Origin of the sequence: Bacillus sp. FSL R7-0685 (assembly GCF_038002425.1) — a bacterium.
Classification (GTDB): Bacteria; Bacillota; Bacilli; order Bacillales; family Bacillaceae; genus Bacillus; species Bacillus subtilis.
This window is the reverse complement of record NZ_JBBOCN010000001.1, coordinates 4,003,641-4,059,246: the sequence shown is the minus strand read 5'-3', so window position 1 is coordinate 4,059,246 and position 55,606 is coordinate 4,003,641. Positions and strand designations below refer to the sequence as shown.

The following is a 55,606-nucleotide window of genomic DNA, read 5'->3' as shown; positions in this document are numbered from 1 at the left end:
CATTTTGTGTTCTGGAAAAAACATATTTCTTTTTACTATGAACCAATTTCCAAAGTTCCTTTTCTGTATCAGGATCTTCATTTTTTGGAATATATTGTCCCCATAAATCGTAGCTTTTTCTACCATATAAAATAGTATCAATTTGATTTAAGAAATCAGTAAACCCCATATCAGGGTCCATAATGCACCAATCAACTTCTCCATTTTTCCCTTCAATAAAACCATCTAAAGTAACTGCTAAATCTAAAATGATTCTTCTCTGTTTTAAGTTATTTGTCATAACTATTCATCCTTTTCCATAAGAAGTTGGTAGAAATTCTTCTCCCACTCACACACCAGATCGACTAAGTTGCGTTTATGGACAAAGTGAAGAACAATATCTAAAATGAAAGTGCCCACTACTCTCCGCAGCTCGATTAGCAGGAACACTCTTTATCTTCACTTGGTTAAATGAAAGCTCTGCTCGATTAAGTTATAGATTTCGCCTTCTGGATCTGTCCGTTCTAAAACAATTGAAATCCAATGTTCCTTATCCATATGATATCCGGGTAAGATATTTTCCCCGTTTCTTAAGCTATCACTTATGTCAGGGGGACATTTTAGATTTAGAATATCTATTTCGCCATGACCATCCAAGCCTAATTTTTCTGGGAGAACATTCATGATAAGACCGTACCATTTTTTGTTTGATGTATGTCTCAAAGAAGCATAGTTTGGGTATTTCTCCCACGGGTAATCAGGCGATGTACCGTATTTTTCTTTGACGTGTTTAAAGATATCTTCTCTTGTTAACATACTCAATCACTCCTTTATTCGCTCTACTTTCTTCTTGGAAAAGTCAAAGAGCGATCCTTGATTGTCCTTTGGATACTACAATAGAGATGTCACCAATGGCAGAAGCTGTGTCAAAGCTTCCTCTCTCCACGGGTACTAGTCAACAGGGGTGTGGGCGAGTTATTTCTCATTGAGTTTATTGTTAGTGGGCATAGGGTCATCTTCTTTTCTCTTGTTTCTATTCCTATTTACTGTACCACACGCCTCTGTTGAAATACCTCATTAAGATAGAGAAATATATAAGGTAATGGATGTCTTATCTAATGCTGTTCTCTTAAAGAGTACACTTTTGGAAGCTGTTATTGAATAGTATCGAAACGAGTTTACTAAATATTATCTCGATTGGCGGAGATTGATATGATCATTAAAATGACTCAAATGAATTTGAAAGATTTCAATAAACCAAATGAACCTTTCGTTGTTTTTGGGAGAATGATACCTGCTTTTGAAAACGGTGTTTGGACATATACTGAGGAACGATTTTCTGAACCTTATTTTAAACAATATGAAGATGATGAAATAGATGTTAGTTATGTTGAAGAAGAGGGAAAAGCGGTTTTTTTATATTATGTTGAAAACAACTGCATCGGCCGGATTAAGATTCGTTCTAACTGGTTTGGGTATGCACTAATAGAGGACATTGCCGTTGCAAAAGACTATAGAAAAAAAGGCGTTGGAACAGCATTATTACATAAAGCGATTGAGTGGGCAAAGGAGAATCGCTTTTGTGGTCTTATGCTTGAAACACAAGATATTAATGTTTCAGCTTGTCGTTTTTATGCCAAACATCACTTTATAATAGGTGCAGTTGATACGATGCTTTATTCCAACCTTCCAACAGCAAATGAAATTGCGATTTTTTGGTACTATAAATTTTAATTTATCATAAAATTATTGAACGAAACGTAGCTTGTTTTGCGTTTCGTTTTTTCAAAGAAGAGGTTTTTTAACCCCTTCTTTTTTTTGATAAGAATTGTTTTTCCACAATAGGCATAAAAACGTGAAGGATCATTCCTCCCAAACAGACGGTTAATAGGGTTCCGATGCCGATAGGGCCTTTAAAGATGATGGCTAATACTAAGAAAAGAGCGTATACCAATGTTCTTGAAAACAAGATTGTTCTTTTGGAGAGATCTCGGATAATAAGTGTTAAATGATCGATGGGTGTTGATGCGAATTTCGTCTGAAGATAGATGGCTGTTCCAAGACCGATGAGCACCAAACCAATTCCGAAACAAATCAGTTTGCTTAACAACGCATTTAGATAGATGGTGTTTTTTACAACAAACAACCATAGGTCAATGCCTATTCCAGTAATGAATGCTGTAATTAAGCCTAGCAAAATAGGTTTTTTTCTCGTTAATATAGCGTTGCAGATTAAGAGGATCACAGAAATAAGGACCTCCCAGCTCCCTACGGTAAGACCGATTTCTTTTGACAGACCAACCAAAAGGGCATCGAAGGGTGATGTGCCCAGTCCTGATTGTATGGTTAAGGAAATGCCCAAACTTAATATGAGTATGCCTAATCCGTAAAAAATATATTTCATGTTATATTCCGCGATATGTCTTTTGTCATCAAGACATGAGGGATGCCGTCTTCCATAAATGCCTGTGAAGAAATCTGGTAGCCCAGTTTTTGATAAAAGCCTGCTGCTTGTGTTTGACCATGCAGCTTACATGCAGTCAATCCTTTTTCTTTTATGATTTCTTCTAACCCGCTTACGATGACTTTCCCCAATCCGTACTTACGGTAAGGTTTTAGGATGCAGATTCTTTCCAGCTTTGCTGTATGGCCAACGATGCGCACACGGCCCGTGCCGACAGGCTGATTCTCATGATATACCAAGACATGCTGGCATTGTTCCTGGAGCGTATCAAATTCATCGAACTCTTCGGATTCCGATACATGTTGCTCCTCAATGAAAACCGTCTTTCTAATATTCAAAGCTTCATGTAAATCAGCTTCAGTTGTTATTCTTTTTATATTCATTATGAATCAATCCTTTTCTGATATTAGTCTGGACTGTACAGCATGCATGTGGTCTTATAATAGTAAGGTTAAAACATTTTTGTTGTAATTGCAACAAAAATACGTGAGGGGTTTTAGGAATGAATGATATTTTGCGTGAGATCGGCATGATAGCAAGAGCGTTGGATTCCATAAGCAACATCGAATTTAAAGATTTAGACTTAACAAGAGGGCAGTATCTCTATCTCGTACGTATATACGAAAATCCGGGAATTATTCAAGAAAAATTGGCGGAAATGATAAAAGTGGACCGGACAACGGCCGCGCGGGCCATTAAGAAGCTGGAAATGCAGGGATTTATTCAAAAACTGCCGGATGAGCAAAATAAAAAAATAAAAAAACTGTTCCCGACTGAGAAAGGGAAAAAGGTATATCCATTGTTAAGAAGAGAAGGAGAACATTCCACGGAAGTGGCCTTGTCCGGTTTTACTTCAGAGGAAAAGGAAACCATTTCTGCACTCCTTCATAGAGTGAGGAAGAATATAGAACGTGATTGGGAATATGTGAAGAAGGGGAACAAAAGGGATTATTAATGGACAATGTTAACAAGGGGAACAAAAGGGATTATTAATGGACAACGTTTACAAGTTGAGCTGATGCTGACGAAAATCGGCGTCTCCTTCTCAAGAATCTAGTTCACTTCTGTTTTCTTTAAAACTATCAAAAAATTTCCACAGGAGATGGTTTGCGTGAATTTGAGACAACTATCAGAACATGTCTTTCAATGTGAATTTGAGCTTGATGTGCCTCTTCGTATTCCGGTTCATACTTGGTTTATCAAAGATGGTGATGATGTTTATATTGTTGATACGGGAATAGAACGTTTTGCTGATGCTCAAATTAGGGCAGCGTTAGCGATCGGCGATCCAAAAGCCATTTTGCTTACCCATGGCCACAGTGATCATATCGGAGGTGCATCAAAATGGTTAGAGAGATTTGATATTCCGATTTATGCCCACCAGAAAGAACTTATATATATCAATGGAGAAGCGCCTTATCCGAACAAAAATGAAGTGGAGAACACAGGGGTAGCCCATATTGTCCAGCCGCTGACGGAGCAAACGCTTGCTCACCTGCCTCTGAAATACTATTTAACACCTGGCCATTCTCCGGGGCATGTCGTGTATTATCATAAAATCGATCGTACGCTATTAACGGGCGACCTTTTTATCACAAGTAAGGAGGATTTACACCCACCTATAAGAAGATTCAGTGTTGATATAAATGAGAACATCGATAGCGGCTCAATCATAGATCAAATCAAACCAACGCTCATTTGCTCTTCACATGGCGAAGAAATTCTTTATAACGAAGAATTGTATAAAAACTATGTGGTAAGGTATAGGGATTAATGGAAGTCAAAAACATAAGCTGAAAATTCTTCAGCATGGTGAAGCCCTCGATCCGATTTACTCACATCTGTTACTCAAAAAGAAAAAATGGCAGCTGCCTGCCGCGGAGGCTTTTGCGGAGCTTGTTTTACATTCGATTCATGAGCAAAAGGAGTGAGTGTCAGGCTCACTCCTTTTCTATTTAAATTGCGGCTGTGAGCTTTGGTTTTACAAATTTCATGAAAATTCCTCTGACTAATGGGCCCATAATCAGTAATTGCAATGGATAGGCCAGGATGAAATTTTTCAACACAATCATAAGATAAGCACTGAAGAGGCTGTCCCCGTTCAGCCCATTTGCTAGAACCGCTGTCACTAAACCGAACACAGACATACAAAGTACCATGCCAATCACCATACAAGTTGACATGGCAAGGATGACATAAATTTTTTTAGTCTTGTCGAACGGCATGCGGAATGCAATCTTCTTGGCGAGGGGGCCCACTAACAGTAAATCGAACAGGAGGGCGACCATAAAACCGATGACCATTTCAAAAACGGTCACCAGTGAAAAATCCTGAATGGCTCCGTTGATGATGGCATTGTAAATCGACATGACGCAGACCATTCCAAAGCACATCATCACGCCAAATATAAGGCCTTCTTTTTTATTTGCTGGCATACAATCATTCCTTCTCTCCATAATCGGTGATTAGTATACCAATGAACTGTTCATGCTCATAAGTGACAAATTTGTGAACAATCTATAGCGCAGAATCGTCTTGTTTTGTCATCAGCACATGTGGAATGCCGTCCAGTATAAATTCTTTTGATGCAGTCTGATAGCCGAGCTTTTCATAAAAGCCTGCCGCCTGTGTCTGGCCGTGCAGTTTGAAGGCAGAAATGCCTTGTTCTTTCACAATACGTTCTAATGCATCGACGATCACTTTTCCCAAACCGAATTTGCGGTAAGACTTCAGAATGCAGATTCGTTCCAGTTTCCCCGTGTGGTCAACGATACGGACACGTGCAGTGCCAACAGGTACATTCTGATGATAAGCCAGGATGTGCTGGCAATCACCGTGGAGTGTATCGAACTCATCGAATTCATCCGAAATGGGACAGCCTTGTTCCTCTACAAATACGGCCTTTCTGATTTCAAACGCTGTATGTAAATCCTGTTCTGACGTGATTTTTTTGACATTCATGCTTGAATCCTCCCTACTCAGAAAAATGGCTGATCACATATTGTTTAAAGGTCTCAGCAACCGGTGATAAAAACCTGCCTTTTATCCAGGCAATTCCTATGACACGCTGACATTCCGGCCAGCTGACGCGGATTTTGGTGATTTTGCTTTGGTCTAAGCCTTTCAGGTCTGGGAGAATAGATATGCCCAGTCCGGCTGCCACAAAACCTGCGGCAGTAGCTGCTTCTTCTCCTTCAAACATAATGTTCGGCTGTATATCAGCCTTCTCAAACAGCTCATCGACCGTCATCCGAAGTGCATAGCCCTTTTTCAATAAAATAAAACGCTCCCCGGCAATCTCATTCAGGGTAATGCTTTCGCGACTGGCTAATGGGTGATCATTTGGCACAAATACAAAGAGTTCTTCACTCCACAGCTTGATCCATTGGATCGGATTTTCAGGCTTAATCGAAGCGAGGAGACAGAGGTCCAGATCCCCGGATTTTAATCGTTCAAGCAGCCAATAAGAGTGGTTTTGCTTCAGCTGGAAGGCAATGTTGGGGTATTCCTGCTGAAAGGAGCCGATGAGATCGGGCACGAGCGTGGTGCCTAATGTATGTAAAAAACCGAGAGAGACTACGCCTTGGTCTGGCTTTAATAAGGCTTGGATTTCTTCTTTTCCTTCGGTGTACTCCTTCATCATCGCCTGAACCCGCCGCAAAAAAATGTGTCCGTATTGATTTAAGCTGATGGATCGTCCTTGCCTGTCAAATAGCGGGACGCCCAAATGATTTTCCAGCCTGGCGATAGAGCGTGAAAGCGCAGGCTGTGTGATGGAGAGGCTTTTTGCGGCTTTCGTGACGTGCTGCATCCGGGCCAGTGTTTGAAAATATTCAAGTTGTTCCCATTCCAATTATCATCCCTCCTTATTACATATAAGCATAAAAAGGATATTTTATATGCATTATACAACATATATCAACGGTGCTAAGATAATAATATAAACAGACTCGAGGATGTTTGAAATCGGAAGAAATAAAGGATGGTTGTTTATGAATTACAGTGCTCCACAACATGATGAGGGACCGATAAAGTCCCGATGACATACATTCAAAAAGGCACACCGGTTTTTCGAAAAATTACGTTTGCTTTCTTCGCTGCGGGTTTCAATACATTTGCGATTCTATATTGCGTACAGCCGCTCATGGAGGAATTCACGCGGGAATTTCATGTGACGCCTACTGCGGCGAGTCTTTCTTTATCTGTTACCACAATGCTGTTAGCTGTGAGCATGCTTGTCTTTGGTTCATTATCCGAGGTGTGGGGACGCAAGCCTATTATGGGTATTTCCATGCTGGCCGCATCGGTTCTCTGTCTGGCATCGGCCTTTAGTCCGAGCTTTCATACACTGCTCGTATTGAGAACCATTCAAGGTGTTGCGCTCGCAGGCCTTCCGTCGATTGCGATGGCTTATCTTGGGGAAGAAATTGAACCCGGAAGTCTTGGATCAGCGATGGGGCTATATATCAGCGGAAATGCAATCGGCGCCGTTTTCGGAAGGATCGTTTCCGGGCTCCTGAGCGAGTACTTGAATTGGCATATGGCGATGGGGTCAATTGGTGTCATTAGTTTGATTGCTAGTATTATATTTTTTATGAATTTGCCGCCATCCAGGCATTTTACGCCAAGAAAATTGAAGCTCGGGAAATTGGGAATGTCTCTGATCGACCACTTGAGGGACCGTAAACTATTCAGCTTGTTTCTCATTGGTTTTTTGCTGCTCGGAAGCAATGTTGCATTGTTTAATTACATTGTGTATGTGCTGTTGGGCCCGCCGTATTCGCTTAATAAAGCATTTGCCAGCTGGATATTTATTGTGATGATTGTAGGCATTTTCAGCTCGTCTTTCATTGGAAGAATGGTTGATCGATATGGCTATCCAAAAATACTGGTGATGAATATTTTCATCGTCATTGCAGGTGCTTTATTCACGATAAACAGTATGCTGGCAGTGAAAATTCTGGGGATTGCCCTCTTTACATTCGGTTTTTTCGGAGGACATTCAGTTGCCAGCAGCTGGGTGGGCAGGAGAGCCCTTCATAACAAAGCACAGGCTTCATCGCTGTATTTGTTCTTTTATTACGCCGGTTCAAGTGTTTGCGGAACAGTCGGAGGGCTATTCTGGTCTGCTTTTCACTGGCTGGGCGTCGTCGGTATGATCACCTTCATGCTGCTGGTTGCGTTATGGCTGTCGGGATACTTGGCAAGAAGTGTGAAAATGCCGGATAAAAGGAACGAAAAAGGATTGAATTGATCAGTAAAAAAGGACCGTTAGCGGGTCCTTTTTTATTTCCAATGGGCAGGGGTTCGTACAGACAGCGGCAGCTTTGTGTTCGAATCGCCGTTGGCGGCGTTCACCTGTGCCTGTGTCAAAAAGATGCTCCCGGTCAGGTCGGCGCCGCTGAGATCAGCGTCTCTCATATCTGCACCGATAAAGTCTGTCATTCTCAAATCGGCATTTCTCAGATCGGCGGCTATGAGCAGCGCCCCTCTTAGATTTGCTCCTCGCAGATCAAGCCCTTTCAGTTTCGCGCCGATCAGGACACTTCCCCGGCTGACCTTTTTCGGGAGTTTTGGATGGCGGGCTTGGGCACGCACCAGCTCACTTGTTTTTAACAGCCATTCATTGACCTCAGCTCGATGCTCGTCCACCTGCAGTGTCAGCAGGCGTTCTTTGCTGAGTCTGGTGAGCTTTTCTATTTTTTCGAAACTGGTTCTCAGTTCGGGATGAATCGGCTTGGCTATATCTATAGAAAGAGCTTCATGTAAATACCAGAGCATTTCGTGCAGCTGCTGCATGATAGGAAAAACATCAAACATCTGGTTGGCCGTTTCGGGGCTGTTTCGCCAATCCTTTCCCTCATAAGTGATTTGGGATACTTTTTGGCCGGCGCCAAAGCATTCATATGCAGAGCAGCCTCGAAATCCTTTTTCTCTGAGATCTTTATGTATAGAACATTGATAGTTTGATTGTAAGTTGCGGCAAGGTGTGCCCCCGTCTTTATCAAAAGCAAAATCTGCCGACTTCGCATAAGGCAAGGCGACACAGCACAGGCCAAAACAGTGCTGGCAATCCGCACTTAAATCATGATGTATATTGTCATGTAACGTTACTTCCGCAGACAATAATGTCCACCCCTTCACTTGGGTACTTTGTTAAATATATCTATTTGATTATATAGGAAAATAGGATACTTTTCATTTTGTTTTCACGGTTTCAGTGAACTAACGATGTATAATATATCCAATCATGATGATTGGGGGAATTCATTTGGAACAGCAATTGAAAGACATCATCTCTGCGTGTGATTTGGCAATCCAAAATGAAGATTTTGATACACTGATGAATTATTATTCGGAAGATGCCATTTTAGTTGTGAAGCCGGGCATGATCGCGCGAGGCAAAGAAGAAATCAAAAAAGCGTTTATCACGATTGCAAACTATTTCAATCATCATATTGTCCCGACACAAGGGGAAATGATCCTGTTGGAAGCAGGTGACACGGTACTCATCCTTTCTCAGACACTGCTTGATTCGGATAAAAAGGACTCCGAGTATGCGATGGAAAGAAGGGCGACCTATGTATTTAAGAAGAATGCGCAAGGCGAGTGGCTTTGTTTAATCGATAACTCTTATGGTACGGATTTAATTGGTGTGTAAGATATGTCTTTGATGTGCCATTCCTGCATATAATGATTCATTCAGCTGATTAGGGAAGGTGACACAATTGAATGTGTATGACATCAGAATGGCTCCTTATTGGTTTTATGAAAGCAGAGGATTTGTTCAACATCCATACGTATTTCGGCAGCCCGTCTCCTCACGTGCTATCATTGCATCTACCCGCGGCGATGTAACGGGAGACGGCGTTATTGACGAGGTCTTTCTAACTGGAAATCAAATGCCCGGCAGCCCGTTATGGAGAGATATCACATTGGTGATCCGTGATGGCAGAACCCATCAGGAGCAGCAGATTCAGCTTCAAAACAATATGGGATACAATCCGTCACTTTTTCTGGGGGATATGACAGGCGACAAGATTGAGGATGTGGCAGTGGTTATGGATACAGGGGGAAGTGGCGGTGCTATTTATGCATATGTGTTTGCCTATCTAAACAGGCAGTTCCGGCGAATTTTCAATTCAGATGTATTGAATGATGAATTAAAGTACAGTGTGAGGTATCAAAATCAATATAAAGCGAGCGTCATCAGTCATCAGCAAAACGAAACGTATATCCTCGACCTTACTTACAAGGGCAGGGAATATTTGAATGAGATTTATAACAGCCAAGGTGTGTTAAAAATGCCGATAGAAGGATGGGTGAATCCTTTATCGGGCTTGTATCCGGTTGATTTTGACAGAGACGGCGTATACGAATTATTGGCGTACCAGCGGATAGCGGGAAGGTATAACGCCGACTCATTGGGATATGTTCAAACCGTATTGAAATGGAACGGACGGCGTTTTGCCGTTGACCGGCAGAATGTTTCGATTGTTGGCGGTGCTGTCTCGTAATCCTGATGGCTGTCACCCTATAAAGGGTGACAAAACACTACAGGTGTTCTGCAACGACAACCAAATAATAAGATAAACCGGTTTGCTGCTCTTCTAACATTCCTCTATGGAAATCATCTTGCATAAAAAAACGTGTTTGTTTTACGTAGTCTTCTTTACTTGTCGGATGCCCGTTCTGATTTAGGAACTTAAGATGATTCATGACATGCTCTTGCACGGAAGGGTCATGATACGTTACACCATTTCTTAAAAAATCAGCCATCCTATCAAGAAAATGTTTAGCCTCTATTGCCATTTTGTTCATTTCATCGACATTGATTGTATGTGTATCCAATTCAAAATCGTAACGCTCTTTTAAATACCCATTTTGTTCTGCTAAAGATTGTTTCCATTCTTCAGCGCTTTCAAATCCTTTAAACATTACCTTATGATCCATGTTTTCACCTTTTCTCGTGTATTCTAAAGATGTGTTGACTGTTTGAATGAGACGCTGATACTTTTCAATTTTCTTTTCAAACAGCTTTTTTTGTTTTTCTAATGTACTTGTTCTTTTAGCATCCTCATTTAGTAATGTTTTAATTTCTGACAAAGGAATATCTAATTCTTTGTAAAAAAGGATTTCCTGCAGTCTTTTTAGTTCTTCAGCACCATAGTACCGATATCCGGCTTCGCTTATTTCCTTTGGGGCCAGCAAGCCGATTTTGTGGTAATGATAAAGCGTTTTGATTGTGACATTCGCAATATTGGATAGTTCTTTTACTGTTAATTTCACCATCTGACTCCTCCTTTCTTCTTTCACTATGAGGCCTTACCTTTGGTTGGAGTCAAGGATAAAATGGTGGTGTTTTCGTCCGAGAACAGCCTAGTGAATGTTGGGAGAAAGAAAATAACACCTGGCGGATTCAAAGAAAAGAGTGCTTTTCAGCAAGCACTCTTCATTCCAGTTTAATTCGTTTTACATCCCCTAGTACAAACACATAAAAAACCAATCCCAGCAACAGCACAAAACCAGCTACCAGAAAGCTGAGGGTAAAGGAGCCTGTCACATCAAACAAATACCCTGTCAGTGACGCAGCAATAATGCCTCCGAACAGGTTGTTTGCGAGATTCACCATGGAGCTCAGCATGGATACGGAACCGATCGGCGCGAGTTCTGCGGAGATGGACCAGCCGACCGGAGCGGTTGCGGAAATTCCGGCGAGTCCGATGGAAATGCAAATAATGGCTACGGTAATATTGTTCGTCAGAATGGAGCCTAAGAAGAAAAAGCCAAAGCTCATTCCGACTATGATTACGGTTCGGTACACCTTGGTGTTAGGATAGCCTTTCTTAATAAAATAATCGACGAGCCAGCCGCCGACGGCAATTCCGGAAATGGTTGAGATCAGCCACGGCACTGCCGTAAATAAACCGGACGACATGAGATCCATACCGTATGTATGTTTAAAGAAAGTCGGAAGCCAGGTGAGCAGCAGGTTGAATGTATACCCGTACCCTGTAAATCCGATCATTAAGCCCCATACTTTCCGATTGGTGAAAAGCTTTTTTAAAAGCGGGCCCGTTTTGTAAGGGATTTGCTCTGTTGTAATGGCATTGTGTTTTTGAATATAGTTTAGTTCACTTTTAGAAATGCGTTTGTGCCGTTCAGGCTGTTCATAATACTGCCAGAAAAAGATCGTAAACAGCACATTGATGCATCCAATCGTCAAAAAAGCGACACGCCAGTCAAATGTTGTGACAAGAAAAGCGACCAATGGCGCGCCGATTACATTTGAAAACTTGGCGGCCGAATCGAACAGTGAGTTTGCCAATCCCCGCTCACTTGGAGGAAACCAGAGAGCGGTTGCTTTAGAGGCAGCAGGGAACGCAGAGGCGCTCGTCAGCCCAATGAGAAACCGGAACAGATACAACAGCAATTTTCCTTGCAAAAAAGCAAGAAGGATCGTTAAAAAGCTCCATATTGTCATTCCAACCCTCGTGACCCATGCGACCCCAAAACGGTCCAGCAAACTTCCGACAGGCAGCTGCATCAGTGTATAGGAATAGGTGTAAATGGAAAACACGATGCCGAGTTCAGTTGCAGTAAGGTGAAACGAATCTTGTATCGCAGGGGCCGCTACCGAGATGGCCACTCGGTCAAAATAATTAAGAATAATAATGCCGCTAAGTAACGAAGATATGTACCATCTGGTATGCCCAGGCCGTTTCACGCGCTCTTGACTCATGATGAAAACCTCCTCTGTCATAGCATGATCTCCTGATAGAAAAACCATTCAAATTTTAAATACCACAGCGCGCTTTTATATAAACGGCAGGAATTTGACTGGAACAGATCGGTGCTTTAGAATGAAAGTAATAAAAATGAACACTCCAAAGGGGAGTAGCTTTCACAGTAAAGTCGTCATTACGGGACAAGTTGTCCTCGGCTTTGCTGGCAATCTCATTTGTTAGCGAGACCTTTGCCAAATCTGATTTGGTGAAGGTCTTTTTGTTTCAGGAACTTCACCAAATTGGTGGAGTTTTTTCATTTTTACCAAAAAGGGAGAGGAGCATCAGAATGTCTAAGCTGAAAAAGTGGCTGAAGCGTGAATTGGTGAGGAAAGGGCTGCCGTTAGCGAAAGAGAAATTGATTCCGATCTTAAAAGAAAAAATGAAAAAGAAACGATGAGGGGGCTGAAGATGAAGATCATTTTGACAATACTTGCCGGAGTGGGACTTTTGAGTGCAGGCGGATGCGGCATGCTTGATCAGGTGAACGACGGATTGAACTATACGAGTGAAGCAGCGGGGTATGTGGAGAAGGTGAAGACATTTGCAGAGGAAGCGCCTGAATTGGCTGAGAAAGCTGTAAATGACACCGAGGCGAAAGAAAAACTTGAAGCGCAGCTTGAGTCGATTCAGAAGGATGCCGCTGATTTTAATGAATTAACGCCGCCTGATGCCGCAGCGGAGATTCATCAAACCATTCAGGAGCATAACGAAACCTTGCAGAAAAGCGCTGAAGAGGTGTTGAAACAAGCCGAGGAAGGCAAGGTATCGCTTAAAGAATTGGAGCAGTCAGACCTGGTCCAAAACGCAAAGCAAATTACTGATGTGATGGGACAAATTGAGAAGCTGGGTGAATAAGAAAAAGCATCCCGATGCGGGATGCTTTTTGCTTATTCAGCCATTGCGTCTGTTAAGACAGGAACGACTTGTTTTTTACGGGAAACAACACCTTTTAAGAGGGCTGTGTTGTTTTCTAAAGTAACGTTGAACGCTTTTTCCACTTTCGCTGCTTCGTTACCGATTGCAAGAGCAAGTGAATCATTTTCTAAGATATCTGTGATAACGAGAAGGAACAGATCAAGATTCTTCTCAGCCACAACTTTTGAGATCACAGCTTCTAATTCAGCTTGGCGTTTTTTCACATCTTCAATGTCCACTGTGTTTACTTGTGCGATTTCGACTTTCTTGCTGCCGAGTGTAAATTCTTTCGCATCAAGAGAAATGAGCTCTTCCACTGTTTTTTTGCTTAGATCAGCGCCTGCTTTCAGCATGTTCAAGCCGTATTCTTCAGCATCTACGCCAGCGATCTCCGCAAGCTCTTTTGCTGCCGCTACGTCTTGGTCTGTGCAAGTTGGAGATTTAAATAACAGGGAATCAGAAATGATCGCAGACAGCATAAGGCCGGCAATTTCTTTCTCGATTTTCACGTTATTCTCTTTGTACATTTTGTTTAAGATGGTAGCCGTACAGCCTACAGGCTCAGCACGATAGTAAAGCGGCTCAGCTGTTTCAAAGTTAGCGATGCGGTGATGGTCGATAACCTCTAAAACCTGAACCTCTTCAATGTCTTTGATGCTTTGCTGGCGTTCGTTATGGTCAACCAGGATAACGCCGTTTACTTCGTTTGCAGCTGTTTCAACAAGACGCGGGCTTTCTTGTTTGAAATAGTCAAGCGCGTATTGTGTTTCGCCGTTGACTTGTCCGAGACGGACAGGCTCAGCATTGAAGCCGAGTTTGTTTTTCAAATCAGCATAAGCAATCGCAGAACAAATCGTATCTGTGTCTGGGTTTTGGTGTCCGAAAATAAGTATCTTTTCCATGATAGCTCCTATCCTTTTTTTAAGTAGTGTAATCTTTATATAGTTTAACACGTCTTGCTGCAGGTGTAATCATGCAAACCCTTAAAAATTGATGTGAATAAGAAGCATTTTCTTTGAGCTAAGGAGAAAAGGTGTGTAAAATACTGGGTAGCTTAGTTGCAAAATGTAATGTAGTATCAAAAAAGGTACTATTGGAGGGTCAAGAATGAGTGGAAAAAAGAATATATACCCGAACAAAGAAGGCTGTCCAGTTGAATTTACTCTAGATGTCATTGGCGGAAAGTGGAAAGGAATTCTTTTTTATCACATGATAGATGGCAAGAAACGATTTAATGAGTTTCGGCGAATCTGCCCGAGTATTACTCAAAGAATGCTTACTCTTCAGCTGAGGGAGCTGGAAGCGGACGGCATCGTGCATCGTGAGGTTTATCAACAGGTACCGCCCAAGGTTGAGTACTCTCTGACGGAATTCGGGCGAACGCTTGAACCGATTGTTTTGCAAATGAAAGAATGGGGAGAATCCAACAGAGACGTGCTGGAATCTTATCGTTCGAACGGCTTACTGAAGGATCAGCAGAAATAGCAGCAAAGGGAAAACTCCTTTGCTGCTTGTTTTATTTCATTGAAATGGCTCTGTTGGCGTTTCTGACATCGTTTTTCAACAGTTCAGAAAGGTTGTAAGACGGATAATATCCATGCTGATACATGTATCGATAAACTTGGGCGTGCAGCTGGATGGCAGCATTCAGCTGTTTGACCAGTACGTTTCTTAATTGAGGTGTTGCTGTTTCTGTAATTGCGATGGCATAGCTGCGGACAGATGTTTTGGCAAAACCGAGCAGGTCACCGCTGTAAAATGGGTTATCTGCGCGTTCTTCTTCCTCATCTTCTCTGTGCGGAGCCTGTGGAAAGAACGGAAGAAGCTCTCTCAAATTTTGCTCAACGCTCTGAATAGACACGTTATAAAGCTGTCTGAGCTGAGGGTCTTTTACTTCTCTTATCATTTTCTTCAGTTTAATGAGTCCGTTTGATTGAAAAGCAACCAGCTCGTGCATTTCTAATGTTTCATGCCAAGCCAATGTTCTGCGTTCATCCATGTGAAAATTCTCCTTTATCGATCAGATTCCATATCAGCATATGCCCAACGCTCAATGTTGTTCATGATGTTTTGAAGTTTATAAAAAGGGAAATTCACCTTATATAGGATACGGGTTGAGAACATGCACAAAGAGGTGAAACACAATGTGGGACATGATAAAGAACTTTTTCTTGTTTAGCAGCGGCGTTCTGCAAGCAACAACCCTTTTACTGGTGATCTTAATTTTTATGTATGTCAGAAAAACGAAAAAGAAAAACAAGGAATCTTCTGGCTTTATGGATGATAAACATTAATTGTGATGGGCATTCTTTTCAAAGAATGTCTTTTCATTTTTTATGTTTCACATGAAACATTAGCGTCATTTTACTTGCGATTTGGACTTATGTTAAAATATAAAAGTAAAATTTAGAGATGATATAAAAACATTCGGTGCAACGTATGTTGCAGCGATGAAAAAGAGCAGTCGTTTATGCTGCTCTTTTCTATTCGTATGTTCAGGATGATACGAGGTGACTAAGTGAAACAAACGAGAGCTTTAATGGAAGGTGCTATTTTAATCAGTCTGTTTGCGATCATCACGCTTCTGGTCGTTTATGTTCCTGTGATTGGAATACTGTTTTGGTTGGTTTTACCTCTACCTTTGATTTTATACACATTGAGATACGGGGCAAAATTAGGTTTTTGGATGAGTATTGTAAGTCTTCCCGTTATTTTTATAACTAGTTCAATTACTGGGGTCTTTTTAGCCATTATGTCCGCATTTACAGGTGTTGCTTTAGGTTTTTCTCTTAAGAAGAAGGATCCTGCAATTGCGATTTTATCTAGCTCTGTTGTTTCAGTGCTATGTATTATGATGTTTTTTGTGTTAAGTATTTTATTTATGGATATTAATATCATCGATAGGGCCTTAACACAATCACAGGAAGCGATTGATTCTGCTGAGTATATGATGAGAAATTCAGTTCATTCAGAAGAAATTAATAAAAACTTGGGTATAATGAGAGATCAATTAGACACAGCTCAATACCTATTTCCAACAGCTATTGTGGTGCTGGGGATAATATATGCTTTCCTCAGTTACCTTATCGCTAAGCCGCTCTTAAGGCGATTCTCCCCCGATATTCCTAATCTAAAGCCTTTTAGAGAGTTGAAGTTTCCGCAAAGTGTTGTAGTACTGTATTTGATTATTGTCATGCTTTCATTTTTGCCTTTAGAAAAAGGCCAAATGCTGTACTCTATCGCTTTAAATGGGGAGTTTATACTCGGGTTTCTGATTTTCATCCAAGGTTTATCATTTATCTTTTTCTATTGCCATAAGAAACAATATCCAAAGGCTGCGGCTGTGATTGCTGTCATACTTGGGTTTGTGCATCCGGTCTTCATGGCAGCCATTCGCATTTTAGGCGTTTTAGATATGGGCTTTCATATAAGGAATAAGGTGAAGTGAACATGAGTTTTACTCACATGGTGGGGAGTGATAGAAATGCCAAGCTTTTATGAAAAACCGCTGTTTCGGTATCCCATCTATGCATTGATTGCTCTGTCAATTATTACAATCCTCATCAGCTTTTATTTTAACTGGATATTAGGAACCGTCGAAGTGCTGCTGCTGGCAGTTATTTTGTTTTTTATTAAGCGTGCTGATTCTCTTATTCGACAAGAGATTGATGCTTATATTTCTACGTTGTCCTACAGGTTGAAAAAAGTCGGTGAAGAGGCATTGATGGAAATGCCGATTGGAATCATGCTTTTTAATGACCAATATTATATAGAATGGGCAAATCCGTTTCTTTCCTCTTGCTTTAATGAAAGCACTTTAGTGGGGAGATCACTTTACGATACTTGTGAATCGGTAGTGCCGCTTATCAAACAAGAGGTGGAATCGGAAACGGTTACATTGAATGACCGCAAGTTTAGGGTTGTCATCAAACGGGATGAGCGTCTGTTATATTTCTTTGATGTAACAGAACAAATTCAGATTGAAAAGCTATATGAAAACGAAAGAACCGTCCTGGCATATATTTTCCTTGATAACTATGATGATGTGACACAAGGATTGGATGACCAGACGAGAAGCACGATGAACAGCCAGGTGACATCTTTGCTGAACGCTTGGGCGCAGGAGTACGGGATCTTCTTGAAAAGGACGTCTTCAGAACGCTTTATTGCTGTACTTAATGAACACATCTTAACTGAACTCGAAAATTCGAAGTTTTCGATTCTTGATGAAGTGCGGGAAAAAACCTCGTTTGACGGTGTAGCGCTGACGTTAAGCGTCGGTGTCGGGGCTTCAGTTTCTTCCCTGAAAGAACTTGGCGATTTGGCGCAATCCAGCTTGGACTTAGCACTGGGACGCGGCGGAGACCAGGTAGCCATTAAGCTGCCAAACGGCAAGGTGAAGTTTTACGGCGGTAAAACAAACCCAATGGAGAAACGAACAAGGGTGCGGGCCCGCGTGATTTCTCACGCCTTAAAGGAAATCGTCACCGAAAGCAGCAATGTGATTATCATGGGGCATAAATTCCCCGACATGGATTCTATCGGCGCAGCGATCGGGATTTTAAAGGTGGCTCAGGCAAATAACAAAGATGGTTTTATCGTGATTGACCCAAACCAAATCGGATCAAGTGTGCAGCGTTTGATTGGGGAAATCAAAAAATATGAAGAACTGTGGTCAAGATTTATTACGCCTGAAGAAGCAATGGAAATTTCCAATGATGACACACTGCTTGTGATCGTTGATACACATAAGCCGTCACTCGTCATGGAGGAACGGCTGGTCAATAAAATTGAACATATCGTGGTCATCGACCATCACCGAAGAGGTGAGGAGTTTATCAGAGATCCGCTGCTTGTTTATATGGAACCATACGCTTCTTCCACAGCGGAATTGGTGACAGAGCTGCTTGAATATCAGCCGAAGCGTTTAAAAATCAATATGATTGAAGCAACAGCCCTATTAGCTGGTATAATAGTGGATACAAAGAGCTTTTCTCTCCGCACGGGCTCGCGGACTTTTGATGCGGCTTCTTATTTAAGGGCAAAAGGAGCCGACACGGTGCTGGTGCAGAAGTTCCTGAAAGAAACCGTTGATTCCTATATTAAACGGGCGAAGCTGATCCAGCATACGGTCCTCTATAAAGATAACATTGCGATTGCTTCTCTTCCTGAAAATGAAGAGGAATACTTCGATCAAGTGCTGATTGCGCAGGCTGCCGATTCGCTGCTGTCGATGAGTGAGGTTGAGGCTTCATTTGCGGTGGCGAGACGGGATGAACAAACGGTTTGTATCAGTGCGCGGTCGCTTGGCGAGGTAAATGTTCAGATCATCATGGAGGCCCTGGAAGGCGGAGGGCATTTAACAAATGCGGCGACTCAGTTGTCCGGCATTTCAGTTTCTGAAGCGCTGGAACGGCTGAAGCACGCCATAGATGAGTATTTTGAGGGAGGCGTACAGAGATGAAGGTTATTTTCTTACAAGATGTAAAAGGAAAAGGAAAAAAAGGCGAAGTCAAAAACGTAGCAGACGGTTATGCGCATAACTTTCTAATTAAAAAAGGCCTCGCGGTTGAAGCGAACGCGTCAAACATCAGCGCGCTAAACGGACAAAAGCAGAAAGAGAAAAAAGAAGCCATTGCTGAGCTTGAGCAGGCTAAGAGCTTGAAAGAGACATTAGAAAAACTGACTGTTGAGCTTAGCGCAAAATCAGGTGAGGGCGGCCGTTTATTTGGTTCAGTGACAAGCAAGCAAATCACTGAACAGCTCCAAAAAGACCATAACATTAAAGTAGATAAGCGGAAGCTTGAACTGCCGGACGGCATTCGTGCATTAGGATATACAAACGTGCCTGTGAAGCTGCATCCTGAAGTGCAGGCTGTGTTAAAGGTACATGTAAAAGAAGAAGCTTAATAGAAAAGAGGCTTGGATTCATCCAAGCCTCTTTTTTTATTCCACGAGATAAAGAGTTTGCTGGCTTTCTCCGCCAGGTCCTCCTCGCATTCCCTGCACGCTGTTTGTGCTGCTGGAGGAACCGCTGTACTCGTCAGATGTTATTTCTTTTCCGATTTTCTTAATCCAGGAAACAAGTTCGCTGTTGCCTGAATTGTTTTCTGGCAGAAGGAAGTATTTCACTTTGCCTTCTTTGATCAGTTTTTTCAGTTCAGACACAGTCAGAATGGGATCCGTGCCGTTAAATCCGCCCATTGCCATAACAGATTCATTTTCGTAAATGATGTATGGCGCAGCTGTTACGGTTGTCAAAGTAGCAAATAAGTATTCTTCGCCGGTATTGTGTTTTCTCAGATAGGACAGGAGCCCGCTGTCGACCTCTGAAGAGAACATGTTCCCGCCGTTTGCTGAGCCTTTGAGCTGCGGGCCGGATTCAGGAAGGACGCTGTTGCCACCGTATAGAAGCGGCGTTGCTGACCAGTAAACAGGTGTGAGAAGCAGAACGCACAAGCTGATGATGGTCAGCTGCTTACTGAACGTATGGCTGCGTTTAAGCATCATAAGTGCAAGGGAGATACCGAGTCCTAAGAGTCCTAGGACATACATCCACCCACTGCCGATTTGGCTTGTATAAGCGCTCAGAATATACACCTGGAACACGGCTGTGATCAGAACGGCTGCCGGCAGAAGATAGCTGGACCAGTCTTTATTGTTTTTATATAAGCGGTACATCGTATACCATCCGATACCAGAAAGGGCGGCAATTGGCGGTGCCAGCATAATCAAATAATACTGGTGGAAGAATTCTGCGATGCTGAAGAAACCAGCCACGGGAACAAGCCAAGCCGCCCAGAATAGCGTTTCTTTCATTTTAGCAGCATGTCCGCGGCGATCACGGTACCAGCTGACGATTGCGCCCAGTAATCCGATCAATGAGAATGGAAGCATCCAGCTGATTTGGCCGGAAAGTGCTGATTGGAAAAGACGAAGCGGTCCAGGATCACCGGTGCCGAACATATTCACGCTTTTTCCGCCTCCACCGCCAGGCCCTCCATTTCCAGGTCCGTTGCCACCTGTGGGAGGTGTGCCTCCGCCTCCATTGAGAGCGCCGGTTTGTCCGTTAGGCGGCTGAGGCCCCTGTGAATGGTTTCCGAATGATTGATTTCCGTTCTGAGAAAAAGATGAACCGTTGCCATTTGGCTCTTGCATGTTGTCTTGATTCTGCATGTTCCCTCCGCCAGGAGCATTCATATCACCCTTTGCAAGGCCCGTAGTTTGCCCAAGCAGACGCTCTGTGCCGTTGTAGCCAAAGGCCAGTTCTAGCACTGAGTTAGTCTGGCTGCTTCCTACATAAGGCCGGCTTGAGGAAGAGGCTGAATCCACTGCAATCGCCCATGAGAGTGAAAGGCCTGTCAGAAGGACAAGAGACAGAAGCAGGGACCCGATTTTTTTCTTCAGAGAAACCCGAGATGCAATCAGGTAGAATAACACAAATGCAGGCAATACCATAAACGCTTGCATCATCTTCATATTAAAGGCGAGCCCAATTAGGGCAAATGCCGTCAGCAGCCAAACCAGCTTGCCTTGTTTTACTGCCCGAAACAGGCAAGCTGAACCGAGCAATATGGTAAAAACGAGCATGCTATCAATATTGTTTGTCCGGCTGACAGCTACTGCGATAGGGGTCAGTGCCATGACAAGTGCGGCAATGCGGGCCGCTCCAACTCCAAAAGTCGGCTTGATCATTCTGTAGAGAAGGAATACAGACCCAACTCCGGCAAGAGCCTGGGGAATGATGACACTCCACGTGTGAACACCGAAAATCAGTGCGAAAATCGTTTGAATCCATAACACGACAGGAGGCTTATCTACTGTCACAAATCCAGAAGGGTCAAATGACGCATAAAAGAAATTATGGAAGCTTTGCGTCATGCTTTTTACAGCCGCCAAATAGTACTGGTTCGCTGTATCATCCTGCCAAATGTGATACGTATTCAAAAAAGCTGCTCCCAGCAAAATAAAAATAAGGGCTGCGTCGAATCGTTTGGTTTTCATCGTTTTTCACCTCTTTATGGTGTCTAATTGTAAAAAACAAATATGAAAAACTTATGAATAAACCATAAATATTCAAAGAAAAAAGCGGAGATATTTTCCCCGCTTTTATGCTGAATTTCTTTGTTTTTCTGACTGAAAAATGTATCGATCTCGTCCGGCTCCCTGTCCAGCTGCTCCCATTACGATCAGGGCAGCAATGAGAAGCACAATCGGCATCGTCCAAGAATGCGTCTGGTCAAAGAGATAGCCGACAAAGATTGGCCCGACTGCTGCCAGCAGGTAGCCGAATGACTGAGACATGCCTGACAGCGCAGCGGCCTGTTGGGCATTTTCACTGCGGAGACCAATCAAAGTGAGCGCCAGACTAATGCTGGAGCCTTGCCCGATACCGATAATGATCATCCAGATGGCAAGCAATGTATGGCTTCCGCCCGCTAATAATCCGCAGAGGCCGATCAGATAAACTGAGGCCAGCGCCGCAACGATACCGCGCTGCTGTTTCACACGGTCAGCTAAAACTGGTGTCAGAAAAGTGGAAGGCAGACTCGCAAATTGCATGAGTGATACCATCCATCCGGCTGTTGCCGTGTCAATCCCGTGTGAACGGAGGATTTCAGGAAACCAAGCGATGCTGCTGTAAAATAAAAACGATTGCAGGCCCATAAAGATGGTGACATACCATGCCATTTTGGAAGCCCAAATGGAACTGGATTGCAGCTTCATTGTCTGGTTTGCCGTATCTCGATGGCGCAGCTGAGGTATCCAGATCAGCAATGCAAGCAAAGCCAGCCCGCCCCATAAGAGAAAGGCTTGTTTCCATCCGCCATTCATCTGGGTCGCTAAAGGAACGCTGACACCCGATGCTAAAGCTGCGAATATATTCATTGATGTCGTATACAGGCTGATCATGATCCCTGGCTTTTCAGGGTATTTATGTTTGATTAAGCTTGGCAAAAGTACGTTACCAATCGCAATCCCGACGCCGATAAGTGCCGTTCCGAAAAACAAAGCGGCAGTATAACCGGTAGAACGAGTCAAAACACCGATAAGCAGTATCACGAGACCTAGCCATAAAGTTCGCTCATTTCCGAGGCGCTGTCCAAGCTTAGGTGCAAGCGGAGAAAGAACTGCAAACGAAAGCAGCGGCAGTGCGGTCAAAAAACCGGCTGCCCCATTGGACATGTGCAGCTCTGCCCGGATAGAGCTGATGACCGGACCGACTGAAGTGATCGCGGGCCGTAAGTTAAAGGCGATAAAGATAATGCCGGTGATCAGCCAAAATGATTGGATTTTTTTATTATGTGGATGTGGCAAAGCAGTTACTCCTCTTTTCTAACATATACATGATATTATCCCGAAACAGGTAAGCAAGTATGTGAATGAAGGCTATGATTTGTCCTCTTTTTGCAGTTCAGCCATTTTGGCAAGCAGAATATGCTGAGGCATATGCATGATCTGTTCAAGCGGCAGATTCAAGGACTCTGCAAGCTTTTGTGCAGTTTCAGCAGAAATTTGCAAAGGTCTCACAAAAGATCCCTCCTCTCTTCTGTCCATTGTACAAGAATCAGATGTGAAATGTAAGAAGATGTCACAAAGGAATAGAGCAATCGGAAAATGACCGTTATAAAAGAGGTAAGGAGGGTTCTTATGCACGCACCGTTATCCTTATTAAAACAAATGCTGAAGGAACACCAAATAGACACTGAAAAAGCTGTCACTTTCGAAGAATATATAGCAGTGAGGCTAAAGCTTCAGGAGCTGATGGGGAAATTTGCTTCGATCGGGGAGTGGGATCTGTATCAAAAAGCGGCAGATTTGATGATGCACATAGGCATCCAATGGATGAAATAAACCGATAACCGCTAAAAAACCCTCGCTGCAGCGAAGGCTTTCATTCATTAAAATGAGTGTTCTTCTTCCACATTTTTAAACTGGTCATAAATTACAAGCTTAGACGGACTGTTTTCCTTAGCCACCTGTTTGGCCTTTTCAATAGCGGCGTCTTTAGACGTATACAAAGCTGTCGGCGCTACATTCTCCACCTCAATAAACCAGCCGTCCGCATCAACATTAGGCGTAATCGCATATTTCTTTATCATCTTTCATTCCTCCCTCATGTTTTATTGCATTTTTCCCGCCTTGTTACTGTCCGAAACGATCCAATCTGCTAACTGAAAAAAACAGGAAACAGACAATTTTTCTATTTTTTTTCTGTAGAAATGGTAGAATGGAGGTTGGAGATTTTTTAATGAGAGGACGGTGCTTAGCATGACAGACCTTCTGAATGACCGGCTTCCTCCGCAAAATATAGAAGCCGAACAAGCCGTGTTAGGCGCTATTTTTTTACAGCCGTCTGCTTTAACACTGGCTTCAGAAGTATTGATTCCAGATGATTTCTATAGAATGTCCCACCAAAAAATCTATAATGCGATGCTGGTGCTCGGTGACCGAGGTGAACCGGTTGATCTGGTGACAGTAACATCAGAGCTTGCGAACACAGACCTGCTGGAAGAAGTAGGCGGCATTTCATATTTGACAGATATCGCAAACTCGGTGCCGACAGCGGCTAACATAGAATATTACGCGAAAATCGTTGAGGAAAAATCGATTCTTCGCCGATTAATCAGAACTGCGACAACGATTGCTCAAGACGGGTATACCCGTGAGGATGAGGTCGAGGATTTGCTCAGTGAAGCGGAAAAAACGATTATGGAAGTGGCACAGCGCAAAAACACGAGTGCCTTCCAAAATATTAAGGACGTCCTTGTCCAGACCTATGATAATATCGAACAGCTTCATAATCGAAAAGGTGATATCACGGGAATTCCAACAGGGTTTACGGAGCTTGACCGGATGACTGCGGGTTTCCAGCGCAACGACTTGATCATTGTGGCTGCCCGTCCATCAGTAGGGAAAACAGCCTTTGCCCTGAACATCGCACAAAACGTGGCGACAAAGACCGATGAGAGCGTAGCAATTTTCAGTCTTGAGATGGGTGCCGAGCAGCTCGTTATGCGTATGCTCTGTGCCGAGGGAAATATCAATGCCCAGAATCTCCGTACAGGTAACCTGACCGAAGAGGATTGGGGCAAGCTGACGATGGCAATGGGAAGCCTATCGAACAGCGGGATTTACATCGACGATACACCAGGTATTCGAGTGAGTGAAATCCGTGCCAAGTGCCGCCGCTTGAAGCAGGAAAGCGGGCTGGGCATGATTTTGATCGATTACCTGCAATTGATTCAGGGAAGCGGTCGTTCAAAGGACAACCGTCAGCAGGAAGTATCTGAAATTTCCCGTGAACTGAAGTCGATTGCGAGGGAGCTGCAAGTCCCTGTTATCGCGCTTTCTCAGCTTTCCAGGGGTGTTGAGCAGCGTCAGGATAAACGTCCGATGATGTCTGATATCCGGGAATCAGGAAGTATCGAGCAGGACGCGGATATTGTCGCGTTCCTTTATCGTGATGACTACTATGACAAAGAAACCGAGAATAAAAATATTATCGAAATTATTATCGCCAAACAGCGTAACGGCCCGGTAGGAACCGTGTCTCTTGCGTTCGTAAAAGAATACAACAAATTCGTCAACCTGGAACGGCGTTTTGATGACGCAGGCGTTCCGCCCGGCGCATAAGCCCCAAGAGCTGCTCTTGGGGTTTTTTTTCATTCGAAAGATGGAAGAAATACCGTTCGCTCAGCGGATGAAAATTTGAAAGCGTTTTAATAAAATGGTGCAAAAAGGAGATGGTAACAATATGGGAAAACGTTTTTCGTCTTTTCACGCAGCGCAAATCCGAATTGCGCGTCCTACGGGCCAGCTTGATGAGATTATTCGTTTTTACGAAGAGGGACTGTGTTTGAAACGAATAGGAGAATTTTCAAAGCATAACGGATATGACGGTGTCATGTTCGGCCTTCCTCATGCCGATTATCATTTAGAATTCACCCAGTATGAAGGGGGAAGCACTGCCCCCGTTCCCCATCCCGACAGCCTTCTTGTTTTTTATGTGCCGAATGCAGATGAACTGGCAGCGATCACTTCAAAGCTAAAGCACATGGGCTATCAAGAGGTCGAATCAGAGAACCCGTACTGGAGCAATGGGGGCGTAACGATAGAGGACCCGGATGGCTGGCGGGTCGTTTTTATGAATTCAAAAGGGATATCAGGCAAGTGATTCTTTCTTGTGCTAAAGGGTGAAAGTTTCGCAAGCTTTTTATGACAAAGCAGTGAGAAAACGCTTATAAAACGAATGGAAGCGAACGAATATAGATTTACAATAATTTAATGTTCGGATTTACAATTGACTTTCTGTTTCTTCACTGATAAACTTGATTTGTTTGAATAGAATCGTTTTGAAAGGTTAACGGAGGTGCACGGACATGTCTTCAGTAGTTGTAGTAGGTACGCAATGGGGCGATGAAGGAAAAGGTAAAATTACAGATTTCCTATCAGAAAATGCAGAAGTGATCGCCCGTTATCAAGGCGGAAATAACGCAGGGCATACAATCAAGTTTGACGGAATCACATATAAGCTTCATTTAATCCCGTCTGGAATTTTCTATAAGGATAAAACGTGTGTAATCGGAAACGGAATGGTTGTAGATCCGAAAGCATTAGTCACAGAGCTTGCGTATCTTCATGAGCGCAACGTGAGTACAGATAACCTGAGAATCAGCAACAGAGCTCACGTGATTCTGCCGTATCATTTGAAATTGGATGAAGTGGAAGAAGAGCGTAAAGGGGCTAACAAGATTGGCACAACGAAAAAAGGAATCGGCCCTGCTTACATGGATAAAGCAGCCCGCATCGGAATTCGCATCGCGGATCTGTTAGACCGTGACGCGTTTGCGGAAAAGCTTGAGCGCAATCTTGAAGAAAAAAACCGTCTTCTCGAGAAAATGTACGAGACAGAAGGGTTTAAACTTGAGGATATCTTAGACGAATATTATGAGTACGGCCAGCAGATTAAAAAATATGTTTGCGATACATCTGTTGTCTTAAACGATGCTCTTGATGAAGGGCGCCGTGTATTATTTGAAGGCGCACAAGGGGTTATGCTCGATATCGACCAAGGAACATACCCGTTTGTTACGTCATCTAACCCGGTTGCCGGCGGTGTCACGATCGGTTCTGGTGTCGGCCCGACCAAAATCAAGCACGTTGTCGGTGTATCAAAAGCATATACGACTCGTGTCGGCGACGGTCCTTTCCCGACTGAGCTGAAAGATGAAATCGGCGATCAAATCCGTGAAGTCGGACGCGAATATGGAACAACAACAGGCCGCCCGCGCCGTGTCGGCTGGTTTGACAGCGTTGTTGTCCGCCACGCCCGCCGTGTGAGCGGAATTACAGATCTTTCTCTGAACTCAATTGACGTCCTAACAGGAATTGAAACGTTGAAAATCTGTGTGGCGTACCGCTACAAAGGCGAAATCATTGAAGAATTCCCAGCAAGTCTTAAGGCACTTGCTGAATGTGAGCCGGTATATGAAGAAATGCCAGGCTGGACTGAGGATATTACAGGTGCGAAGAGCTTGAGCGAGCTTCCGGAAAATGCGCGCCATTATCTTGAGCGTGTGTCTCAGCTGACAGGCATTCCGCTTTCTATTTTCTCTGTCGGTCCAGACCGCTCACAAACAAATGTCCTTCGCAGTGTGTACCGCGCGAACTAAATAGAATATGCCAACAAGCCCCTATTTAAGGGGCTTGTTTTTTGTTTGAAAGCCGCATATAAGTTGGTCTGAGAAAAAAATATGAAAAAAAACCAAAAAAGTTATTGCCACTTCTATTTGTTCGTGATATTATAAATCTCGTTGTTACGGAAACTGCTTCAATAGAGTACAAGATGAGAACTAGATTTAAGTCGTTTGCTCTATAGAAATTCCGACATCTTTAAGAGCCATTAGCTCAGTTGGTAGAGCATCTGACTTTTAATCAGAGGGTCGAAGGTTCGAGTCCTTCATGGCTCACCATTTCGTGAAGGCCCGTTGGTCAAGCGGTTAAGACACCGCCCTTTCACGGCGGTAACACGGGTTCGAATCCCGTACGGGTCATTGATTTACTTTAGCGTTATTGCTAAATTCCTTATTTGTCTGTGAGAGCTGACACGACAGCTCTCCGGGCAATTACTGTAAGGTCCGGTAGTTCAGTTGGTTAGAATGCCTGCCTGTCACGCAGGAGGTCGCGGGTTCGAGTCCCGTCCGGACCGCCATTTTACTTTACTTAGTAGAGAAAAATAAAACATTTGGCTCGGTAGCTCAGTTGGTAGAGCAACGGACTGAAAATCCGTGTGTCGGCGGTTCGATTCCGTCCCGAGCCACTTACCAAACGCATCTGCAATCGTAGGTGCGTTTTTTCTTTTAGGAAAAAGGCAAACATGAGGAGTGTTATAATAGAAGAAAAAGGGAGAACCGGCCCTGCGGCCGGTTCAAAGAAGAAGACGTCATTGATAAAGACGCACTCCGGTGAGGGGAGGTTTCAATAAAGTTATCTTTTTTAAAAAAAGTTGACCAGCATGACAATAGATAAACAACTGGCGATAAAGGTGAAACATGTGTTTTTTTTCTAAACCTTTATTTTTTTTATCTTTTGACCTTAAACCGTTATAATAGACAAGGACCCATTCTTTCATGGGCCATAAGTGATGAAACGAATGTTATATAGATGAAATGAAGTCATTCGGCAGGAGGAAAATCAAAATGATGGATAAAAAGATCCTTGTAGTAGATGATGAAAAACCGATTGCAGATATATTGGAATTTAACTTAAGAAAAGAAGGCTATGAAGTGCACTGTGCCCACGACGGAAACGAAGCCGTTGAAATGGTAGAAGAGCTTCAGCCTGATTTAATTCTTTTAGATATTATGCTCCCGAATAAAGACGGCGTTGAAGTATGCCGCGAAGTCAGAAAGAAATACGATATGCCAATCATTATGCTGACGGCTAAGGATTCAGAAATTGACAAGGTTATCGGGCTTGAAATCGGTGCTGATGACTATGTCACAAAACCATTCAGCACACGCGAGCTCTTGGCGCGTGTAAAAGCGAACCTGCGCCGCCAGCTGACAACAGCGCCTGCGGAGGAGGAGCCTTCCTCTAACGAGATTCATATCGGCTCTCTCGTCATCTTCCCTGACGCGTACGTTGTATCAAAACGAGACGAAACAATCGAATTGACTCATCGTGAGTTCGAATTGCTTCATTATTTAGCAAAACATATCGGACAAGTGATGACCCGTGAACATTTGCTTCAAACCGTTTGGGGCTATGATTACTTCGGCGATGTCAGAACGGTTGACGTAACAGTCCGCCGGCTTCGTGAAAAAATCGAGGATAACCCGAGCCATCCAAATTGGATCGTCACACGCCGCGGTGTAGGTTATTACTTGAGAAACCCAGAACAGGACTAATGCCCATATGAATAAGGTTGGTTTTTTTCGGTCGATCCAATTTAAGATTACCTTGATTTATGTGCTTTTGATTATCATTGCCATGCAAATCATTGGTGTGTATTTTGTCAATCAGGTAGAGAAGTCGCTGATCAGCTCTTATGAACAATCGCTGAATCAGCGAATCGACAACCTTTCTTATTATATCGAACAAGAATATAAGAGCGATAACGACAGCACCGTCATAAAGGATGACGTCAGCCGTATTTTGAATGACTTCACGAAAAGTGATGAGGTTCGGGAAATTAGCTTTGTAGATAAAAGCTATGAAGTGGTCGGTTCTTCAAAGCCGTACGGTGAGGAAGTGGCTGGGAAACAAACGACCGATCTGATTTTCAAAAGAATTTTTTCTACCAAACAGTCGTATTTAAGAAAATATTATGACCCGAAAAGCAAAATCAGAGTTCTTATTTCCGCGAAGCCCGTCATGACTGAAAACCAAGAGGTTGTGGGCGCGATCTACGTTGTCGCGAGTATGGAAGATGTCTTTAATCAAATGAAGACGATCAACACGATACTGGCGTCCGGCACAGGTTTGGCACTTGTTTTGACGGCTCTTCTCGGTATTTTTCTGGCAAGAACCATTACCCACCCGCTTTCAGATATGCGAAAGCAGGCGATGGAGCTTGCGAAAGGGAATTTCTCGAGGAAGGTTAAAAAGTACGGGCATGATGAAATTGGGCAGCTGGCCACAACGTTTAACCACTTAACGAGAGAGCTTGAAGATGCCCAGGCGATGACTGAAGGAGAACGCAGAAAGCTAGCCTCTGTCATTGCCTATATGACAGACGGCGTAATCGCCACAAACCGAAATGGAGCGATTATTCTCTTAAACAGCCCGGCGCTGGAGCTGTTGAACGTTTCACGTGAAACAGCCTTAGAAATGCCGATTACGAGTTTGCTGGGGCTTCAAGAGAATTATACTTTTGAAGATTTAGTGGAGCAGCAGGATTCTATGCTGCTTGAAATTGAGCGCGATGATGAATTAACGGTGCTTCGCGTGAATTTCTCTGTGATTCAAAGGGAACACGGCAAAATTGATGGTTTAATCGCTGTCATTTACGATGTAACCGAACAAGAGAAAATGGATCAGGAACGCAGAGAATTCGTTGCGAATGTATCACATGAGCTGCGGACGCCGCTTACGACAATGCGCAGCTATTTAGAAGCGTTAGCTGAAGGCGCGTGGGAAAATAAAGACATTGCTCCGCGCTTCTTAATGGTGACGCAAAATGAAACAGAGCGTATGATCCGACTTGTCAATGATCTGCTTCAGCTGTCGAAATTTGACAGTAAGGATTATCAATTTAACCGGGAATGGATTCAGATTGTCCGGTTTATGTCGCTTATTATTGACCGTTTTGAAATGACAAAAGAGCAGCATGTGGAGTTTATCCGCAATCTGCCGGACAGAGATCTGTACGTCGAGATCGACCAGGATAAAATTACGCAGGTGCTCGATAATATTATTTCTAACGCTTTAAAATATTCACCGGAAGGCGGACATGTCACGTTCTCGATTGATGTCAATGAAGAGGAAGAACTTCTCTATATCAGCGTGAAGGATGAAGGGATCGGCATTCCGAAAAAAGATGTCGAAAAAGTCTTTGACCGCTTCTACAGGGTGGATAAAGCGAGAACGAGAAAGCTTGGCGGCACCGGTCTGGGATTGGCGATTGCCAAGGAAATGGTACAGGCGCACGGCGGAGATATTTGGGCGGACAGCATAGAAGGAAAAGGCACGACGATTACATTTACTCTTCCATATAAAGAGGAACAAGAGGATGATTGGGATGAAGCGTGAAAATATAAAAACGATATTACTTACGGTACTCGTCGTCATCAGTCTTGTTTTTACATGGGGGATATGGACGTTCCAGCCAAACTTTTCTGAAGGCTCATCCTCAACAGAGTCTACTGTTCGTGTAAAACATAAAATCGAAAAAACCACCCAAAAGCTGTCTGAAACGGTAAGGCCAAGGGACATGTTTATCCATGATGACGGCGCTCATTATAAAGTGGATGACAATGCCCTCTATGAAGAAATTTGGTCTGACTTGCCGCATTGGGATGTAAAAGGAATTAAAGATATTTCGGATCAGTATGACAAGTCTGGATTCAAGAGCTGGTTTTATGGAATAGGCGGTTCTGAAGCCAAGCTTGACTTGCAATTCAGCGATACGATTCCGATTGATATTTTCCAAACGCTGTTTAAATGGTCTAATCAGTCGTTTGAATACAGTTCGTTTGACCATATTCTGATCCCGTTCAATGAAACAAAAGCGAACAAGAAAATCTATTTGGTGTCATACAGCAAGCAGCTCATTCTTGAAGTGACGGTTGAATCAGCAAACTACCGGAACATTATGAACGACTTGAAAAACAGGCAATCAAATATGCCGGCGTTCAGTTTGTTCTCCATTGGCTCAAAGAAAGAGTTCTTGCTGCCGAACAAACCGCTTACGATGGACAAAAAAGAATTTGTCACAGAATCGATTAAAACAAATACCTTTAAGCAGGCTTTGTTTAGCGATCCGAGCATCGTAAGGGAAGATTCGAATTACAACAACAGAAATGTGCTGACAGATGGGATCAGCCGTTTAGATGTGAATCTAAGCCAGCGACAGGTGCAATTCCAGCAGCGCAATTTGGTGCAGAGCACATCCTATCAAACAGGTGAGTTAATCAAAAAGAGCCAAAAATACCTTGAGGATACCGGAAGCTGGACGGATCACTATCAATTTTTCAGTATCAATGACAGCCAGCAGCTGAGTTTCTATATCTTTATGGATCAGATCCCGGTCATTAACAGCACCACCAAACCTTTCGGAGCGACATCGGCGATTACGGTGCAATGGGCGAATGATGATATTCTCAGCTATAAGCGGCCGAATTACAGTCTCGGAACGAATCCAATTAAAACAAGTGAAACAGAGCTCATGAGCGGCAGCGAAGTGAAGATGCTGCTTTCTAAACAAACCGCTTATGATACGGACAAAATTGATCAGATCTTCCTTGCTTATCAATTGGTATCAACATCAACCAACGATGATCCTCTCGTTGAACTGGAACCGGTTTGGGCGATGAAAGTAAATGGAAAAATTGTGCCGATTACAAAGGATTTATTGAGGAAGGAGGGGGCTAACAGTGGAGTGGAATAAGACAAAATCAATCTTCATCGTTGCCTTCCTCATTTTAGATATTTTCTTAGGCTATCAGTTTTTTCAAAAATGGCAGGCTACCGGCAAAGAATATGAAGTCATTAAAAATGATGTCGAGCATGACATGAAGGCCGATCATATCACGTATGAAGGCTTGAATAAGGAAGCGACAGAAGGCTATCGGATCACGGCAAATCAAAAAGCCTTCACCAAGGAGGAAATTGAGGCGCTGAAGGATCAAAAGCCTTTGATGGACATGCCTAGTGATGATCATAAAGTAACGAGCCTGAAAATGAAGTTTGCAAATCCAATAGCCCTATCAAAGAAGGATATCGAGGACGATGCTCAGGCACTTGTTTCTTCAAAGATTCAAGATGGCGAAAAATATAAGCTTTGGAAGGTTAATAAATCGAAGAAAGAAATTATTTTCTTCCAAACGTACGAAGGCCATTATATTTACCAAAAGACCGATAATCCCGCTAATATGATCGGGCAAGTGGTATTGCACTTAAACGGTAAAAACGAGGTTGTGTCGTACGACCAGACAACGCTTGAGACCTTCAAGCAAATCCAGAAAGAAAGCTTAATTACTGAAATGGATGCGGTTGAGCTATTGTACTATCAAAATCAATTAAAAGAATACAGCACTGTGAAGAGCTGTAAATTCGGCTATGTAGCACAATATCCGCTGACAAGTACGCAGGTGCTGGCGCCGGTATGGAGAATTACGGTCGAGTATGAGAAAAAAGTGAACGGTGAGAAAAAGACAGTACAAGAGTATTTTACTGTGAATGCTTTGGAGAGTACGATTTTAGATACAGATCAATGAAAATAATGGAGTGAGACAAACATGAGCTTGCAATTTAGCGTACTTGCGAGCGGGAGTACGGGAAATGCGTTTTACCTCGAAACAGAGGATCACGCATTTTTAGTGGACGCCGGTTTGAGCGGAAAAGCCATGGATGGGCTGATGGCGCAGATCGGGCGTAAGCTGGATGATGTAGACGGCATTTTTGTGACGCATGAGCATAGTGACCATATTAAGGGCCTTGGTGTCGTCGCCAGAAAGTACAAGCTTCCGATCTATGCGAACGAGAAGACTTGGAAAGCGATGGAGAATCAAATCGGCAAAATTGACACCGATCAAAAGTTTGTATTTCCGATGGAGACGGTAAAGTCGTTCGGCGGACTTGATGTTGAATCGTTTGGCGTCTCCCACGATGCGGCGGAACCGATGTTTTATGTGTTCCATTATAACGGCCGAAAGCTCGCGTTAATGACAGATACGGGATATGTCAGCGACCGAATGAAAGGCATTATCCGTTCAGCGAATGTATTTGTGTTTGAAAGCAATCACGATGTCGGTATGCTGCAAATGGGGAGATACCCATGGAGCATTAAGCGGCGGATTTTAAGTGACGTCGGGCACGTGTCAAATGAAGATGCTGCCTTGGCGATGACGGATGTCATTGGCGATGAGACGTCTCGTATTTACCTGGCGCATTTGAGCCAGGACAACAACATGAAGGAGCTGGCAAGAATGTCCGTGCAGCAGACATTGGCTTCTAAAGGATTTGTGACGGGTGAGACATTTGACTTATACGACACTGATCCGAAGAAGGCCACTCCGCTTTGCGCTGTATAATTTTTCTATGTAAATCATGACTATTCTAGGAGCTTCTAACCCACAATATAACCATATTAACGTTCTTGGAAAGGATGGAATATGGTGGATTACGAACGTGAGGAAGAACATACTACTCCTGAACAGCCAAAGAGAAGTAAAAAAGGATATTTTCTTTCTAGCCTGATTGGTGTGATTGTCGGTGCCGTATTAATGGCGTTTATCATGCCGTATCTTTCAAATGAAGGGCTAGATACGGGCGCTTTAGATCAGCAGCAGAACAATAATGGCCGGGAATCAATCAGGACGGTGAATGTCAGTGTCAACAATACGGTCACCAAGATTGTCAGCAATGTGTCGCCCGCCGTTGTGGGTGTTGTGAACATCCAAAAATCAGATATACGGGGAGAGAGCGGCGAGGCTGGGAGCGGCTCTGGCGTCATCTATAAGAAAAATGACCATTCCGCTTATGTCGTGACCAACCATCATGTCATCGAAGGCGCTTCCCAAATTGAAATCAGCTTGAAAGACGGCTCACGTGTATCAGCTGATCTTGTCGGCAGCGACCAGCTGATGGACCTTGCCGTTTTACGGGTGAAAAGCGATAAGATTAAAGCAGTCGCCGATTTCGGAAATTCAGATAAAGTGAAGTCTGGGGAGCCGGTTATTGCGATCGGGAACCCGTTAGGCCTTGAGTTTGCTGGCTCTGTCACACAAGGCGTCATCTCGGGTACGGAGAGGGCGATCCCAGTAGATTCAAACGGTGATGGACAGCCTGACTGGAACGCAGAAGTCCTGCAAACAGATGCGGCCATTAACCCTGGGAACAGCGGCGGCGCTTTGTTAAATATGGATGGGAAGGTCATTGGCATCAATTCAATGAAAATTGCCGAGTCGGCGGTTGAAGGGATTGGCCTGTCGATTCCATCTAAGCTCGTGATCCCTGTGATAGAGGATTTAGAGAGATACGGAAAGGTCAAACGCCCGTTCCTTGGCATTGAGATGAAATCCCTAAGCGACATCGCAAGCTATCATTGGGATGAAACATTAAAGCTTCCTAAGAACGTCACCAATGGAGCGGTTGTGATGGGTGTAGACGCCTTTTCACCTGCCGGAAAAGCGGGGCTGAAGGAACTGGATGTCATCACGGAATTTGACGGATACAAAGTAAATGATATTGTTGACCTGCGAAAACGGCTTTATCAGAAAAAAGTCGGTGACCGGGTGAAGGTGAAGTTTTACCGCGGCGGAAAAGAAAAATCTGTAGACATCAAGCTGTCCTCCGCAGACCAATTAGGAAGTTAATCAAAACAGTCTGGCATCGTTTGCCAGGCTGTTTTGATATGCAAAAAAACTGAACGGGGGTCACGCCCGTTCAGTTGAAAAGGATATATCGAATATGAAGAAAAATACAAGATGGATGTTACACGTGAAACAGCAGCAAATGGCTGTTAACTGCAAATACCTCCATTCTCAGCATTCACTTTAATGGTTTGTACCGTGTGGTTGCTGGCTGTGATGGTGATGATGTACACATAGGTGCCATTTTCTTTCTTCAATGCAGAAGATGTGACGGTGCCTATGCACTTGTTCAACGCAATGCTTTGTGCTTTTGCTTTTGTGATCGCGGCTTGTTTATTTTCAACGTGATGCTTGACGATTTTTCCGCTGCTGCAGTTAATGTTAAAGGTGTGAATTTTGCCATCCTCACCAAGCACTTTAATGACATAGACATAAACGCCATCTGCTTTCTTCATTTGTGCTGATTGAACTGCGCCTTTGCACTTCTTTAAAACGACAGTTTTTGCTTTAGAGAGCGTAATAGAAGCCTGCTGCTGGGTTTGAACTTTAGCAGTGTCCTCTTTATGCAGAACAGCCGCGTGTGCGGATGATAAAGAACTGATTGAAATGACCGCGCCTAAAGCAGCTGCAGAACATATTTTCATATTCATTTGTAGGTCCTCCTTAGAAAAAGAACTGAACGCGGGTCACACACGTTCAGTTTAAAAGAGTATTTAGAAAAAGGTAGACATGAACTTAGAACTTTGTGTTAAAACAAGACTGGTGTTATACGTTGAATTTCAGTTATTTTACTGCTGGCAAGCAGTTATTTTATTTGCAAATGCTTCCGTTTTCAGCGTTCACTTTCACTGTATGTTCAGTGTGGTTTTGGGCAGTGATTTTAAACACGTAAACGAATGTGCCGTTTTCTTTCTTCAAATCAGTAGATTTCACTGTGCCTTTACATTTATTTAGTGCAATTTGATGTGCTTTTGTTTTTGTAACGGCTGCGTTTTTCTTTTGCACTTCTTGTTTTACGATTTTACCGCTGTCACAGTTGACATGAATTTTATGAGTTTTTCCATCTTCGCCAAGCACTTTGACAACGTAGATGTATGCGCCGTTTTCTTTCTTCAGTTCAGAAGATTGAACTGCGCCTTTGCATTTGTTGAGTGCGATTTGATGCGCTTTTGTTTTAGAAAGATGTGCTTGTTTCTTTTGCTCGTGTTTTGCGACTTTGCCGTTTTCTCCATTGATATGGAACGTGTGAAGGCTTCCGTCTTCACCCATTACTTTCACGACGTAAGCGTAAACACCGTTTTCTTGCTTCAGCTCAGAAGATTGAACCGCACCTTTGCAGTTTTTCAAAGCGATCGATTGGGCTTTTGTTTTGCTGATATAGCTTTGTTTCTTTTGAACATCATGTTTCACAACTTTGCCGCTGTTGCAGTTGACGGTCATCGTATGCTGTTTGCCGTCCTCACCGAGAACTTTCACAACATATACGTATGTGCCATTCACTTTCTTCATTTGGGCCGTTTGAACAGTACCTTTGCATTTGTTCAAAGCAACCTGTTTTGCCTTTGCTATTGTGATGGAAGCCTGTTGCTTCGTCTCAACCTTCGTTGATGTATCATCCTTTTGAATGACAGCGGCGTGAGCAGAAGTGAAAGAACTGATTGAAATAATCGTTCCCAGTGCAGCTCCTGATAAAACTTTAGTGATATTCATGTGAGATTCCTCCTTTATTTCATTGTTGGCTGTACCAACTAAGGCAATTGTATAGGCCGAAGCTGAAAATCAAATGAGGGCTGGCTGAAAACTTGCTGAATTCAGCTGATTTTTAGGGAAGATTCAGTTTGTTTTCAGGTAAAAACGAATAATAGGAGGGGAAGGGAAAAAACTAATCAGAGGTTTATGCCAACTAAGGAGAGAGCACAGCATGAATAGGATGAAAGGCATCAAGATTTTGCTCGTGGACGATGAACCGGCGATATTAGATTTTTTGACAATGGGTCTTGAAAATGAAGGCTTTGAAGTGAAGACAGCAGCTGACGGAATGACAGCGATGAACACCGTAAAGACATTTCAGCCGCATGTGGCCATCTTGGATGTGATGATGCCCGGAATGGATGGACTGGAAGTATCGAGGATGATGAAAAAAACCGGCCATACCGCCGTTATTATGCTTACGGCCAAGGATGAGGTGGGGGTTCGGGTAAAAGCGCTGACAGAGGGCGCTGATGATTATATGATCAAACCCTTCAGCTTTGAAGAGCTGCTGGCGCGAATCTATGCGAGAATTCGGGATCACTTTCCCTACCTGTTTGAAGAATTCGCGCTCGGTCCGTTTCGAATTGATGATCGGCGCAGAGAAATCCGCTATCAGGAAGAGGTGCTCAAGCTTTCAGCAACAGAATACGAGCTTTTAAAGTTTTTGGTGCTGAATCACGGCCTTGTGCTCAGTAAAGCAAGGATTCTGGATAAAGTATGGGGGTATGATTTTTATGGAGAAGAGAATATTGTTGAAGTGTACATTCGTTCCTTGCGGGAAAAATTGAATGACAAAAAGCATGAAGTGATCCGAACGGTTCGGGGTGCGGGCTATCGGGTGGATATTGAATGAAAAAACGATTCAAAACACTGCGCTTTCAGCTTTTATTCCGTTCATTATGCATTCTCGTTCTTCTATTGGTGTTTGTCGGCGCTATGCAATATGTGTTTGGAAAACGCCTCTTATATGAAAACCGAGCTGTCAGCATTCAAAGTTATATCAACTCAACGGAGCCAACCATCTGGAATAATATTAAAACATACAAAAGCCATCCCGACAGCTCGGAAAAGTCAGATGGTGCTGTCCGTCCCGCCTTTATCTATCCGGGCGTGACCATTGTTTTTATCGATAAGAAAACAAAAGACAGTACGGTATTGTCGACCGATCCATATGCGGGAGCACCGCCAACAGTGAAAAAAAGTGTATATGATGAGGCATTAAAAGATACGATGGCCTTGCATTACAAAATCACGAAAAATGAATCCGGCGAGGAAGTGCTGATTGTGTTTCAGGCTATTACTATTGATGGAAAAGAAGCAGGCGTGATCCAAATGAGCACTTTAACAGAACCACTGAAGGACGTACTGCTCCGGCAAATCAGCATTTATTCCACGCTCTCGCTGGTTGCGCTCCTGCTCGGGCTTTTCACGTTCTTGCCTGTGGTCAGACATACGCTTAAACCGTTATCACAAATGGTACATATGATGGGAGAAATCAATGCAGGAAATTTGAATAAAAGGCTTCCTGTATATCGAAAACAAATGGAAATCGACACGCTCGCCATTTCGTTTAATCGCATGCTGGAGCGGATTGAAACGTCATTTAAAGCAGAAAAAGAAGCGAAGGAGCGCATCCGGCAATTTGTATCAGACGCTTCACATGAATTGAGAACGCCTTTAACGTCCATACACGGCTTTATCGAAGTGCTGCTGCGTGGCGCCGCGCTTCAGTCGGAGCAGAGAGATAGGGCGCTGAATAGTATGTATGAAGAGTCGAAGAGAGCCACTCGGCTGATAGAGGGTCTGTTGTTTTTAGCAAAAATTGATCGGGTGCCGAGCTTTGAAATGAAGAGAGGAAATCTCGATGTGCTCATAAGGGAAATGGAGCCGCAGCTCAGTCTGCTTGCAAAAGAAAGAAGACTGCAGCTGTGGCTTGAGGATGATGCTGAAGCGGTGTTTGACAGAGATAAGATGAAACAGGTCATTTTGAATTTGGTTTATAACGCGGTGCAGTATACAAATGAGAAAACCGGTGCCATCACCATCTCTCTGCAAAGAGGCAGTGACGGCGTGAGGTTGATGATAGCGGACAACGGCACAGGCATCGCGCCGGAGCATTTGCCGCATTTATTTGACCGGTTTTACAGGGCAGACCCATCCCGCTCCCGGAAATATGGAGGGTCGGGATTGGGTCTTGCCATAACGAAATCGATTATCGACAGCCACAATGGGTCGATTGACGTGAAAAGTGAAATAGGCAGAGGCACTGTTTTTCTGATTAGGCTTCCTGCCCCGGATTATTCGTTAGACGAGTGAGAAAATTTCTTCAGCCGATATTGGAGGCTTTGTCTGCTGATGCCAAGCTCCTGAGCAGCTTTCGAGATATTATGGCCGTGTTTTCTTAACACGTTCTCTATCACATATTTTTCGAAGCTTTCCAATTTTTCTTTTAAGTCCGCGGCTGGCTGGTGTCTTGGTGTTTCCGGCTCTGGGATGTCAGCCGGCTTGATTTTCATTCGGTATTGATAGGGCAGATGGGAAGCCGTAATCGTGTGCTCGTCCGTCATGAAATTCATTGCGCCTTCGATCATATGCTCAAGCTCGCGAATATTTCCCGGCCAGTCATAAGAAAGGAAAAATTGTTTCACGTCATCGCTGATGTGTTCAACATTCATTTGGAACAGATGGTTGTTTTTCTGGATGAACTCCGACGCGAGAAGCAAAATGTCTTCTTTTCGTTCCCGAAGCGGCGGGATGATCAGCGTCACGACACTCAGCCTGTAATACAAGTCCTTCCGCATTCGTTCGCCTGCAATTGCATCAATTGGATCTTCATTCATCGTGGCAATAATACGTACGTCAATCGGTGTATCCTTTGTTGAACCGATGCGCCTGATTTTCCGCTCTTGAAGGGCGCGCAGCAGCTTCGCCTGAAGGCTGAGATTCAGCGAGTTGATTTCATCTAACAGCAGCGTCCCGCCGTGGGCTTGTTCAAACAGGCCAGGCTGGTCGACAGCGCCGGTAAACGCGCCTTTTTTCGTCCCAAACAAAATGCTTTCCACAAGGCTGTCTGGCAATGCCGCACAGTTTTGCGAAATAAACGGGCCGCCAGAACGATCGCTTCCATTATGGATACTTTGCGCGAACAGTTCTTTTCCCGTGCCGGTTTCGCCTGCGAGAAGGACAGATGATGACGTACGGGTTGCCCGCTTGGCGTTTTCGATGACGTCTCGAATGGCCGGACTGGTGCCGAGAATACTGTCAAACGTATAGGTTGTGCTGCCTTTTTTGTTCATATTCTCCCTGATCAGCCGTTCAAGCTTTGTCACATCCTTGGCAATTTCAACGGCGCCCCTGATTTTGCCGTCTTGGACGATGGGATATGTATGATTGATCGTCGTAATTTCCTGGCCCTTATTATTGAAATAGCTCTGTTTGACGTTTTTAATCGTCTTGCCTTCCTGAAGAGCCTGTACCAGTGTGCTGTCCTGCTGCTTTGAAAACATAAACACATCCATCAGGTTTTTATTCAAGACGTCATGCTTCTCCATATCTTCAATCTGCATCATTTTATTGTTATAAACGATTGTGTTTCCATGCTCGTCTACCACGTGCAGGCCAACATCGATTTCATCTAAAATACTCTGAAAAACCAATGTGAGGAATTCGCTGTCTTTGACCACTGTATGAACCTCCCTCAATTATTTTCTTAATATTGCTTCTATTTTATAAAAAAACGGAGAGGATATGCAAAAGAATTTTGCACTTAGGATTTGTATTACAGTTAATCCTAATATCGTTTTATCGTAAAGGAAGGAAATACTGATGTTGTATATTGACTGGAAAAATAAAATGTTTTATTATTTAGGTAAATATCTAAATCCTAATGTTTACCAAAGGGGGGAGAATTATTTGAATAAGGCTTTTAAAGCTCTGGCCGATCCTACAAGGAGAAGGATTTTGGATATGTTAAAACAACAAGATTTAACAGCCGGGCAAATTGCTGACCAATTTGATATGTCAAAACCTAGTATTTCTCATCACTTAAATATTTTAAAGAACACTGATTTAGTACGAGACCAAAAAAAGGGACAATTTATTATTTATTCTTTAAATACGACTGTACTTCAAGATCTTATTGGCTGGTTTTTTTCCCTTACAGATACAGACCATGACAAGAAGGAAGGTGGAGAATGATGAAAAAATATTTCTTTGCACTAATTATGATAGCCTTAACAATTTTAGCTTGGGTTATAACATATTCACACTTACCTAATGAATTGGCAACACACTGGGGTATAAGTGGTGAAGCAGATGACTTTTCAAAGAAACCTACGGCCATAGCAACGTTGGTAGGTATAATGATAGTACAATATATTCTTATGGTGCTTATTCCTAAAATTGATCCCCGACGAAACTATCCGACCTTTACTCGTGCATACTTATCTATTTTTAATACCATGTTTCTCGTCTTATTTCTCATTAATTTGATTACAATATTGACGGGGCTGGGTATTAAACTTCCTATTCCATATTTAGGTTCATTTATTCTTGGAGCTATATTTATGGTTTTTGGTAATTTTATTCAGCAGGTTAGACCGAATTTTTTCTTGGGAATTAGAACTCCTTGGACATTAAGCAGTGAAAATGTATGGAGGCTTACACATAGATTGAGTTCAAGAATATTTGTTCTAGCCGGAATCATTATTGTTTTAACTGCATTTATTCCTGAGTCTTTTACCGAGCCGATTATTTTTATAGCGGCAATAGGTAGTATACTCTTATCCGTATTCGCATCTTATTTCATATATCAAAAAGAGCTAAATAAATAGCCGGGTTATGTTTCCTATTTAAAGAGGTTAGAGTCTTATTCTAACCTCTTTTTAACTGGGAAAAAATAACTAAATATTAAAAAACTCTTCATTTTTCATATAGCCTATGATAATATTTTTCTGTATTTTATGGGTTTATTTAGAAATAAATAGGATAAATTGTAATCGGGAGAGTGTTCATAATTGAACGATTTTAGTAGTGATAAAAGTAGAATAGGCCTCTTTTTTTTAACAATTTGTGCATGTCTAACGATCTTGCTTTTCTCAAGTATCATAGTTGCATTACCGAAAAATCCTCTCTCGACAACTGTTAGAGCAGAGTTTTTGGTGAAACAATTTATTCCACAGGGATGGGGGTTTTACAGTAGGGATCCAAGATCTGATCATCTTTATGCATACAGTATGAGTGGAGATACAGATATGCTTTCATGGCCAAATAACAAAATAAGAAATGTATTTGGACTTAATAGATATGGCAGAGCACAGGGCATAGAACTTGGATTACTTATTTCTAAACTACCAAGTTCATTAAAGTGGAAAACATGCGATAAGGATGCAAAGAATTGTCTTGATGAGATGAAGGTACAAGTGGACATTGCAAACCCTACGCCTAATGCTTCACTTTGTGGTGATCTGGGAATCGTAAGCGGAAGTCTTGTTCCATGGGCATGGAGCCAATATAAGGTCGTTCCAACTTCTAAGGTTATGAGGGTGAATGTAAAATGTTCGAAACGTTAAACATTAAAATTTATAAGTGGGCAAATGATAACGTACCTTGGACCAATGTCTATGGTTTGGCAAGAAGTATTATGGCTTTATCTACAGCTTTAACACTTGCTTTAAATGATTCTAGCATTTTCTTTAGACCGGGTGCAGGACAAGAAACACCGTATTGTAATGGAACATATAGCATTTTTTGTACAGTGCCTAATAACCATATATACCTTAATTTAATACGATGGATTTGTGTCATCTTATTACTGATTGTTGTGTCAGGCTGGAGGCCCAGATTGACTGGAATTATACATTGGTGGATATCTTATAGTTTACAAGTTTCCGCTATGACTATTGATGGGGGAGAGCAAGTGAGTGCAGTTTTTACGTTACTACTCCTGCCTATAACTTTGACCGATTCAAGAAAATGGCATTGGGAAAATATAAAGACTGGTACAGATCTAATCAACAAGAAAGATTTATATTTTCGCGTCATAGCACTTACAACTTTTGTATTTATTAGAATCCAAATTGCAATTTTATATTTTAATTCAGCTACGGCAAAATTAGCTGATCAAGATTGGTTAAATGGAACGGCTGTTTATTATTATGCTCAAGATCCAATGTTAGGTTTTCCGCCTTTATTACATACCTTATTTAATGACTTTTTGTCATCACCTTTAGTTGTAATTCCAACTTGGGGAACTTTAATTATTCAATTGTTATTATTTGCATTTTTATTTTCACCTAAATCATATCGAAAATATATGTTTATTATTGCAATACTTATGCATGAAATTTTTGCAGTAATGTTTGGTCTTATAAGTTTTTCAATGATTATGCTAGGTATTTTAATTCTCTATTTAAGGCCCTTAGAAAAACAATTTCATTTTTCATTAGGAAAACGGTTTTACATTAGCCATTTATTTATGAAAAGGGGTGATGCAGGAAAGTCATTATAGATATTGTTTTTGTTGTCACTAGTCGTAGCCATAGGAATAAAAATCGGGAGGAGAAATGGATATGCGTTTAGCGGCTCAAGATTTAAAACTTAAATTGGTCTATTTAATGCTCATTGTGTTGGTTGTATCTATATTTTCTGGTGCAACACCTATTACTCAAGCAAAGAATCTACATAAATACTCAGGTGAAGAAATTTTTGCTGGAATTGTTTTTGGTCAAGGTGAAATCTCGAAAAAATTTCCTGAAATTTGGAACACCAACGATTATAATGTTAGAAATTCAGATAAATCTAAAGAACTTACTCAATTGTTAATAAGTGAAATGAAAAAAATCGATCCTCAATATTTTAACGATTTGAAAAAATCGGTTTATGAAAAGGATCTTAAATTAATTGATGAGGAATTCAGCAAGGGTGGAGATCTTTTAAAAGAAGCTGCTGAGAAGGTTAACATGGGCAGTTCTGAACATGCGGATTTAGTCTCAGGTAAATGTGTTGAAACTCTGGGTGCTGCTATTTTTGTTTTGGTACTAGCAGCAGGTGGCGCTGTAGACTATCTGTACGTTTACAATGCAACTAAATTTTGGGGAATAACTTCTAATGATAAAGAGTCTAAACTTGCGACAGAGATGTTTGTTAAGGATGTTGCAGATAAACTGAACTAAGAACTATAGGTAAAAGGCGTAATCATAATTTAGATTACGCCTTTTTATAGTGGAAATATTTCTTATAAATGTCATTCTTATTTTAATTTTTTAATTAAAAGGATCTTTTTATCTGGCTTGTGAATACCTTCTTTGTTGATATATTCATTTGAACTGCAAAATAATTTTGCCCTTACTGAAGTCTTTTTGCTCGAAATACCAGAATGTTTTTGCACCTTGTCCTCGAAAATTGTAGAAAACACACGAATTCTTGATTTGGCACAGAACTTGCATTTATATAAAGGGAAAGCAGGATAACATGTTGAAACAGAAAACAAGGGGGAATTCAAATATGCCAGCTTTATCTAAATCCAAAGAAATTATTGATCAGACGTCTCATTACGGAGCCAACAATTATCATCCGCTCCCGATTGTTATTTCTGAAGCACTGGGTGCTTGGGTAAAGGACCCGGAAGGCAATGAATATATGGATATGCTGAGTGCTTACTCTGCGGTAAACCAGGGGCACAGACACCCGAAAATCATTCAGGCATTAAAGGATCAGGCTGATAAAATTACCCTCACGTCACGCGCGTTTCATAACGATCAGCTTGGGCCGTTTTACGAAAAAACAGCTAAACTGACAGGCAAAGAGATGATTCTGCCGATGAATACAGGAGCCGAAGCGGTTGAATCTGCGGTGAAAGCGGCGAGACGCTGGGCGTATGAAGTGAAGGGCGTAGCTGACAATCAAGCGGAAATTATCGCATGTGTCGGGAACTTCCACGGCCGCACGATGCTGGCGGTATCTCTTTCTTCTGAAGAGGAATATAAACGAGGATTCGGCCCGATGCTTCCGGGAATCAAACTCATTCCTTACGGCGATGTGGAAGCGCTTCGACAGGCCATTACGCCGAATACAGCGGCATTCTTGTTTGAACCGATTCAAGGCGAAGCGGGCATTGTGATTCCGCCTGAAGGATTTTTACAGGAAGCGGCGGCGATTTGTAAGGAAGAGAATGTCTTGTTTATTGCGGATGAAATTCAAACGGGTCTCGGACGTACAGGCAAGACGTTTGCCTGTGACTGGGACGGCATTGTCCCTGATATGTATATTTTGGGCAAAGCGCTTGGCGGCGGTGTGTTCCCGATCTCATGCATTGCGGCGGACCGCGAGATCCTAGGCGTGTTTAACCCGGGCTCACACGGCTCCACATTTGGCGGAAACCCGCTTGCATGTGCAGTGTCTATCGCTTCATTAGAAGTGCTGGAGGATGAAAAGCTGGCGGATCGTTCTCTTGAGCTTGGCGAATACTTTAAAAGCGAGCTTGAGAGCATTGACAACCCGGTTATTAAAGAAGTCCGCGGCAGAGGGCTGTTTATCGGTGTGGAATTGACGGAAGCCGCACGTCCGTATTGTGAGCGTTTGAAGGAAGAAGGGCTTTTATGCAAGGAAACGCATGATACAGTCATTCGTTTTGCACCGCCATTAATCATTTCCAAAGAGGATTTGGATTGGGCAATAGAGAAAATTAAGCACGTGCTGCAAAACGCATAAATCTGCACCATGGCGGGATATTCACTTCGTTTGTATAAATTTACAACAGAAAAATCAGCACTCCCTATTTGCTCAGCTACAGTATTTTAGTATAATGTATCTTTATGAGAAGAAGTGAATTTTATATTAAATAGATAGAGGCTCTTTGGACAGCAAACTGGGATAGCACCATGCAGATGTTCCAGCTTAGATCCAATACAAGTTGCTGAAGGGGTGCAGAATGTGAATACAAACCAAGATAACGGAAATCAGCTCCAGCGGACAATGAAATCACGCCACTTGTTCATGATTTCATTGGGCGGAGTGATCGGAACCGGTTTCTTCCTTGGAACCGGGTTTACCATTAACCAAGCGGGACCGCTCGGCGCGGTTCTGTCCTATTTAGTGGGCGGCTTTATCATGTTTTTGACCATGCTCTGCTTAGGAGAGCTGGCAGTCGCCTTTCCTGTGTCGGGGTCCTTCCAGACCTATGCCACGAAATTTATCAGCCCGGCTTTCGGGTTTGCGTTCGGCTGGCTGTACTGGCTCGGCTGGGCGGTTACATGCGCCATTGAATTTTTATCAGCGGGGCAGCTGATGCAACGCTGGTTTCCGCATATAGACGTGTGGATCTGGTGTCTGGTCTTTGCGGCACTGATGTTTATTTTAAATGCGATCACCACAAAAGCCTTTGCGGAATCTGAATTCTGGTTCTCGGGCATTAAAATTTTGATTATCCTTTTATTTATTATTCTCGGCGGAGCTGCCATGTTTGGCCTGATTGATCTGAAGGGCGGAGAGCAGGCGCCGTTTTTGACACATTTTTATGAAGACGGGTTATTTCCGAACGGCATAAAGGCAATGCTGATTACGATGATTACCGTGAACTTTGCGTTTCAGGGGACTGAGCTGATCGGGGTTGCAGCCGGAGAAAGTGAAGACCCTGAAAAAACGATTCCACGGTCAATCAAACAGACAGTATGGAGAACGCTTGTCTTCTTTGTGCTTTCAATCATTGTCATTGCCGGCATGATTCCGTGGAAACAGGCGGGTGTCGTGGAAAGTCCATTTGTTGCCGTATTTGAGCAAATCGGAATCCCATATGCAGCTGATATCATGAACTTTGTTATTTTAATCGCGCTGTTATCTGTTGCGAATTCAGGTTTATACGCATCGACACGTATTCTGTACGCGATGGCGAATGAAGGACAGGCCTTCAAAGCGCTCGGAAAAACAAATCAGCGCGGTGTGCCGATGTACTCGTTAATCGTAACGATGGCTGTGGCCTGCCTATCACTTCTGACAAAGTTTGCGCAGGCTGAAACTGTATATATGGTACTGTTATCTTTGGCGGGTATGAGCGCGCAGGTCGGCTGGATTACGATCTCGCTTTCCCAAATCATGTTCAGACGCAAATATATCCGTGAGGGCGGGAAGATAGAAGATTTGAAATTTAAAACACCGCTGTACCCGGTGCTTCCGCTGATCGGCCTAACGTTAAATACGGTCGTGCTCATCAGTCTTGCATTTGATCCGGAGCAGCGTATCGCGCTGTATTGCGGCGTACCATTTATGGTCATTTGCTACATCATTTATCATGTTGTCATTAAAAAACGCCAGCAGGCGAATCGTCAGCTAGAGCTTTAAAACGTTGTCCGTAAGTCATCTTTGTTAGAACCCGCATAGGACATTATCTTAAATGTTGAGGTGGAATCACAGATGGATAAAACGATTTCGGTTATTGGAATGCCAATGGATTTAGGACAAGCACGACGCGGAGTAGATATGGGCCCGAGTGCCATCCGGTACGCTCATCTGATCGAGCGGCTGTCAGACATGGGGTATACGGTTGAAGATCTCGGTGACATTCCGATCAACCGCGAAAAAATCAAAAATGACGAGGAACTGAAAAACCTGAATTCCGTTTTGGCGGGAAATGAAAAACTCGCGCAAAAGGTCAACAAAGTCATTGAAGAGAAAAAATTCCCGCTTGTCCTGGGCGGTGACCACAGTATTGCGATCGGCACGCTTGCAGGCACAGCTAAGCATTACGATAATCTCGGCGTCATCTGGTATGACGCGCACGGCGATTTAAATACACTTGAAACTTCACCATCGGGCAATATTCACGGCATGCCGCTCGCGGTCAGCCTCGGCATTGGCCACGAGTCACTGGTTAACCTTGAAGGCTACGCGCCTAAAATCAAACCGGAAAACGTCGTCATCATTGGCGCCCGGTCACTTGATGAAGGGGAGCGCAAGTACATTAAGGAAAGCGGCATGAAGGTGTACACAATGCACGAAATCGACCGTCTTGGCATGACAAAGGTCATTGAAGAAACCCTTGATTATTTATCAGCATGTGATGGCGTCCATCTGAGCCTTGATCTGGACGGACTTGATCCGAACGACGCACCGGGTGTCGGAACCCCTGTCGTCGGCGGCATCAGCTACCGGGAGAGCCATTTGGCTATGGAAATGCTGTATGACGCAGGCATCATTACCTCAGCCGAATTCGTTGAGGTTAACCCGATCCTTGATCACAAAAACAAAACAGGCAAAACAGCAGTAGAGCTCGTAGAATCCCTGTTAGGGAAGAAGCTGCTGTAATAAGAAAACCCCCGCATCCCGCGGGGGTTTCAGCGTGTCGACAAACCCTCGCATTCGTTGTCAGGCCTGCGCTTCGGTGCTCACGAATTCCAAACATTCGCTGCGCTCCAATGCTCGTTCTTCCTAGACTTCAAGGGTTTTCAATCACGCTGAAAAGATGAAAGAATCCTAAAACTACAAACCGTTTTAGGATTCTTTCGTTAAATTGAACCCCCGCACCCGCGGGGGTTTTTCATTTATCCAATCATTTTCTCAGCGACTTTCATTTCCTGTGAATGGGTTTGATGGTCTGCAATAAACCAACCTGATAAAATCACCGCTGCGACGCCTGCGCCAATCAGAAATCTTTTCATTTATATAACCTCCGTTCGTTTAATCAGTTCTTCAATCTGTAATGCTTCATAAAAAAAGTGGGCAGCTTCTTTGTAAAGCTCAAGTTCCCTATACCGTTCGCCAGCCAAAATGGAAAGTTCTCTTACACTGTCATACTCTTTCTCGGACAACAAGTCATCCATATGTTGTTTGCATAAGTGAAACGTTTCCGCATGACCCCCTTCTGCATAAATGGCATATAAAATGTCTATTTTTGCCTCACATATTCTATTCGGCTCAGCAGTCAATTTTTCCTTCACTTCTTGGTAATAAGATAAGGCCTGTTCTTTCTTTTTGATCTTAAACAGCTCTCGTATCAGCAAGTAGACAGAATGATAATAATAGGCGGAGCGGGCATACTCATCGTTCCGTAGAGCCTCCTCTAATTTCGAAACCGCTTCTTCTGATTTGCCGCTTTGCGCATGAAGAAGGCCGAAGTTATGCAAAAGCTGGGCTTCAAAAAAATGATCCTCTAATTCACTCGTGATCCGAATTGCTTCGTCCAAATAAGCCTCAGCTTCTTCAAACTGGCTCATCTCTGTAAAATTGCCTGACATGGTAATCAGGGCTGAAGCCAGCTTCTTTTTATAATCGGTTTCTTCCCTGAACGTTTTGACCGCTTGCCGTGTATGATTGAGGGACACAATATTTTGTCCCAGCTTATAATAGAGCTTTCCGACCTTCAGGTGAAATTCAGCTTTCTCAATCGGATCGGGAATGTTGTCGAGATACTGCTCTGCATCTTTATACAGCCCAATGGCAATGTCATAATTATTTTTATAGGCCTCATACATGCCTTCAAACAGAAAAAAGTAATATTTCAGCATGTCAGACGTAGCATTCATATGAGAAGGCTCCTCATGCTGAAAGCCCTGTCCTCTCGCCTCGTGAAGCAAAACCTTGTGGCGCAGTTCCAATAAGGAGAAGTAGGCAAGCACCTCCTGATCCTCTTCCATGTCATCCAATAAAGGCTTCACTTCTTCAAATAAACGGGAGGACTCTTCCACTTCATGTTTCTTGATAGCAAGGTACCAATCGTTGAGCATGCTAGCGATTTCTGCGGGTGCGATCTTATTCATGTGAAACTCCTTTCTCTAGTGACTTATCAATCTCAGTTGCTTATTCTGATAGTAACACCTCTTTCTATTTTATGTAAAATCCTCTAGTCAATATATGAAGGAGAGATGATATGACAATCATGCTGACCCCAATGCAGTCAGAAGAATTTCGGTCTTATCTCACATACACAACAAAGCATTACGCGGAAGAAAAGGTAAAAGCGGGAACATGGCTGCCTGAAGATGCACAGCTTTTGTCTAAGCAGGCGTTTACTGATCTGCTTCCGAGAGGGCTGGAAACACCCCATCACCATTTGTGGAGCCTCAAGCTGAATGAAAAGGATACCGTTGGCTGGCTCTGGATACATGCTGAACCGGAGCATCCGCAGCAGGAAGCGTTTATTTATGATTTTGGGTTATATGAACCGTATCGGGGAAAGGGCTACGCAAAGCAAGCATTGGCGGCATTAGATCAAACGGCACGCAGCATGGGAATCCGCAAGCTGTCCCTTCATGTCTTTGCCCATAATCAGACGGCGCGAAAGCTATATGAGCAAACCGGATTTCAAGAAACAGACGTAGTGATGAGCAAGAAGATTTAACGAAAAGGGCCTGATAAAGGCCTTTTTCTGTAAACGATTTCTAAAAATTCTGTAAATAACCTAGTTACTTTCCTTATTTTCCTAATATAATGTGGGTGAGGAAATTACCTTTCCTACACTCACAAGAAAAGAGGAGATGTAATGAAGTTGAAGAAACGAGTGTCGATGTTTTTGGTAACGCTTACAATGTGCGGCGGCCTGTTTGTTACTCCCGCCAAAGCCGTAAAGACCACAAATTATGCTGAAGAAATCGCCGCACTGCAGCCAGGCACGACACCGGAAGAAATCATGAAATCTGCCAGCCAGATTGCCAAACAGCAGCACGTAAAGCAGGACGTTATCCTAAAACAGTTCTATAAGGAAATCACGGCTGATAAAGCAGAGGGAGACCGGCTCGCGAAGGAAAGCGGCATGTCTATCATGGGCGGCTCGTCCGGCACGAAAAAACTCCCGACAAGCGCGAAAGGCAATATCTATTACACGAACTCCTACACAGCCTACTACAATCACGGCCACGTCGGCATGTACTCCGCTGCTGACAAAATTGTTGAATCTGTCCCGAGCGACGGCGTCAGGCAGATCGCTTATAATGCCAGAGACGTGGAAGACAACTCCATTGTGCAAACCGTCAGCGTATCCTCATCTCAAAAAACAGCTGCTGCCGACTGGGCGGTATCAAAAGTGGGCGACCCATACTCATTTAACTTCGTCAATAACAGAAATACCGGCCATGACGGCGCCAAAAACTGTTCAAAGCTCCTATGGTCTGCCTTTTTGCTGAAAGCAGGCATTGATATAGACAGCAACGGAGGCTTAGGCGTGTATCCGCGCGACATCACAAGTTCTTCGTATACGACAACCATCATGACCATTTACTAAGGAGAAGGATATGAAAAAGTGGATGATTACCATCGCCATGCTGATTCTCGCAGGAATCGCACTATTTGTCTTCATTTCTCCTCTCAAAAGCCATAAAACCGTGAGTCAGCAGGATCTCAGAAACCCCGATTTCCTGGATGACAAAGAAGTCCTGCTGTATTTCTCATCCTCTGCAGATCAAGATGCATTTGGCGGCGGGAAAAGCTACGCCCTGTTTATCAGCCAGGATGGGTCGCTGTCTTCATTTCAGATGAAGGGCCTTGAGCTGGGATCAGCCAAGGTTCACGGCGACAGCGTGATGCTGGAGGACAAAAACACGATTTATACGATTAAAGACGGCCTGAGATCTCATAAAAGAACCTATCAGCACACAGGGGACAGCGCAGGCTTTCTGCAAAACACGGACGGCTTTTACACCTTATACAACTCCGGCTACGACAAAAAGAAAGAAGGATACCGCTCAGAGCTGTACCGCCAAATGGACGGAGAGTGGAAAAAAGACGTCATCCCCTACTACATCCGAGCCTCCGGTTTTCATGATGGCGCCATTTACGCACTCGTCCCGACAGCTGACGGAAAAGGCTATCAGCTCCTTCAGATTCAAGCAGATCAAAAGAAGCTCACTTATCACAAAGTAACGGAATGGCAGTACCGGGAAGGAGCCTCAGTCGAATCCCAGCTTGCTGTGGACGACCAAGCTGTTTATGTTATGGTTCGCGGCCAAAAAGCCCACAATCTCTATCAAATGGTCAAGATTAACAAAAAAAGCGGCAAAGTAGAGCTGCACGATATCGCCGAATACAAAAACGACGAACAAACGATATACAGCTCCATGCCCTTCAGCTTTAAAAACAGCTTTTTCCCTTATGACGGGAACCTGTATTTCATTGACGGCTTCGGAAAGGTACACAAAATCGATGCCAAGACAGGAAAAACAAGCATCGCCTTCACCCTTTCCCCGGACAAAATGAAAGCCGATTTCAAAGAAATCACCCAAAAAGGCAGCAGCCTCTATTTCTTCACATACACGTATCACAAGCCTGCCTACATTGAACAGTACAATCTGAAAACCGGAAAGAAAATGAAAGAAAAAGAGATTGGGAAGGTAAAGGATGTCGTGACGCCGAAGAGTCATTTGAAGCTGTATGATGTTGAGGTGATGAAGAGGTTTTAAGGCAAGGAGGTTAGTATGGGAGCCATCGCCGTTTTATTTATCGTTTTTGGTTTTCCGATCAGCGCAGGTGTATTTGGTATAGCGGGTCATTTTTTATTTAAGAGGTTTTGGGTGGCACCGCTCATCGTCCTTATCGCGAGCTTGATATTGTTATTTACGTTAGCTTCGGGCAATAGCTCATTCATGTTTTGGGTTGTTATGTATACGGGGATTGCGTTAGTAACCAGTATTGTCACATTATTTCTCAGGAAATTTTTTGAGTGATCTCAAATTATGAAGAGACTGGTATGAAGTCTCTTTTTTGTTGAACCGAAGTTTGCAGAGATTTTGGGTATGTTTTAGAAACGAATCCAAAGGAGGAATTACATGCGCACCAAACGGGTTATTCTTCTGGCAGTAATGATCAGCCTGGTTTCGGCCATTACTGTGTTCCTGTTAAATGGATGTAAAGTCGACTTCTTAGACATCGGCGGAACCATTATTGGCTGCTTTCTTGGCATATTTGTTGTTGTAAGAATACAGAAAAAACAGTCGTGAAAAAGGGAAAGAGTCATGCCGAACCGAAGTCATGTTCTAGGACCAAGAGTCCAAACACATGAATGGGAGGAATGGCGTTGACTGGAAACAAAGCGGTTGTGTACAAAGGCAAAGGGACTGTAGCGGTGGAGGATATCGGTTATCCGGAGTTAATCCTAAGGGACGGGCCCGGCGTTCCAAAGGCGAATGTGAATCGAAAATGTGAGCATGGGGTTATTCTCAAAGTTATTACAACCAACATTTGCGGAAGCGACCAGCATATGGTCAGAGGCCGCACAACGGCGCCTGAAGGCTTGGTGCTCGGGCATGAAATTACGGGAGAAGTCATTGAAACGGGGCGTGATGTTGAATTTATCAAAAAAGGCGACATCGTATCCGTTCCTTTCAATATTGCCTGCGGACGCTGTGTGATGTGCAAAACGCAGAAAACGCATGTGTGCCTGAATGTCAATCCGGACCGGCCGGGATCGGCTTACGGCTACGTCGATATGGGCGGCTGGGTCGGCGGCCAGTCTGAATACGTCATGGTGCCATACGCTGATTTTCAGCTTTTGGTATTCCCTGATAAAGAACAGGCGCTAGAAAAGATTCTCGATTTGACCATGTTGTCCGACATTTTCCCGACCGGCTTCCACGGAGCTTACACAGCGGGCGTGCAAACAGGTTCAACCGTTTATATCGCGGGAGCGGGGCCTGTCGGCTTAGCAGCCGCTCACTCCGCTCAGCTCCTAGGCGCCTCCACCGTGATTGTCGGCGATCTGAACGAAGACAGACTGGCACAGGCGAGAAGCTTCGGCTGTGAAACGGTCAACGTACAAAAACACGACCGTCTCGGCGAGCAAATTGAACAAATACTAGGTGAACCAACCGTTGATGCCGCAGTGGACTGTGTCGGCTTTGAAGCATCCGGACACGGCAATCAAGGAGAAGCGCCTGCCGCCGTGCTGAACTCAATCATGGACGTCACCCAGGTCGGAGGCAGCCTTGGCATTCCAGGCTTATACGTGACCGAAGATCCCGGCGCAAAGGATGCGGACGCCAAAACAGGCTCACTAAAAATCCGCTTCGGACTCGGCTGGGCCAAAGCCCACACCTTCGTCACCGGACAAACGCCCGCCATGACATACAACCGCAATTTGATGAAAGCGATCCTGAGCGGCAGAGCGCAAATCGCAAAGGCCGTCAACGCCACCGTCATTTCTCTGGACGACGCGCCAAAAGGCTACAGCGACTTCGACAAAGGCGCAGCCAAAAAATTCGTCATCGACCCGCATGGAACACTGAAGTAAAAGAAAAAGCCGGACGTTCTCAGAACGCCGGCTTTATTGCTGATAATCTGTTTCTTCAAAGCGATCTCCTGTTTCGTCTTGGACAATTAAGTCCCCTTCGATTTTGTCCAGTCCAATCAAAATATAAGGGTTTTTCTCATTTGCCGTAGGAGCAGGTTTTCGTTTCACAGTTACAATCGTTTCTTTAGGTGAGAATTTGACGTCTGACACTTCAAGCTTCTTATCTTTCTCGCTGCTTCCGAGAGACACAATAACCATTTTTCTCCCTTCTAAAATGGTGAAGACTTGATATCCTTTCACGTCATCATGCATTTGGAGATAATTAGCGTATATTTCTAAGTCTGGACTGCCTTCACCGATTCGATCCTTCTCCAACACCCAATAAGACGGCTGACACCCAGCAAGCAGCAACATGATCACAAAAAGCCAAACCCATCTAAAGCGCAAATGCAGACCTCCCCACACATCGGTTACATCCAAACTAACACACGAGCGAAATAGAGTCATCAACAGCTTGTTTGTCGAATTGTGGATAAAACTCAGCCCGAAGCACTACTAACATGTGAATAAATAGGTTATATTGAGAAGAGAACATTTGTAAAAATGGAAGAAAACATCGGAGGATTTGAACATGAAACAAGCGTATTATTCTTGTGAAGAACACATCGAAACGGTGCTGGATATGTACATAGACGACCACGAGCTGCCGCCCGAAATCAGAAAAATCGAACATACTAACAGTTTATCCACAGCCTGTGAATTATGTGGAGACCCCGCAGTATATATAGTGGGGAACGAATGATCTTACACAAAATACAGAAAAGATATCCACAATTGTGGACAACATATATGAATAACTTGTTTTTAAAGTGGGGATGACCTGTGAATATCAATATTGTGACAATCGGAAAACTAAAAGAAAAATACCTCAAGCAAGGCATTGAAGAATACACCAAACGACTTTCGGCCTACGCAAAAATCGACATCATCGAACTCCCGGACGAAAAAGCGCCGGAAAACCTAAGCGACCAGGACATGAAAATCATAAAAGACAAAGAAGGCGACCGCATCCTATCCAAAATCAGCCCCGACGTCCACGTCATCGCCCTCGCCATCGAAGGAAAAATGAAAACATCCGAAGAACTAGCCGATACAATAGATAAGCTGGCTACATATGGAAAAAGCAAAGTCACCTTCGTCATCGGCGGATCACTCGGATTGAGCGACGTAGTGATGAAGCGAGCGGACGAGAAGCTATCGTTCTCGAAAATGACGTTTCCTCATCAGTTGATGCGGCTGATTTTGGTGGAGCAGATTTATCGGGCTTTTCGGATTAATCGTGGGGAGCCTTATCATAAGTGAGCGAGGTTGCTAATTATCGAAAACCATTGCATTGATTGACTAAAGTCGATAATATGTTATTAAAAAACTATCATAATGTAAAAAACGAAAGGACGTTTAAATATTATCTATGGATAGTAAGAGATGGGGCATACGGTATGCCCCATCCCTTATCAATCTTTATTAAATATTTTTTCAATTCTTTCAAATGCTTCTAATTCATACTTGTCAAAGTCTTTTTTTATCTGGAGTTTCTTTTCTGACTCCTCATAGTAATCAACTACTTTTGAGGGTACTCCGTAATCACTTGCAATCCTACCATTTTCAGTAATAGCATTATACTCAAATTTTATTATCAATTTATCAATACCTGCAATATCTTCAATCTTTTTTTGTTCTTTGTTTGAAATAAAATACTTATACATTAAATTAAAAACCCCAAGGTATTTCACTGTCTGATATTTTAAAGTGCTATAAATAAATTTAGCCGTTTGTTGTATTGCTCGATCAATTGTTTCTCTATTTTTTAACTTATACTGAACAGAGCCTTTGAAGCCATCTTTAAGGTAGTAATGAACTAAGTATGTAAGCGTTGAATAATTGTTATTTTTACCTTTAT

At 43.2% G+C, this 55,606-nt stretch carries 63 protein-coding genes, 4 tRNA genes and 2 pseudogenes (2 of these 69 only partly in view); 46 read left to right on the top strand and 23 right to left on the bottom strand.

From position 1 onward, the window contains the following. Positions 1-280 carry the start of a dihydrofolate reductase family protein gene (locus tag MKY50_RS21085; protein WP_341117267.1) on the bottom strand. The gene continues 287 nt to the left of window position 1, outside the view, so only the first 280 of its 567 coding nucleotides appear in the window; it begins with the start codon at positions 278-280; its stop codon lies off the left edge, out of view. A gap of 158 nt (positions 281-438) precedes the next feature. Continuing rightward, positions 439-795, bottom strand: a complete 357-nt coding sequence (locus MKY50_RS21080; protein WP_086344547.1) for an MmcQ/YjbR family DNA-binding protein — start codon at positions 793-795, stop codon at positions 439-441. A gap of 396 nt (positions 796-1,191) precedes the next feature. Between MKY50_RS21080 and satA the strand changes: the two genes are divergently transcribed. After that, a complete protein-coding gene (satA, locus tag MKY50_RS21075; protein WP_341117364.1) occupies positions 1,192-1,713 on the top strand; it encodes a streptothricin N-acetyltransferase SatA in 522 nt (173 codons plus the stop codon). A gap of 67 nt (positions 1,714-1,780) precedes the next feature. Here the strand turns inward: satA and MKY50_RS21070 are convergent, their stop codons facing one another. After that, complete coding sequence (locus tag MKY50_RS21070) at positions 1,781-2,383, bottom strand: YczE/YyaS/YitT family protein (RefSeq protein ID WP_017695807.1); 603 nt, start codon at positions 2,381-2,383, stop codon at positions 1,781-1,783. Continuing rightward, positions 2,380-2,826 (bottom strand): GNAT family N-acetyltransferase, encoded by a 447-nt coding sequence (locus tag MKY50_RS21065; protein ID WP_014481495.1) that lies wholly within the window; start codon positions 2,824-2,826, stop codon positions 2,380-2,382. Before MKY50_RS21065 ends, MKY50_RS21070 begins: the two co-directional genes overlap by 4 nt. A 119-nt stretch (positions 2,827-2,945) precedes the next feature. Between MKY50_RS21065 and MKY50_RS21060 the strand changes: the two genes are divergently transcribed. From MKY50_RS21060 to MKY50_RS21050, 3 genes and pseudogenes are all read left to right on the top strand, one after another. Then, positions 2,946-3,398 carry a MarR family transcriptional regulator gene (locus tag MKY50_RS21060; protein ID WP_003226875.1) on the top strand — a complete coding sequence of 151 codons (453 nt, stop codon included), beginning with the start codon at positions 2,946-2,948 and terminating at the stop codon, positions 3,396-3,398. A 156-nt stretch (positions 3,399-3,554) separates the two neighbouring features. After that, positions 3,555-4,217, top strand: coding sequence for an MBL fold metallo-hydrolase (locus tag MKY50_RS21055; RefSeq protein ID WP_168768978.1), 663 nt, complete (start codon positions 3,555-3,557; stop codon positions 4,215-4,217). Positions 4,218-4,233: 16 nt separating this feature from the next. Continuing rightward, positions 4,234-4,374 (top strand): annotated as a pseudogene (locus MKY50_RS21050) (LysR family transcriptional regulator); the annotation flags it as partial. Positions 4,375-4,398: 24 nt separating this feature from the next. Here MKY50_RS21050 and MKY50_RS21045 read toward each other — a convergent pair. From MKY50_RS21045 to MKY50_RS21035, 3 genes are all read right to left on the bottom strand, one after another. After that, positions 4,399-4,878 (bottom strand): DUF2798 domain-containing protein, encoded by a 480-nt coding sequence (locus tag MKY50_RS21045; RefSeq protein ID WP_268554116.1) that lies wholly within the window; start codon positions 4,876-4,878, stop codon positions 4,399-4,401. Between the two features lie 82 nt (positions 4,879-4,960). Then, positions 4,961-5,404 carry a GNAT family N-acetyltransferase gene (locus tag MKY50_RS21040; RefSeq protein WP_341117263.1) on the bottom strand — a complete coding sequence of 148 codons (444 nt, stop codon included), beginning with the start codon at positions 5,402-5,404 and terminating at the stop codon, positions 4,961-4,963. A 13-nt stretch (positions 5,405-5,417) separates the two neighbouring features. Continuing rightward, a complete protein-coding gene (locus MKY50_RS21035; RefSeq protein ID WP_029318534.1) occupies positions 5,418-6,296 on the bottom strand; it encodes a LysR family transcriptional regulator in 879 nt (292 codons plus the stop codon). A 186-nt stretch (positions 6,297-6,482) separates the two neighbouring features. Here MKY50_RS21035 and MKY50_RS21030 point away from each other — a divergent pair, with 186 nt between their 5' ends. After that, entirely contained in the window at positions 6,483-7,697 is a 1,215-nt protein-coding gene (locus MKY50_RS21030) for an MFS transporter (RefSeq protein WP_341117262.1), read from the top strand. A 32-nt stretch (positions 7,698-7,729) separates the two neighbouring features. On the opposite strand, the gene MKY50_RS21025 is transcribed toward MKY50_RS21030, so the two are convergent. Then, positions 7,730-8,569, bottom strand: coding sequence for a pentapeptide repeat-containing protein (locus MKY50_RS21025; protein WP_341030620.1), 840 nt, complete (start codon positions 8,567-8,569; stop codon positions 7,730-7,732). Positions 8,570-8,714: 145 nt separating this feature from the next. Here MKY50_RS21025 and MKY50_RS21020 point away from each other — a divergent pair, with 145 nt between their 5' ends. Continuing rightward, positions 8,715-9,104, top strand: coding sequence for a YybH family protein (locus tag MKY50_RS21020; protein WP_341117260.1), 390 nt, complete (start codon positions 8,715-8,717; stop codon positions 9,102-9,104). Positions 9,105-9,171: 67 nt separating this feature from the next. Further along, on the top strand, positions 9,172-9,960 hold the full coding sequence (locus MKY50_RS21015; protein WP_038429953.1) for a hypothetical protein: 789 nt from the start codon (positions 9,172-9,174) through the stop codon (positions 9,958-9,960). A 37-nt stretch (positions 9,961-9,997) separates the two neighbouring features. Here MKY50_RS21015 and MKY50_RS21010 read toward each other — a convergent pair whose 3' ends face one another. Beyond that, positions 9,998-10,735, bottom strand: a complete 738-nt coding sequence (locus MKY50_RS21010; protein WP_153255558.1) for a MerR family transcriptional regulator — start codon at positions 10,733-10,735, stop codon at positions 9,998-10,000. Between the two features lie 160 nt (positions 10,736-10,895). After that, entirely contained in the window at positions 10,896-12,206 is a 1,311-nt protein-coding gene (locus MKY50_RS21005; RefSeq protein ID WP_014478548.1) for an MFS transporter, read from the bottom strand. Positions 12,207-12,639: 433 nt separating this feature from the next. Here MKY50_RS21005 and MKY50_RS21000 point away from each other — a divergent pair, with 433 nt between their 5' ends. Next, positions 12,640-13,086: a DUF6376 family protein gene (locus MKY50_RS21000; protein WP_015715059.1), complete on the top strand. Its 447-nt coding sequence runs from the start codon at positions 12,640-12,642 to the stop codon at positions 13,084-13,086. A gap of 32 nt (positions 13,087-13,118) precedes the next feature. Here MKY50_RS21000 and MKY50_RS20995 read toward each other — a convergent pair whose 3' ends face one another. Continuing rightward, positions 13,119-14,048, bottom strand: a complete 930-nt coding sequence (locus MKY50_RS20995; RefSeq protein ID WP_003226902.1) for a manganese-dependent inorganic pyrophosphatase — start codon at positions 14,046-14,048, stop codon at positions 13,119-13,121. Between the two features lie 205 nt (positions 14,049-14,253). On the opposite strand from MKY50_RS20995, the gene hypR reads away from it, so the two are divergent. Further along, positions 14,254-14,631, top strand: coding sequence for a transcriptional regulator HypR (gene hypR / locus MKY50_RS20990; protein WP_014478546.1), 378 nt, complete (start codon positions 14,254-14,256; stop codon positions 14,629-14,631). A 31-nt stretch (positions 14,632-14,662) separates the two neighbouring features. On the opposite strand, the gene cotF is transcribed toward hypR, so the two are convergent. After that, positions 14,663-15,145, bottom strand: coding sequence for a spore coat protein CotF (gene cotF, locus MKY50_RS20985; protein WP_003226906.1), 483 nt, complete (start codon positions 15,143-15,145; stop codon positions 14,663-14,665). 145 nt (positions 15,146-15,290) lie between these two features. Between cotF and MKY50_RS20980 the strand changes: the two genes are divergently transcribed. The 4 genes from MKY50_RS20980 to rplI all read left to right on the top strand — a co-directional run bounded on the left by MKY50_RS20980 (position 15,291) and on the right by rplI (position 19,056). Continuing rightward, entirely contained in the window at positions 15,291-15,440 is a 150-nt protein-coding gene (locus MKY50_RS20980) for a hypothetical protein (protein WP_003226909.1), read from the top strand. Between the two features lie 224 nt (positions 15,441-15,664). Then, entirely contained in the window at positions 15,665-16,594 is a 930-nt protein-coding gene (locus MKY50_RS20975) for a YybS family protein (protein ID WP_257435376.1), read from the top strand. A 36-nt stretch (positions 16,595-16,630) separates the two neighbouring features. Next, positions 16,631-18,610: a cyclic-di-AMP phosphodiesterase GdpP gene (gene gdpP / locus MKY50_RS20970; RefSeq protein ID WP_003242517.1), complete on the top strand. Its 1,980-nt coding sequence runs from the start codon at positions 16,631-16,633 to the stop codon at positions 18,608-18,610. Continuing rightward, positions 18,607-19,056, top strand: coding sequence for a 50S ribosomal protein L9 (gene rplI, locus MKY50_RS20965; RefSeq protein ID WP_003226915.1), 450 nt, complete (start codon positions 18,607-18,609; stop codon positions 19,054-19,056). The genes gdpP and rplI overlap by 4 nt, the downstream gene beginning before the upstream one ends. Positions 19,057-19,092: 36 nt before the next feature. On the opposite strand, the gene MKY50_RS20960 is transcribed toward rplI, so the two are convergent. The 3 genes from MKY50_RS20960 to MKY50_RS20950 all read right to left on the bottom strand — a co-directional run bounded on the left by MKY50_RS20960 (position 19,093) and on the right by MKY50_RS20950 (position 22,677). Further along, positions 19,093-21,150: an ArnT family glycosyltransferase gene (locus MKY50_RS20960; protein WP_341117257.1), complete on the bottom strand. Its 2,058-nt coding sequence runs from the start codon at positions 21,148-21,150 to the stop codon at positions 19,093-19,095. A gap of 105 nt (positions 21,151-21,255) precedes the next feature. After that, on the bottom strand, positions 21,256-22,464 hold the full coding sequence (locus tag MKY50_RS20955; protein WP_003226917.1) for a CynX/NimT family MFS transporter: 1,209 nt from the start codon (positions 22,462-22,464) through the stop codon (positions 21,256-21,258). Positions 22,465-22,536: 72 nt separating this feature from the next. Further along, positions 22,537-22,677: a YycC family protein gene (locus tag MKY50_RS20950; RefSeq protein WP_003242786.1), complete on the bottom strand. Its 141-nt coding sequence runs from the start codon at positions 22,675-22,677 to the stop codon at positions 22,537-22,539. A 120-nt stretch (positions 22,678-22,797) separates the two neighbouring features. Between MKY50_RS20950 and MKY50_RS20945 the strand changes: the two genes are divergently transcribed. Further along, positions 22,798-23,001, top strand: coding sequence for a hypothetical protein (locus MKY50_RS20945; RefSeq protein ID WP_015250806.1), 204 nt, complete (start codon positions 22,798-22,800; stop codon positions 22,999-23,001). 47 nt (positions 23,002-23,048) lie between these two features. Here the strand turns inward: MKY50_RS20945 and MKY50_RS20940 are convergent, their stop codons facing one another. Next, entirely contained in the window at positions 23,049-23,249 is a 201-nt protein-coding gene (locus tag MKY50_RS20940) for a DUF2188 domain-containing protein (RefSeq protein WP_003226922.1), read from the bottom strand. A gap of 169 nt (positions 23,250-23,418) precedes the next feature. Between MKY50_RS20940 and dnaB the strand changes: the two genes are divergently transcribed. The 14 genes and pseudogenes from dnaB (at position 23,419) to MKY50_RS20870 (ending at position 34,838) form a co-directional block, all read left to right on the top strand. Continuing rightward, a complete protein-coding gene (dnaB, locus tag MKY50_RS20935; RefSeq protein ID WP_003226923.1) occupies positions 23,419-24,783 on the top strand; it encodes a replicative DNA helicase in 1,365 nt (454 codons plus the stop codon). Between the two features lie 121 nt (positions 24,784-24,904). Then, positions 24,905-25,324, top strand: a complete 420-nt coding sequence (locus tag MKY50_RS20930) for a VOC family protein (protein ID WP_015250809.1) — start codon at positions 24,905-24,907, stop codon at positions 25,322-25,324. Positions 25,325-25,529: 205 nt separating this feature from the next. Next, positions 25,530-26,822, top strand: a complete 1,293-nt coding sequence (purA, locus tag MKY50_RS20925; protein ID WP_003226929.1) for an adenylosuccinate synthase — start codon at positions 25,530-25,532, stop codon at positions 26,820-26,822. A gap of 224 nt (positions 26,823-27,046) precedes the next feature. Continuing rightward, positions 27,047-27,122: transfer RNA gene (locus tag MKY50_RS20920), tRNA-Lys, on the top strand. 9 nt (positions 27,123-27,131) lie between these two features. Further along, positions 27,132-27,203: transfer RNA gene (locus tag MKY50_RS20915), tRNA-Glu, on the top strand. A gap of 81 nt (positions 27,204-27,284) precedes the next feature. After that, positions 27,285-27,361 (top strand) — tRNA-Asp (locus tag MKY50_RS20910). A 35-nt stretch (positions 27,362-27,396) separates the two neighbouring features. Further along, positions 27,397-27,469: transfer RNA gene (locus MKY50_RS20905), tRNA-Phe, on the top strand. A gap of 382 nt (positions 27,470-27,851) precedes the next feature. Then, entirely contained in the window at positions 27,852-28,559 is a 708-nt protein-coding gene (gene walR / locus MKY50_RS20900) for a cell wall metabolism DNA-binding response regulator WalR (protein ID WP_003244363.1), read from the top strand. Positions 28,560-28,566: 7 nt separating this feature from the next. Continuing rightward, positions 28,567-30,402, top strand: coding sequence for a cell wall metabolism sensor histidine kinase WalK (gene walK / locus MKY50_RS20895; protein ID WP_009968432.1), 1,836 nt, complete (start codon positions 28,567-28,569; stop codon positions 30,400-30,402). Next, complete coding sequence (walH, locus tag MKY50_RS20890) at positions 30,392-31,759, top strand: WalRK two-component regulatory system regulator WalH (protein ID WP_341117254.1); 1,368 nt, start codon at positions 30,392-30,394, stop codon at positions 31,757-31,759. Before walK ends, walH begins: the two co-directional genes overlap by 11 nt. Then, a complete protein-coding gene (gene walI, locus MKY50_RS20885; RefSeq protein ID WP_029318542.1) occupies positions 31,746-32,588 on the top strand; it encodes a WalRK two-component regulatory system regulator WalI in 843 nt (280 codons plus the stop codon). Before walH ends, walI begins: the two co-directional genes overlap by 14 nt. A 21-nt stretch (positions 32,589-32,609) precedes the next feature. Continuing rightward, positions 32,610-33,404, top strand: coding sequence for an MBL fold metallo-hydrolase (locus MKY50_RS20880; protein WP_003226939.1), 795 nt, complete (start codon positions 32,610-32,612; stop codon positions 33,402-33,404). An 81-nt stretch (positions 33,405-33,485) separates the two neighbouring features. Further along, positions 33,486-34,688 carry a serine protease HtrC gene (htrC, locus tag MKY50_RS20875; protein WP_015250812.1) on the top strand — a complete coding sequence of 401 codons (1,203 nt, stop codon included), beginning with the start codon at positions 33,486-33,488 and terminating at the stop codon, positions 34,686-34,688. Positions 34,689-34,708: 20 nt separating this feature from the next. Then, positions 34,709-34,838, top strand: a pseudogene (locus tag MKY50_RS20870) (hypothetical protein). Here the strand turns inward: MKY50_RS20870 and MKY50_RS20865 are convergent. Both MKY50_RS20865 and MKY50_RS20860 read right to left on the bottom strand, forming a co-directional pair. After that, on the bottom strand, positions 34,835-35,335 hold the full coding sequence (locus MKY50_RS20865) for a PepSY domain-containing protein (RefSeq protein WP_015250813.1): 501 nt from the start codon (positions 35,333-35,335) through the stop codon (positions 34,835-34,837). The pseudogene MKY50_RS20870 and the gene MKY50_RS20865 overlap by 4 nt on opposite strands. Before the next feature lie 160 nt (positions 35,336-35,495). After that, the gene (locus MKY50_RS20860; protein ID WP_341117253.1) at positions 35,496-36,395 is read right to left on the bottom strand and encodes a PepSY domain-containing protein; all 900 of its coding nucleotides are present in this window, start codon (positions 36,393-36,395) and stop codon (positions 35,496-35,498) included. A gap of 211 nt (positions 36,396-36,606) precedes the next feature. Between MKY50_RS20860 and MKY50_RS20855 the strand changes: the two genes are divergently transcribed. Both MKY50_RS20855 and MKY50_RS20850 read left to right on the top strand, forming a co-directional pair. Further along, positions 36,607-37,290 (top strand): response regulator transcription factor, encoded by a 684-nt coding sequence (locus MKY50_RS20855; protein WP_341117251.1) that lies wholly within the window; start codon positions 36,607-36,609, stop codon positions 37,288-37,290. Next, a complete protein-coding gene (locus MKY50_RS20850; protein WP_341117250.1) occupies positions 37,287-38,753 on the top strand; it encodes a sensor histidine kinase in 1,467 nt (488 codons plus the stop codon). Before MKY50_RS20855 ends, MKY50_RS20850 begins: the two co-directional genes overlap by 4 nt. Here the strand turns inward: MKY50_RS20850 and rocR are convergent. Further along, the gene (rocR, locus tag MKY50_RS20845) at positions 38,735-40,120 is read right to left on the bottom strand and encodes an arginine utilization regulatory protein RocR (protein ID WP_341117249.1); all 1,386 of its coding nucleotides are present in this window, start codon (positions 40,118-40,120) and stop codon (positions 38,735-38,737) included. The genes MKY50_RS20850 and rocR overlap by 19 nt on opposite strands. Before the next feature lie 229 nt (positions 40,121-40,349). Here rocR and MKY50_RS20840 point away from each other — a divergent pair, with 229 nt between their 5' ends. The 8 genes from MKY50_RS20840 to rocF all read left to right on the top strand — a co-directional run bounded on the left by MKY50_RS20840 (position 40,350) and on the right by rocF (position 47,735). Further along, positions 40,350-40,634 carry an autorepressor SdpR family transcription factor gene (locus tag MKY50_RS20840; protein ID WP_341117363.1) on the top strand — a complete coding sequence of 95 codons (285 nt, stop codon included), beginning with the start codon at positions 40,350-40,352 and terminating at the stop codon, positions 40,632-40,634. Then, positions 40,634-41,269: an SdpI family protein gene (locus MKY50_RS20835; protein ID WP_014481470.1), complete on the top strand. Its 636-nt coding sequence runs from the start codon at positions 40,634-40,636 to the stop codon at positions 41,267-41,269. The genes MKY50_RS20840 and MKY50_RS20835 overlap by 1 nt, the downstream gene beginning before the upstream one ends. A gap of 183 nt (positions 41,270-41,452) precedes the next feature. Continuing rightward, a complete protein-coding gene (locus tag MKY50_RS20830) occupies positions 41,453-42,007 on the top strand; it encodes an SdpA family antimicrobial peptide system protein (RefSeq protein WP_015715050.1) in 555 nt (184 codons plus the stop codon). Further along, positions 41,992-42,945 carry a sporulation-delaying protein SdpB family protein gene (locus MKY50_RS20825; RefSeq protein ID WP_131228294.1) on the top strand — a complete coding sequence of 318 codons (954 nt, stop codon included), beginning with the start codon at positions 41,992-41,994 and terminating at the stop codon, positions 42,943-42,945. The genes MKY50_RS20830 and MKY50_RS20825 overlap by 16 nt, the downstream gene beginning before the upstream one ends. A 55-nt stretch (positions 42,946-43,000) precedes the next feature. Continuing rightward, positions 43,001-43,609: a sporulation delaying protein family toxin gene (locus MKY50_RS20820; protein WP_014481468.1), complete on the top strand. Its 609-nt coding sequence runs from the start codon at positions 43,001-43,003 to the stop codon at positions 43,607-43,609. A gap of 331 nt (positions 43,610-43,940) precedes the next feature. Continuing rightward, positions 43,941-45,146, top strand: coding sequence for an ornithine aminotransferase (gene rocD / locus MKY50_RS20815; protein ID WP_033882758.1), 1,206 nt, complete (start codon positions 43,941-43,943; stop codon positions 45,144-45,146). A 222-nt stretch (positions 45,147-45,368) separates the two neighbouring features. Further along, positions 45,369-46,772 (top strand): amino acid permease, encoded by a 1,404-nt coding sequence (locus tag MKY50_RS20810; protein ID WP_014481465.1) that lies wholly within the window; start codon positions 45,369-45,371, stop codon positions 46,770-46,772. 72 nt (positions 46,773-46,844) lie between these two features. Then, the gene (gene rocF, locus MKY50_RS20805) at positions 46,845-47,735 is read left to right on the top strand and encodes an arginase (protein WP_003226959.1); all 891 of its coding nucleotides are present in this window, start codon (positions 46,845-46,847) and stop codon (positions 47,733-47,735) included. A 236-nt stretch (positions 47,736-47,971) separates the two neighbouring features. Here rocF and MKY50_RS20800 read toward each other — a convergent pair whose 3' ends face one another. Both MKY50_RS20800 and rapG read right to left on the bottom strand, forming a co-directional pair. After that, the gene (locus MKY50_RS20800) at positions 47,972-48,088 is read right to left on the bottom strand and encodes a Phr family secreted Rap phosphatase inhibitor (protein ID WP_003226961.1); all 117 of its coding nucleotides are present in this window, start codon (positions 48,086-48,088) and stop codon (positions 47,972-47,974) included. After that, positions 48,089-49,186, bottom strand: a complete 1,098-nt coding sequence (rapG, locus tag MKY50_RS20795) for a response regulator aspartate phosphatase RapG (protein WP_015250819.1) — start codon at positions 49,184-49,186, stop codon at positions 48,089-48,091. Positions 49,187-49,296: 110 nt separating this feature from the next. Between rapG and MKY50_RS20790 the strand changes: the two genes are divergently transcribed. The 6 genes from MKY50_RS20790 (at position 49,297) to fdhA (ending at position 53,646) form a co-directional block, all read left to right on the top strand. Next, positions 49,297-49,767 (top strand): GNAT family N-acetyltransferase, encoded by a 471-nt coding sequence (locus MKY50_RS20790; RefSeq protein WP_029318548.1) that lies wholly within the window; start codon positions 49,297-49,299, stop codon positions 49,765-49,767. Between the two features lie 141 nt (positions 49,768-49,908). Further along, positions 49,909-50,646 carry a YiiX/YebB-like N1pC/P60 family cysteine hydrolase gene (locus tag MKY50_RS20785; protein ID WP_341117245.1) on the top strand — a complete coding sequence of 246 codons (738 nt, stop codon included), beginning with the start codon at positions 49,909-49,911 and terminating at the stop codon, positions 50,644-50,646. 10 nt (positions 50,647-50,656) lie between these two features. Continuing rightward, positions 50,657-51,820 (top strand): hypothetical protein, encoded by a 1,164-nt coding sequence (locus MKY50_RS20780; protein ID WP_029318549.1) that lies wholly within the window; start codon positions 50,657-50,659, stop codon positions 51,818-51,820. Between the two features lie 15 nt (positions 51,821-51,835). After that, positions 51,836-52,084, top strand: coding sequence for a DUF2651 family protein (locus MKY50_RS20775; protein WP_029318550.1), 249 nt, complete (start codon positions 51,836-51,838; stop codon positions 52,082-52,084). Between the two features lie 102 nt (positions 52,085-52,186). Next, the gene (locus MKY50_RS20770; protein WP_015715043.1) at positions 52,187-52,357 is read left to right on the top strand and encodes a hypothetical protein; all 171 of its coding nucleotides are present in this window, start codon (positions 52,187-52,189) and stop codon (positions 52,355-52,357) included. A 62-nt stretch (positions 52,358-52,419) separates the two neighbouring features. Further along, positions 52,420-53,646, top strand: coding sequence for a formaldehyde dehydrogenase, glutathione-independent (gene fdhA / locus MKY50_RS20765; protein ID WP_003226972.1), 1,227 nt, complete (start codon positions 52,420-52,422; stop codon positions 53,644-53,646). A 33-nt stretch (positions 53,647-53,679) separates the two neighbouring features. Here the strand turns inward: fdhA and MKY50_RS20760 are convergent, their stop codons facing one another. Beyond that, entirely contained in the window at positions 53,680-54,093 is a 414-nt protein-coding gene (locus MKY50_RS20760; protein ID WP_029318551.1) for a hypothetical protein, read from the bottom strand. Between the two features lie 184 nt (positions 54,094-54,277). Here MKY50_RS20760 and MKY50_RS20755 point away from each other — a divergent pair, with 184 nt between their 5' ends. Together MKY50_RS20755 and rlmH are read left to right on the top strand one after the other, a co-directional pair. Further along, positions 54,278-54,448 carry a CxxH/CxxC protein gene (locus MKY50_RS20755; protein WP_003219122.1) on the top strand — a complete coding sequence of 57 codons (171 nt, stop codon included), beginning with the start codon at positions 54,278-54,280 and terminating at the stop codon, positions 54,446-54,448. Between the two features lie 80 nt (positions 54,449-54,528). Next, positions 54,529-55,008: a 23S rRNA (pseudouridine(1915)-N(3))-methyltransferase RlmH gene (gene rlmH, locus MKY50_RS20750; RefSeq protein ID WP_341117243.1), complete on the top strand. Its 480-nt coding sequence runs from the start codon at positions 54,529-54,531 to the stop codon at positions 55,006-55,008. A 152-nt stretch (positions 55,009-55,160) separates the two neighbouring features. Here the strand turns inward: rlmH and MKY50_RS20745 are convergent, their stop codons facing one another. After that, a protein-coding gene (locus MKY50_RS20745) for a helicase-related protein (RefSeq protein ID WP_341117241.1) crosses the window boundary here: on the bottom strand, positions 55,161-55,606 show its 3' portion. 1,852 nt of this gene lie beyond the right edge of the window; 446 of the gene's 2,298 nt are visible here — the last part of the coding sequence; its start codon lies off the right edge, out of view — the gene reads right to left on this strand; it ends in the stop codon at positions 55,161-55,163.

Excerpts from the sequence above, each read along its gene's own strand:
- MKY50_RS21080 (WP_086344547.1), bottom strand. The coding sequence starts at position 795 with ATGTTAACAAGAGAAGATATCTTTAAACACGTCAAAGAAAAATACGGT.
- satA (WP_341117364.1), top strand. The coding sequence starts at position 1,192 with ATGATCATTAAAATGACTCAAATGAATTTGAAAGATTTCAATAAACCA.
- MKY50_RS21070 (WP_017695807.1), bottom strand. The coding sequence starts at position 2,383 with ATGAAATATATTTTTTACGGATTAGGCATACTCATATTAAGTTTGGGC.
- MKY50_RS21065 (WP_014481495.1), bottom strand. The coding sequence starts at position 2,826 with ATGAATATAAAAAGAATAACAACTGAAGCTGATTTACATGAAGCTTTG.
- MKY50_RS21060 (WP_003226875.1), top strand. The coding sequence starts at position 2,946 with ATGAATGATATTTTGCGTGAGATCGGCATGATAGCAAGAGCGTTGGAT.
- MKY50_RS21045 (WP_268554116.1), bottom strand. The coding sequence starts at position 4,878 with ATGCCAGCAAATAAAAAAGAAGGCCTTATATTTGGCGTGATGATGTGC.
- MKY50_RS21040 (WP_341117263.1), bottom strand. The coding sequence starts at position 5,404 with ATGAATGTCAAAAAAATCACGTCAGAACAGGATTTACATACAGCGTTT.
- MKY50_RS21030 (WP_341117262.1), top strand. The coding sequence starts at position 6,483 with ATGACATACATTCAAAAAGGCACACCGGTTTTTCGAAAAATTACGTTT.
- MKY50_RS21010 (WP_153255558.1), bottom strand. The coding sequence starts at position 10,735 with ATGGTGAAATTAACAGTAAAAGAACTATCCAATATTGCGAATGTCACA.
- MKY50_RS21005 (WP_014478548.1), bottom strand. The coding sequence starts at position 12,206 with ATGACAGAGGAGGTTTTCATCATGAGTCAAGAGCGCGTGAAACGGCCT.
- MKY50_RS21000 (WP_015715059.1), top strand. The coding sequence starts at position 12,640 with ATGAAGATCATTTTGACAATACTTGCCGGAGTGGGACTTTTGAGTGCA.
- MKY50_RS20995 (WP_003226902.1), bottom strand. The coding sequence starts at position 14,048 with ATGGAAAAGATACTTATTTTCGGACACCAAAACCCAGACACAGATACG.
- hypR (WP_014478546.1), top strand. The coding sequence starts at position 14,254 with ATGAGTGGAAAAAAGAATATATACCCGAACAAAGAAGGCTGTCCAGTT.
- cotF (WP_003226906.1), bottom strand. The coding sequence starts at position 15,145 with ATGGATGAACGCAGAACATTGGCTTGGCATGAAACATTAGAAATGCAC.
- MKY50_RS20980 (WP_003226909.1), top strand. The coding sequence starts at position 15,291 with ATGTGGGACATGATAAAGAACTTTTTCTTGTTTAGCAGCGGCGTTCTG.
- gdpP (WP_003242517.1), top strand. The coding sequence starts at position 16,631 with ATGCCAAGCTTTTATGAAAAACCGCTGTTTCGGTATCCCATCTATGCA.
- rplI (WP_003226915.1), top strand. The coding sequence starts at position 18,607 with ATGAAGGTTATTTTCTTACAAGATGTAAAAGGAAAAGGAAAAAAAGGC.
- MKY50_RS20960 (WP_341117257.1), bottom strand. The coding sequence starts at position 21,150 with ATGAAAACCAAACGATTCGACGCAGCCCTTATTTTTATTTTGCTGGGA.
- MKY50_RS20945 (WP_015250806.1), top strand. The coding sequence starts at position 22,798 with ATGCACGCACCGTTATCCTTATTAAAACAAATGCTGAAGGAACACCAA.
- MKY50_RS20940 (WP_003226922.1), bottom strand. The coding sequence starts at position 23,249 with ATGATAAAGAAATATGCGATTACGCCTAATGTTGATGCGGACGGCTGG.
- dnaB (WP_003226923.1), top strand. The coding sequence starts at position 23,419 with ATGACAGACCTTCTGAATGACCGGCTTCCTCCGCAAAATATAGAAGCC.
- MKY50_RS20930 (WP_015250809.1), top strand. The coding sequence starts at position 24,905 with ATGGGAAAACGTTTTTCGTCTTTTCACGCAGCGCAAATCCGAATTGCG.
- purA (WP_003226929.1), top strand. The coding sequence starts at position 25,530 with ATGTCTTCAGTAGTTGTAGTAGGTACGCAATGGGGCGATGAAGGAAAA.
- walR (WP_003244363.1), top strand. The coding sequence starts at position 27,852 with ATGGATAAAAAGATCCTTGTAGTAGATGATGAAAAACCGATTGCAGAT.
- walK (WP_009968432.1), top strand. The coding sequence starts at position 28,567 with ATGAATAAGGTTGGTTTTTTTCGGTCGATCCAATTTAAGATTACCTTG.
- walH (WP_341117254.1), top strand. The coding sequence starts at position 30,392 with ATGAAGCGTGAAAATATAAAAACGATATTACTTACGGTACTCGTCGTC.
- MKY50_RS20880 (WP_003226939.1), top strand. The coding sequence starts at position 32,610 with ATGAGCTTGCAATTTAGCGTACTTGCGAGCGGGAGTACGGGAAATGCG.
- htrC (WP_015250812.1), top strand. The coding sequence starts at position 33,486 with ATGGTGGATTACGAACGTGAGGAAGAACATACTACTCCTGAACAGCCA.
- MKY50_RS20865 (WP_015250813.1), bottom strand. The coding sequence starts at position 35,335 with ATGAATATGAAAATATGTTCTGCAGCTGCTTTAGGCGCGGTCATTTCA.
- MKY50_RS20860 (WP_341117253.1), bottom strand. The coding sequence starts at position 36,395 with ATGAATATCACTAAAGTTTTATCAGGAGCTGCACTGGGAACGATTATT.
- MKY50_RS20855 (WP_341117251.1), top strand. The coding sequence starts at position 36,607 with ATGAATAGGATGAAAGGCATCAAGATTTTGCTCGTGGACGATGAACCG.
- MKY50_RS20850 (WP_341117250.1), top strand. The coding sequence starts at position 37,287 with ATGAAAAAACGATTCAAAACACTGCGCTTTCAGCTTTTATTCCGTTCA.
- MKY50_RS20835 (WP_014481470.1), top strand. The coding sequence starts at position 40,634 with ATGAAAAAATATTTCTTTGCACTAATTATGATAGCCTTAACAATTTTA.
- MKY50_RS20825 (WP_131228294.1), top strand. The coding sequence starts at position 41,992 with ATGTTCGAAACGTTAAACATTAAAATTTATAAGTGGGCAAATGATAAC.
- MKY50_RS20820 (WP_014481468.1), top strand. The coding sequence starts at position 43,001 with ATGGATATGCGTTTAGCGGCTCAAGATTTAAAACTTAAATTGGTCTAT.
- rocD (WP_033882758.1), top strand. The coding sequence starts at position 43,941 with ATGCCAGCTTTATCTAAATCCAAAGAAATTATTGATCAGACGTCTCAT.
- rocF (WP_003226959.1), top strand. The coding sequence starts at position 46,845 with ATGGATAAAACGATTTCGGTTATTGGAATGCCAATGGATTTAGGACAA.
- MKY50_RS20800 (WP_003226961.1), bottom strand. The coding sequence starts at position 48,088 with ATGAAAAGATTTCTGATTGGCGCAGGCGTCGCAGCGGTGATTTTATCA.
- rapG (WP_015250819.1), bottom strand. The coding sequence starts at position 49,186 with ATGAATAAGATCGCACCCGCAGAAATCGCTAGCATGCTCAACGATTGG.
- MKY50_RS20790 (WP_029318548.1), top strand. The coding sequence starts at position 49,297 with ATGACAATCATGCTGACCCCAATGCAGTCAGAAGAATTTCGGTCTTAT.
- MKY50_RS20785 (WP_341117245.1), top strand. The coding sequence starts at position 49,909 with ATGAAGTTGAAGAAACGAGTGTCGATGTTTTTGGTAACGCTTACAATG.
- MKY50_RS20780 (WP_029318549.1), top strand. The coding sequence starts at position 50,657 with ATGAAAAAGTGGATGATTACCATCGCCATGCTGATTCTCGCAGGAATC.
- MKY50_RS20775 (WP_029318550.1), top strand. The coding sequence starts at position 51,836 with ATGGGAGCCATCGCCGTTTTATTTATCGTTTTTGGTTTTCCGATCAGC.
- MKY50_RS20770 (WP_015715043.1), top strand. The coding sequence starts at position 52,187 with ATGCGCACCAAACGGGTTATTCTTCTGGCAGTAATGATCAGCCTGGTT.
- fdhA (WP_003226972.1), top strand. The coding sequence starts at position 52,420 with ATGGGAGGAATGGCGTTGACTGGAAACAAAGCGGTTGTGTACAAAGGC.
- MKY50_RS20755 (WP_003219122.1), top strand. The coding sequence starts at position 54,278 with ATGAAACAAGCGTATTATTCTTGTGAAGAACACATCGAAACGGTGCTG.